This is a genomic window from Sphingomonas sp. DMC8 (assembly GCF_056314185.1).
In genome coordinates this window covers 21590-74412 of sequence record NZ_JBQUYV010000008.1, presented here as the reverse complement: position 1 = coordinate 74412, position 52823 = coordinate 21590, and the positions used below count along the sequence as shown (strand labels likewise).

At 66.2% G+C, this 52823-nt stretch carries 60 protein-coding genes and 1 riboswitch (1 of these 61 cut by a window edge); of the genes, 20 read left to right on the top strand and 40 right to left on the bottom strand.

Features of this window, described 5'->3' with window-relative positions:
- The 3 genes in view from ACT53K_RS16330 to ACT53K_RS16320 are tightly spaced (at most 1 nt apart) and all read right to left on the bottom strand, a layout consistent with a single transcriptional unit that may run on beyond the window.
- Positions 1 to 89: the beginning of a GNAT family N-acetyltransferase gene (locus tag ACT53K_RS16330; RefSeq protein WP_476229777.1), read on the bottom strand. The gene continues 508 nt to the left of window position 1, outside the view; only the first 89 of its 597 coding nucleotides appear in the window; its start codon is at positions 87 to 89; its stop codon lies beyond the left edge, outside the window.
- A 1-nt stretch (position 90) separates the two neighbouring features.
- Entirely contained in the window at positions 91 to 933 is an 843-nt protein-coding gene (gene hemF, locus ACT53K_RS16325; RefSeq protein WP_476229776.1) for an oxygen-dependent coproporphyrinogen oxidase, read from the bottom strand.
- Complete coding sequence (locus ACT53K_RS16320; RefSeq protein WP_476229775.1) at positions 930 to 1379, bottom strand: tRNA (cytidine(34)-2'-O)-methyltransferase; 450 nt, start codon at positions 1377 to 1379, stop codon at positions 930 to 932. The genes hemF and ACT53K_RS16320 overlap by 4 nt, the downstream gene beginning before the upstream one ends.
- Before the next feature lie 220 nt (positions 1380 to 1599).
- Between ACT53K_RS16320 and petA the strand changes: the two genes are divergently transcribed.
- From petA to ACT53K_RS16295, 5 genes are all read left to right on the top strand, one after another.
- Positions 1600 to 2184, top strand: a complete 585-nt coding sequence (petA, locus tag ACT53K_RS16315; RefSeq protein WP_476229774.1) for a ubiquinol-cytochrome c reductase iron-sulfur subunit — start codon at positions 1600 to 1602, stop codon at positions 2182 to 2184.
- Between the two features lie 12 nt (positions 2185 to 2196).
- Positions 2197 to 3486, top strand: a complete 1290-nt coding sequence (locus ACT53K_RS16310; RefSeq protein ID WP_476229773.1) for a cytochrome b — start codon at positions 2197 to 2199, stop codon at positions 3484 to 3486.
- Positions 3487 to 3501: 15 nt separating this feature from the next.
- Positions 3502 to 4338 carry a cytochrome c1 gene (locus tag ACT53K_RS16305; RefSeq protein ID WP_476229772.1) on the top strand — a complete coding sequence of 279 codons (837 nt, stop codon included), beginning with the start codon at positions 3502 to 3504 and terminating at the stop codon, positions 4336 to 4338.
- A complete protein-coding gene (locus tag ACT53K_RS16300; protein ID WP_476229771.1) occupies positions 4338 to 4880 on the top strand; it encodes an adenine phosphoribosyltransferase in 543 nt (180 codons plus the stop codon). The genes ACT53K_RS16305 and ACT53K_RS16300 overlap by 1 nt, the downstream gene beginning before the upstream one ends.
- Before the next feature lie 109 nt (positions 4881 to 4989).
- A complete protein-coding gene (locus ACT53K_RS16295; protein ID WP_476229770.1) occupies positions 4990 to 5307 on the top strand; it encodes a hypothetical protein in 318 nt (105 codons plus the stop codon).
- On the opposite strand, the gene ACT53K_RS16290 is transcribed toward ACT53K_RS16295, so the two are convergent.
- Positions 5308 to 6411, bottom strand: a complete 1104-nt coding sequence (locus ACT53K_RS16290; RefSeq protein WP_476229769.1) for an FUSC family protein — start codon at positions 6409 to 6411, stop codon at positions 5308 to 5310. It abuts the gene before it with no gap.
- Positions 6412 to 6459: 48 nt separating this feature from the next.
- Positions 6460 to 6846 (bottom strand): DUF1801 domain-containing protein, encoded by a 387-nt coding sequence (locus ACT53K_RS16285; RefSeq protein WP_476229768.1) that lies wholly within the window; start codon positions 6844 to 6846, stop codon positions 6460 to 6462.
- Positions 6847 to 7169: 323 nt separating this feature from the next.
- On the opposite strand from ACT53K_RS16285, the gene ACT53K_RS16280 reads away from it, so the two are divergent.
- Together ACT53K_RS16280 and ACT53K_RS16275 are read left to right on the top strand one after the other, a co-directional pair.
- A complete protein-coding gene (locus tag ACT53K_RS16280; protein ID WP_476229767.1) occupies positions 7170 to 7586 on the top strand; it encodes a DUF2178 domain-containing protein in 417 nt (138 codons plus the stop codon).
- Complete coding sequence (locus tag ACT53K_RS16275; RefSeq protein ID WP_476229766.1) at positions 7579 to 7791, top strand: helix-turn-helix transcriptional regulator; 213 nt, start codon at positions 7579 to 7581, stop codon at positions 7789 to 7791. Before ACT53K_RS16280 ends, ACT53K_RS16275 begins: the two co-directional genes overlap by 8 nt.
- 187 nt (positions 7792 to 7978) lie before the next feature.
- Here ACT53K_RS16275 and ACT53K_RS16270 read toward each other — a convergent pair whose 3' ends face one another.
- From ACT53K_RS16270 to ACT53K_RS16240, 7 genes are all read right to left on the bottom strand, one after another.
- Positions 7979 to 8509 (bottom strand): hypothetical protein, encoded by a 531-nt coding sequence (locus tag ACT53K_RS16270; RefSeq protein WP_476229765.1) that lies wholly within the window; start codon positions 8507 to 8509, stop codon positions 7979 to 7981.
- A gap of 87 nt (positions 8510 to 8596) precedes the next feature.
- A complete protein-coding gene (locus tag ACT53K_RS16265; RefSeq protein WP_476229764.1) occupies positions 8597 to 8983 on the bottom strand; it encodes a type II toxin-antitoxin system VapC family toxin in 387 nt (128 codons plus the stop codon).
- On the bottom strand, positions 8980 to 9213 hold the full coding sequence (locus ACT53K_RS16260) for a type II toxin-antitoxin system Phd/YefM family antitoxin (protein WP_476229763.1): 234 nt from the start codon (positions 9211 to 9213) through the stop codon (positions 8980 to 8982). Before ACT53K_RS16260 ends, ACT53K_RS16265 begins: the two co-directional genes overlap by 4 nt.
- 91 nt (positions 9214 to 9304) lie before the next feature.
- A complete protein-coding gene (locus tag ACT53K_RS16255; RefSeq protein WP_476229762.1) occupies positions 9305 to 9757 on the bottom strand; it encodes a MaoC family dehydratase in 453 nt (150 codons plus the stop codon).
- Positions 9758 to 9798: 41 nt separating this feature from the next.
- Positions 9799 to 11073 carry an alkaline phosphatase family protein gene (locus ACT53K_RS16250; protein ID WP_476229761.1) on the bottom strand — a complete coding sequence of 425 codons (1275 nt, stop codon included), beginning with the start codon at positions 11071 to 11073 and terminating at the stop codon, positions 9799 to 9801.
- A gap of 178 nt (positions 11074 to 11251) precedes the next feature.
- The gene (locus ACT53K_RS16245; RefSeq protein ID WP_476229760.1) at positions 11252 to 12532 is read right to left on the bottom strand and encodes a hypothetical protein; all 1281 of its coding nucleotides are present in this window, start codon (positions 12530 to 12532) and stop codon (positions 11252 to 11254) included.
- Positions 12533 to 12536: 4 nt separating this feature from the next.
- Positions 12537 to 13292 (bottom strand): glutaredoxin family protein, encoded by a 756-nt coding sequence (locus tag ACT53K_RS16240; RefSeq protein ID WP_476229759.1) that lies wholly within the window; start codon positions 13290 to 13292, stop codon positions 12537 to 12539.
- A gap of 59 nt (positions 13293 to 13351) precedes the next feature.
- On the opposite strand from ACT53K_RS16240, the gene ACT53K_RS16235 reads away from it, so the two are divergent.
- Complete coding sequence (locus tag ACT53K_RS16235; RefSeq protein ID WP_476229758.1) at positions 13352 to 13750, top strand: MerR family transcriptional regulator; 399 nt, start codon at positions 13352 to 13354, stop codon at positions 13748 to 13750.
- A gap of 53 nt (positions 13751 to 13803) precedes the next feature.
- Here the strand turns inward: ACT53K_RS16235 and ychF are convergent, their stop codons facing one another.
- A complete protein-coding gene (gene ychF, locus ACT53K_RS16230; protein WP_476229757.1) occupies positions 13804 to 14901 on the bottom strand; it encodes a redox-regulated ATPase YchF in 1098 nt (365 codons plus the stop codon).
- 257 nt (positions 14902 to 15158) lie between these two features.
- Here ychF and ACT53K_RS16225 point away from each other — a divergent pair, with 257 nt between their 5' ends.
- A complete protein-coding gene (locus ACT53K_RS16225; RefSeq protein ID WP_476229756.1) occupies positions 15159 to 16154 on the top strand; it encodes a transferrin-binding protein-like solute binding protein in 996 nt (331 codons plus the stop codon).
- 98 nt (positions 16155 to 16252) lie between these two features.
- On the opposite strand, the gene pth is transcribed toward ACT53K_RS16225, so the two are convergent.
- The 4 genes from pth to map form a co-directional block, all read right to left on the bottom strand.
- A complete protein-coding gene (gene pth / locus ACT53K_RS16220; RefSeq protein ID WP_476229755.1) occupies positions 16253 to 16822 on the bottom strand; it encodes an aminoacyl-tRNA hydrolase in 570 nt (189 codons plus the stop codon).
- A gap of 244 nt (positions 16823 to 17066) precedes the next feature.
- On the bottom strand, positions 17067 to 17663 hold the full coding sequence (locus ACT53K_RS16215; RefSeq protein WP_476229754.1) for a 50S ribosomal protein L25/general stress protein Ctc: 597 nt from the start codon (positions 17661 to 17663) through the stop codon (positions 17067 to 17069).
- A 119-nt stretch (positions 17664 to 17782) separates the two neighbouring features.
- Entirely contained in the window at positions 17783 to 18832 is a 1050-nt protein-coding gene (locus tag ACT53K_RS16210) for a threonine aldolase family protein (protein WP_476229753.1), read from the bottom strand.
- Positions 18833 to 18891: 59 nt separating this feature from the next.
- A riboswitch (SAM-I-IV-variant riboswitch) is annotated at positions 18892 to 19003 on the bottom strand.
- Positions 19004 to 19106: 103 nt separating this feature from the next.
- Complete coding sequence (gene map / locus ACT53K_RS16205) at positions 19107 to 19931, bottom strand: type I methionyl aminopeptidase (protein WP_476229752.1); 825 nt, start codon at positions 19929 to 19931, stop codon at positions 19107 to 19109.
- Between the two features lie 57 nt (positions 19932 to 19988).
- Here map and ACT53K_RS16200 point away from each other — a divergent pair, with 57 nt between their 5' ends.
- The 3 genes from ACT53K_RS16200 (at position 19989) to ACT53K_RS16190 (ending at position 22620) form a co-directional block, all read left to right on the top strand.
- Positions 19989 to 20501 (top strand): GFA family protein, encoded by a 513-nt coding sequence (locus tag ACT53K_RS16200; protein ID WP_476229751.1) that lies wholly within the window; start codon positions 19989 to 19991, stop codon positions 20499 to 20501.
- Positions 20501 to 21256, top strand: coding sequence for a competence/damage-inducible protein A (locus ACT53K_RS16195; protein ID WP_476229750.1), 756 nt, complete (start codon positions 20501 to 20503; stop codon positions 21254 to 21256). Before ACT53K_RS16200 ends, ACT53K_RS16195 begins: the two co-directional genes overlap by 1 nt.
- Positions 21257 to 21345: 89 nt before the next feature.
- Positions 21346 to 22620, top strand: coding sequence for an APC family permease (locus ACT53K_RS16190; protein ID WP_476229749.1), 1275 nt, complete (start codon positions 21346 to 21348; stop codon positions 22618 to 22620).
- Here the strand turns inward: ACT53K_RS16190 and ACT53K_RS16185 are convergent.
- Both ACT53K_RS16185 and ACT53K_RS16180 read right to left on the bottom strand, forming a co-directional pair.
- Positions 22597 to 24216 carry a phytoene desaturase family protein gene (locus tag ACT53K_RS16185; protein WP_476229748.1) on the bottom strand — a complete coding sequence of 540 codons (1620 nt, stop codon included), beginning with the start codon at positions 24214 to 24216 and terminating at the stop codon, positions 22597 to 22599. The two genes, ACT53K_RS16190 and ACT53K_RS16185, sit on opposite strands and share 24 nt — an antisense overlap.
- Positions 24217 to 24244: 28 nt before the next feature.
- Positions 24245 to 25423: an aromatic ring-hydroxylating oxygenase subunit alpha gene (locus ACT53K_RS16180; RefSeq protein ID WP_476229747.1), complete on the bottom strand. Its 1179-nt coding sequence runs from the start codon at positions 25421 to 25423 to the stop codon at positions 24245 to 24247.
- Between the two features lie 53 nt (positions 25424 to 25476).
- Between ACT53K_RS16180 and ACT53K_RS16175 the strand changes: the two genes are divergently transcribed.
- The gene (locus tag ACT53K_RS16175; RefSeq protein ID WP_476229746.1) at positions 25477 to 26070 is read left to right on the top strand and encodes a TetR family transcriptional regulator C-terminal domain-containing protein; all 594 of its coding nucleotides are present in this window, start codon (positions 25477 to 25479) and stop codon (positions 26068 to 26070) included.
- Between the two features lie 48 nt (positions 26071 to 26118).
- On the opposite strand, the gene ACT53K_RS16170 is transcribed toward ACT53K_RS16175, so the two are convergent.
- From ACT53K_RS16170 to ACT53K_RS16155, 4 genes are all read right to left on the bottom strand, one after another.
- A complete protein-coding gene (locus tag ACT53K_RS16170; protein WP_476229745.1) occupies positions 26119 to 27513 on the bottom strand; it encodes a M20/M25/M40 family metallo-hydrolase in 1395 nt (464 codons plus the stop codon).
- A 237-nt stretch (positions 27514 to 27750) separates the two neighbouring features.
- Entirely contained in the window at positions 27751 to 28305 is a 555-nt protein-coding gene (gene dcd, locus ACT53K_RS16165) for a dCTP deaminase (protein WP_476229744.1), read from the bottom strand.
- A gap of 195 nt (positions 28306 to 28500) precedes the next feature.
- Entirely contained in the window at positions 28501 to 28950 is a 450-nt protein-coding gene (locus tag ACT53K_RS16160) for a cytidine deaminase (RefSeq protein WP_476229743.1), read from the bottom strand.
- Positions 28951 to 28955: 5 nt separating this feature from the next.
- Positions 28956 to 29438, bottom strand: coding sequence for a UPF0262 family protein (locus ACT53K_RS16155; protein ID WP_476229742.1), 483 nt, complete (start codon positions 29436 to 29438; stop codon positions 28956 to 28958).
- Between the two features lie 81 nt (positions 29439 to 29519).
- Here ACT53K_RS16155 and ACT53K_RS16150 point away from each other — a divergent pair, with 81 nt between their 5' ends.
- Both ACT53K_RS16150 and ACT53K_RS16145 read left to right on the top strand, forming a co-directional pair.
- Positions 29520 to 31016, top strand: coding sequence for a replicative DNA helicase (locus ACT53K_RS16150; protein ID WP_476229741.1), 1497 nt, complete (start codon positions 29520 to 29522; stop codon positions 31014 to 31016).
- A gap of 120 nt (positions 31017 to 31136) precedes the next feature.
- Complete coding sequence (locus ACT53K_RS16145) at positions 31137 to 31805, top strand: hypothetical protein (protein ID WP_476229740.1); 669 nt, start codon at positions 31137 to 31139, stop codon at positions 31803 to 31805.
- Positions 31806 to 32079: 274 nt separating this feature from the next.
- Here the strand turns inward: ACT53K_RS16145 and ACT53K_RS16140 are convergent, their stop codons facing one another.
- Entirely contained in the window at positions 32080 to 32772 is a 693-nt protein-coding gene (locus ACT53K_RS16140; protein ID WP_476229739.1) for a VIT1/CCC1 transporter family protein, read from the bottom strand.
- 198 nt (positions 32773 to 32970) lie between these two features.
- Here ACT53K_RS16140 and ACT53K_RS16135 point away from each other — a divergent pair, with 198 nt between their 5' ends.
- Positions 32971 to 34224, top strand: coding sequence for a GTP-binding protein (locus ACT53K_RS16135; RefSeq protein ID WP_476229738.1), 1254 nt, complete (start codon positions 32971 to 32973; stop codon positions 34222 to 34224).
- Positions 34221 to 34808, top strand: a complete 588-nt coding sequence (locus ACT53K_RS16130; RefSeq protein ID WP_476229737.1) for a DUF1826 domain-containing protein — start codon at positions 34221 to 34223, stop codon at positions 34806 to 34808. Before ACT53K_RS16135 ends, ACT53K_RS16130 begins: the two co-directional genes overlap by 4 nt.
- Positions 34809 to 34815: 7 nt before the next feature.
- Here ACT53K_RS16130 and ACT53K_RS16125 read toward each other — a convergent pair whose 3' ends face one another.
- The 7 genes from ACT53K_RS16125 to ACT53K_RS16095 all read right to left on the bottom strand — a co-directional run bounded on the left by ACT53K_RS16125 (position 34816) and on the right by ACT53K_RS16095 (position 41778).
- Complete coding sequence (locus ACT53K_RS16125; protein WP_476229736.1) at positions 34816 to 35577, bottom strand: phosphoadenylyl-sulfate reductase; 762 nt, start codon at positions 35575 to 35577, stop codon at positions 34816 to 34818.
- A complete protein-coding gene (locus tag ACT53K_RS16120) occupies positions 35570 to 35995 on the bottom strand; it encodes a DUF934 domain-containing protein (RefSeq protein WP_476229735.1) in 426 nt (141 codons plus the stop codon). The genes ACT53K_RS16125 and ACT53K_RS16120 overlap by 8 nt, the downstream gene beginning before the upstream one ends.
- Before the next feature lie 132 nt (positions 35996 to 36127).
- The gene (locus ACT53K_RS16115; RefSeq protein WP_476229734.1) at positions 36128 to 37762 is read right to left on the bottom strand and encodes a nitrite/sulfite reductase; all 1635 of its coding nucleotides are present in this window, start codon (positions 37760 to 37762) and stop codon (positions 36128 to 36130) included.
- Between the two features lie 3 nt (positions 37763 to 37765).
- Positions 37766 to 38062: a DUF2849 domain-containing protein gene (locus ACT53K_RS16110; protein ID WP_476229733.1), complete on the bottom strand. Its 297-nt coding sequence runs from the start codon at positions 38060 to 38062 to the stop codon at positions 37766 to 37768.
- The gene (gene cobA / locus ACT53K_RS16105) at positions 38059 to 38856 is read right to left on the bottom strand and encodes a uroporphyrinogen-III C-methyltransferase (protein WP_476229732.1); all 798 of its coding nucleotides are present in this window, start codon (positions 38854 to 38856) and stop codon (positions 38059 to 38061) included. Before cobA ends, ACT53K_RS16110 begins: the two co-directional genes overlap by 4 nt.
- A gap of 86 nt (positions 38857 to 38942) precedes the next feature.
- Positions 38943 to 40358: a succinylglutamate-semialdehyde dehydrogenase gene (gene astD, locus ACT53K_RS16100; RefSeq protein WP_476229731.1), complete on the bottom strand. Its 1416-nt coding sequence runs from the start codon at positions 40356 to 40358 to the stop codon at positions 38943 to 38945.
- Between the two features lie 70 nt (positions 40359 to 40428).
- On the bottom strand, positions 40429 to 41778 hold the full coding sequence (locus ACT53K_RS16095; RefSeq protein ID WP_476229730.1) for a protein adenylyltransferase SelO family protein: 1350 nt from the start codon (positions 41776 to 41778) through the stop codon (positions 40429 to 40431).
- An 18-nt stretch (positions 41779 to 41796) separates the two neighbouring features.
- On the opposite strand from ACT53K_RS16095, the gene ACT53K_RS16090 reads away from it, so the two are divergent.
- Positions 41797 to 42663 (top strand): alpha/beta fold hydrolase, encoded by an 867-nt coding sequence (locus tag ACT53K_RS16090; RefSeq protein WP_476229866.1) that lies wholly within the window; start codon positions 41797 to 41799, stop codon positions 42661 to 42663.
- Between the two features lie 23 nt (positions 42664 to 42686).
- Here the strand turns inward: ACT53K_RS16090 and ACT53K_RS16085 are convergent, their stop codons facing one another.
- The 7 genes from ACT53K_RS16085 to ACT53K_RS16055 form a co-directional block, all read right to left on the bottom strand.
- The gene (locus tag ACT53K_RS16085) at positions 42687 to 43121 is read right to left on the bottom strand and encodes a hypothetical protein (RefSeq protein ID WP_476229729.1); all 435 of its coding nucleotides are present in this window, start codon (positions 43119 to 43121) and stop codon (positions 42687 to 42689) included.
- On the bottom strand, positions 43114 to 43584 hold the full coding sequence (locus ACT53K_RS16080) for a hypothetical protein (protein ID WP_476229728.1): 471 nt from the start codon (positions 43582 to 43584) through the stop codon (positions 43114 to 43116). Before ACT53K_RS16080 ends, ACT53K_RS16085 begins: the two co-directional genes overlap by 8 nt.
- A 49-nt stretch (positions 43585 to 43633) precedes the next feature.
- Positions 43634 to 43990 (bottom strand): hypothetical protein, encoded by a 357-nt coding sequence (locus ACT53K_RS16075; RefSeq protein ID WP_476229727.1) that lies wholly within the window; start codon positions 43988 to 43990, stop codon positions 43634 to 43636.
- A 60-nt stretch (positions 43991 to 44050) separates the two neighbouring features.
- A complete protein-coding gene (locus ACT53K_RS16070; protein ID WP_476229726.1) occupies positions 44051 to 44488 on the bottom strand; it encodes a helix-turn-helix domain-containing protein in 438 nt (145 codons plus the stop codon).
- A gap of 60 nt (positions 44489 to 44548) precedes the next feature.
- Positions 44549 to 44758, bottom strand: coding sequence for a hypothetical protein (locus ACT53K_RS16065; RefSeq protein WP_476229725.1), 210 nt, complete (start codon positions 44756 to 44758; stop codon positions 44549 to 44551).
- Between the two features lie 171 nt (positions 44759 to 44929).
- Positions 44930 to 45970: a hypothetical protein gene (locus ACT53K_RS16060; protein WP_476229724.1), complete on the bottom strand. Its 1041-nt coding sequence runs from the start codon at positions 45968 to 45970 to the stop codon at positions 44930 to 44932.
- 79 nt (positions 45971 to 46049) lie between these two features.
- A complete protein-coding gene (locus ACT53K_RS16055) occupies positions 46050 to 47333 on the bottom strand; it encodes a S8 family serine peptidase (RefSeq protein WP_476229723.1) in 1284 nt (427 codons plus the stop codon).
- An 86-nt stretch (positions 47334 to 47419) separates the two neighbouring features.
- On the opposite strand from ACT53K_RS16055, the gene ACT53K_RS16050 reads away from it, so the two are divergent.
- Both ACT53K_RS16050 and ACT53K_RS16045 read left to right on the top strand, forming a co-directional pair.
- Positions 47420 to 47905, top strand: coding sequence for an RNA polymerase sigma factor (locus ACT53K_RS16050; RefSeq protein ID WP_476229722.1), 486 nt, complete (start codon positions 47420 to 47422; stop codon positions 47903 to 47905).
- A complete protein-coding gene (locus ACT53K_RS16045; RefSeq protein ID WP_476229721.1) occupies positions 47902 to 48585 on the top strand; it encodes an anti-sigma factor family protein in 684 nt (227 codons plus the stop codon). Before ACT53K_RS16050 ends, ACT53K_RS16045 begins: the two co-directional genes overlap by 4 nt.
- A 9-nt stretch (positions 48586 to 48594) precedes the next feature.
- On the opposite strand, the gene ACT53K_RS16040 is transcribed toward ACT53K_RS16045, so the two are convergent.
- Complete coding sequence (locus tag ACT53K_RS16040; RefSeq protein WP_476229720.1) at positions 48595 to 49863, bottom strand: family 1 glycosylhydrolase; 1269 nt, start codon at positions 49861 to 49863, stop codon at positions 48595 to 48597.
- Positions 49864 to 49993: 130 nt separating this feature from the next.
- A partial coding sequence (locus ACT53K_RS16035; RefSeq protein WP_476229719.1) for an autotransporter outer membrane beta-barrel domain-containing protein occupies positions 49994 to 52823 on the bottom strand: 2830 nt, incomplete at its 5' end.

Genomic DNA, 52823 nt, shown 5'->3' with positions numbered 1-52823 from the left:
GGCACCGGGCGCGGTTTCGGCCGCTCGAGCATTTCGAGCGAGGTGACGATCGTGGCGATCTGATCGTTGGCGACCGGCAGCAGGCCCATCTCAGCTCCAGGCAGTCAGCGGCGGCAGGCTCATCAGAATCGCGTCGACATTGCCGCCTGTCTTGAGGCCGAACAGCGTGCCGCGATCATAGATCAGGTTGAATTCGGCGTAGCGGCCGCGCCATTCGAGCTGACGCTGGCGATCGGCATCGTCGAACGGCTGATGCATCCGCCGCCGCACCAGCTTCGGGAAAATGTCCAGAAACGCGCGGCCGACATCCTGGGTGAAGGCGAAATCTGCTTCCCACTCGCCTTCCAGATGATCGTAGAAAATGCCGCCGACACCGCGATGCATGTTGCGGTGCGGGATGAAAAAATAGTCGTCCGCCCAGGCCTTGAAGCGGGGGTAATAGGCCGGGTCGTGCGCGTCGCACGCCGCCTGCAACCGGGCGTGGAAATCGGCGGTGTCTTCGGCATAGGCGATCGGCGGATTGAGATCGGCGCCGCCGCCGAACCAGCGCTTCGTGGTGGTCAGGAAGCGCGTGTTCATATGCACGGCCGGCACATGCGGATTTGCCATGTGCGCGACCAGACTGATGCCGGTGGCGAAGAAGCGCGGGTCTTCGCCCGCGCCGTGGATGGTCTTGGCGAACTCGCCTTCGAATGCGCCGCCGACGGTGGAGACGTTTACGCCGACCTTTTCGAACACGCGGCCCTTCATCACGCCCCGCACGCCGCCGCCGCCGGGTGCGCCGGTCGAGTCGTTGCGGTCCCAGGGCAGATACTCGAAACGGGCATCCGAGCCGGCCTCGCGCTCGATTGCCTCGAACTCTGCGCAAATCGAATCGCGCAGGCTCTCGAACCAGTTGCGCGCGCGTTGCTGTTGCTCGTCCAATGCGATCACTGTGGAAATCCCTCCGTCTGGCGCAGCGCCTCCGCCAGACCGATGCCCGCTGCGACGGCAAGGTTCAAGGACCGGAGCCCCGGCCGGATGGGGATGCGCACTGCCAGATCAGCACGGTCGTGCACGAAATCGGGCGCGCCGGCGCCTTCGGAACCGAACAGCAGCGTATCGTCCCCCGCAAAGCGCGCCTGGGGCAGGGGGATGCCGCCGCGGGTAGTGAACAGCACGATGCGACCGGGCACGCGCGCGGTGAACGCTTCCCAGTCGGCATGGCGGACAATCTCCGCCTGTTCGCCATAGTCCATGGCGGCGCGGCGATGGGCGCGATCACCAAAGGGGAAGCCGAGCGGCTCGATCAGATCGACGGCGACGCCCATGCATGCAGAAAGCCGCAAGATCGTGCCGACATTGCCCGCAATTTCGGGCTGGAAAAGCGCTAGTCGCATGGTGCGTTGCAATAGAACCGGAACGCGCCGCTAGGGAAGCTTGGCATGTTCAATACAGCTCCGACATACGCAAAATCCCTGTTGGCAAAGCTGTCTCGCGCCGTCTATCAACTCGGGCCAAGCCACCGGGGGCACCGGGCGGCATGGGGCGATTGTATCGCTCGCGTCCGATTACCCGCGCATCCGACGCGGTATAGTTCTGAAGTGCAAGGGCTAACGCATGGCAACGCTTGAAGATGGTGTTCCTCCCGAACAGACGGTCGGCCCGGGTGGTGAACTTCTCGCCAATCCCCGCCGCCGCGACTATCTGACCTATGCTGCAACGGCAGTGGCGGCGGTTGGCGCCGGTGTCGTGGTGCTGCCGCTGGTCAACTCGATGAATCCTTCAGCCGACGTGCTGGCACTGTCGAGCACCGAGGTTGATCTTTCCAAGATCGAAGCCGGGCAGGCGGTGAAGACGAGCTTCCGCAAGCAGCCGCTTTTCGTTCGCCACCTTACACCGAGTGAAATCGCCCAAGCGGATGCCGTGCCGGTCTCCAGCCTGCGCGATCCGCAGACGCTGGAACAGCGCACCAAGGCGGGCAAGAAGCAGTGGCTGATCACGCTGGGCGTATGCACCCATCTGGGCTGTGTGCCGCTGGGCGCGGGCGAGGGCGAGAATCGCGGGCCGTTCGGCGGCTATTTCTGCCCCTGTCATGGCTCGGCCTATGATACCGCCGGGCGCATCCGCCAGGGGCCGGCACCGAAGAATCTCGAGGTGCCCAAATATGAATTCACGTCAGACACTGTCGTCGTGGTCGGGTGAGGATAGACGAGCATGAGCTTTCCCTGGGCGCGCCATTATGAGCCGAAGAACCCGGTGATGAAGTGGGTGGACGAACGTCTGCCCCTCCCGCGGTTCGTCTATAACGCCATCGGTGCCGGCTATCCGGTGCCGCGCAACCTCAACTATTTCTGGAATTTCGGTGTGCTGGCCGGCGTTGCGCTGGTCGTGCAGATCGTCACCGGCATCGTGCTGGCGATGCATTTCCACAGCTCGGCCGCGGGCGCGTTCGAATCGGTCAACGGTACGATCATGCGCGACGTGAACGCCGGCTGGTTCCTCCGTTTCGCGCACGCCAACGGCGCCAGCATGTTCTTCATCGTGGTCTACATCCACATCTTCCGCGGCCTCCATTACGGATCGTACAAGGCGCCGCGCGAGATGATCTGGCTGCTCGGCGTCGTGATCTTCCTGCTGATGATGGCCACCGCCTTCATGGGCTATGTGCTCCCCTGGGGGCAGATGAGCTTCTGGGGCGCGCAGGTGATCACCGGCTTCTTCTCGGCGATACCGGTGGTGGGCGACTGGATCCGCATCTGGCTGCTCGGCGGCTATGCGCCCGATGACGCCGCGCTCAACCGCTTTTTCTCGCTCCACTATCTGCTGCCGTTCGTGATTGCGGGTGTCATCATCCTGCACATCTGGGCGCTGCACATTCCGGGTTCGAGCAACCCGACCGGCGTGGAAGTGAAGGGCGAGCAGGACACGGTGCCGTTCCACCCCTATTACACCGCGAAGGACGGGTTCGGCGTCGGCGTGTTCCTGATCATCTTCTCGGTCCTGCTGTTCTTCTATCCGGACTATCTGGGCCACCCGGACAACTACATCCCGGCCAACCCGCTTTCGACGCCGGCGCACATCGTCCCCGAATGGTATTTCTGGCCGTTCTACGCGATCCTGCGCGCCTTCACCGCAGACTTCATTCTGCCGGCGAAGCTGTGGGGCGTGCTGGCGATGTTCGGCTCGATCCTGCTGCTGTTCTTCCTGCCCTGGCTCGATCGCTCGCCGGTGCGTTCGGCCAATTACCGGCCGATGTACCGCGTCGCCTTCTGGGTGCTGGTGCTGGACGTGCTGGTGCTGGGCTGGTGCGGCGGTTCGCCCGCGGAGCCGATGTACGTGATCATCAGCCAGATCGCGGCGGCCTATTATTTCGCACATTTCCTGATCATCGTGCCGATCATCTCGCGGATCGAAACGCCGAAGCCGCTGCCGAACTCGATTACCGAGGCGGTGCTGGGCGGCAAGGGCGGCTCGCGCATCAGCGAAACCGCAGCGACCGCGTAAAGGGGGCAGGGAACAATGACGTCGATCTTTCTACGCTCGATCAAGTTCCTGATCGGCCTTGCCTTTGTCGGCGTGCTGCTGATCGCCCTGATCGGCAGCATCTCGGGCCTGATCAAGGATCCGCCCAAGGACACCGCCGAAAAGGTGCTGCACAAGGCACCCAAGGAGCTGGACCTCCCTTCGAACGGGCCGTTCGGCAAGTTCGACCTCGCCCAGCTCCAGCGCGGCTTCAAGGTCTACAAGGAGGTCTGCTCGACCTGCCACTCGCTCAGCCTGGTCGCCTTCCGCAACCTGAAGGACATCGGCTATAGCGACGCGCAGGTGAAGAAGATCGCCAAGGACTGGGGCGCCAAGCAGCCGGTGTTCGATCCCAAGGCGGGCACCTGGGGCGAGCGCGACAATGTGCCGTCGGATCATTTCCCGAAGGTCTATTATGCCGGCACCGGCAATCCGCCGGACCTGAGCCTGATCACCAAGGCGCGGCATGAAGGCCCGGCCTATGTCTATTCGCTGCTGACCGGCTATGACGAAAAGCCCGATGCAGAGAAGGCCGCCAAGTTCCCGGACGTGATGAAGACGCCCGAGGGCATGCACTTCAACCCCTATTTCGCGAACCTCAACATCGCGATGCCGCCGCCTTTGACCAGTGACGGGCAGGTGCAGTTCGACGACGGCACCGCCTCGACCAAGGACCAGATGGCGAAGGACGTTGCCGCCTTCCTCGTCTGGACCGCCGAGCCGACGATGCAGGTGCGGCACCAGGCCGGGTTTGCGACCGTGATCTTCTTGCTGTTTGCCACCGGGCTCGCCTATGGCGCGTACCTCACTGTGTGGCGCGGCGTGAAGCATTGATGGACATCGACCAGAACCAGGACATTCGCAGTCTGATTCGCACGATCCCCGACTTTCCGAAGCCGGGGATCATGTTTCGCGACATCACCACGCTGCTGCTCGATGCGGACGGGCTGAAGCGGACCATCCAGCGGATGGCGGCGCAGGTGGCGGGTGAAGTCGACCTGGTCGCGGGCATCGAGGCACGCGGCTTCCTCTTCGGCGCGGCACTGGCGATGGAGCTTGGCACCGGCGTGCTGCTGGTGCGCAAGGACGGCAAGCTGCCCGGCGCGACCATCGCCGAGGACTATGCGCTGGAATATGGCACCGATCGCATCGCGATTCACGCCGATGCGCTGGCACCCGGCGCCCGTGTGCTGCTGGTCGACGACCTGATCGCCACCGGCGGCACCGCAAGGGCGGCGGTCCGGCTGCTGCGCAAGGCCGGGGCCGAAGTCACCCAGGCCGCGTTCGTGGTCGACCTGCCCGAACTGGGCGGCGCCGATGCGCTGCGCGGCGAGGGGATCGCCGTTTTCGCGCTGGTCGCCTTTGACGGGCATTGATCGTTCCGTCTCTGGAACTTTTTCGCTGATCCTGCGATATGCCCTTTCAGGGGCGCGGCCATGGGGCATCGCATCGCCCTGCCGCGCGCCTCGGTTAAGGAGCGTAGCAATGCAGAAGAGCTGGAAGGTGTTGATCGGCGCGGCCCTGCTGGGCGGGGCAGCCGCGCTGGGTGGCTGTGCCGATAACGGCTATTATACCACCACCCGTGTCGCAGTGGGGTATAATGCCGCCTGGGGCGACCCCTATTGGGGCTGGTATGGCGACTATTATTACCCCGGCACCGGCATCTATGTGTACGACCGCTACCGCCACCGCTACGCATGGAACGAGGTGCAGCGCGGCTATTGGGAGCATCGCCGCGGCGGCTGGCGCGGCGACCCGCACTGGCGCAACAACTGGCACGATTTCCGGGGACGCCGCTGGTAATCATCGCGTCACCTTCGGACCGGCGCCGGTCCTTCCGACCGGCGCGGTTTCGCGGGGAAGCAGCCCGTCGAACAGCCGGTTGAGCAGCAGCACGATCGCGCCGCCCGCCAGCGTCGCCACCAGCCGGTCGACCAGCAGCGCGGGATCGGCGGGGTGGTGGATGTCCAGCACCAGCAGGATCAGTGGCGTGGAAATCACCGAATAGAGAAGATAGCTGCGGGCGCGCGCCACCGGCACCAGCGTGGCCAGCCCGCAAGCCAGCACCCCCGAAGCGATCGGCGAGGCGGCTGCAGCTACCAGCACCAGCGCCGTCACCGCGACCCCGCCGACCGTACCGATCAACCGCTGGAGCAGCTTGACCGGCAGATGTTCGACCGGCCGCTCGGTCAGCAGCGCGACGGTGAGCAGTATCCAGTAGAAATGATGCGCCGGCCAAAGGTGGCGCAACATGCTGGCGATCCCCAGCCCGATCGCCAGCCGCAGCGGGAATTGCCAGCCGGCCAGCGTGCGCAGTCCTTTCCGGAAATGGGCGCGGAGCTGGGCCGGTGTCGGCTGTCGGCGCCCGACGTGGGCAGGCTCCGGCTCCGGCTGCGGGACGCGGGGGCCGGCGATCAGCGCGCGCAGTACGATGTTCCACAGCGCGCCGGCGCCGAACACCAGCGCCGCATTGCCGTGATGCCCCGCCTGGCCATCGAGGAAGCTTGCGCCCAGCACTGCATAGACGAGGAAGCGGATCGCCGCGCCGCCGACCGGGCGGCTATAGCCCGACACCAGCCCGGCGACCGCCACGAGCAGGATCAACCCGAGATCGGGGAAGGGCAGGGCCGCAATCGCCGTCGCGGCGAGCACCGCAGCCAGCGCCGGGCCGGCTTGGACGATCGGGTTGGCGGCGCGCTTGCCCGGCTCGGCCGGCGCACCGGCGAGCAGGATCGCGCCGAGGCCGATCAGCAACCCCGTCGAGACTTGCCCCAGCGCCAGACCCACCGCCACCGGCACGGCCATGCCCAGCGCCGCGATGGCGAGCAGCCGGGGCGATACCGGGGCGCTTCGGTCCACCGACCAGACACCCTCGAGCAGTGCGGCGGGAAGCTTGGGAAGGATCATGTGCGCACGCCTGTGGCCAGGAGGGTGGAGGCGGGGCGGCCCCGCGGTTCAGTCCGCATTGGCGGCCGCAGCAGCCCGGATCAATGCCTTGAACGCCGCTTCTTCGACGTGATCGCCCTCGCGCAAATCGATCGCGCGGCGCGTGCCGGCGTCGAGGCTGGCGTTGGACAGCCCGGCCGGCTCGGCGAACGCAGCGCCGCGTGCGAAGGTGAGCTTCACCTTGTCGCGATACGTCTCACCGGTGCACAGCACGCCGCCGTGCGACCAGACCGGCACCCCGGACGGATTGCTCGGCTTCCGCCACTTCACGTCCTCGATCACGTCGGGCAGTGCCTCGTGGATCCAGCGGCGGAGCCGGGCAAGCAACGCCCCGCGCCAGCCGGACAGTGCGGCGATATTGGCATCGACCTCGGCAGAAAGGGACGTGTCGGCCATGATGCGCTCCGTTTCTCGTGGCAGCACTATAGGGCGTTCGGCGCTGCGCGTCTGCGGCCGATATGAGGCGATCACGTCCTGCGCCGACCGGGAAGGGCAACGTATACTGTGAACATATAGAGAACATCATGCCATTTGGCAAGTGGCCGGAACCGAACCCACTGGGCGGCGAGACTGTTCTCCGGTCCCGCTTCAGGCGATATCTGCATGATCGTCGAAGTTTAGGAAGTTCACGAATTTGACGGTTATATGTTAAAAATATTGTACATGAAGTATTTTGAATGTAACTCGATGTCATCGTAAATCGACTCGAGGGGAAAGGAATGGCGTGGCGTGAGAAACAGGCGTGGCTGTCGCTTGCACTGATGCTGGTGGCCTATGGCATCTATTTTCCGCTGGCGGCGGGCCCCGGGCGGTCGCCGCTCGGCATGCTGGTGCTGTTCGGGAGCATCGCCGGGGCGCAGGCGGTCGCGATGATCGTCGGCAGCATCGTCCTCGCCGTCCACGCGGGCAGCGAGGCCCGCGCGGCCGCCGATGAACGGGACCGCGCCATCAGCCGGCGGGGTGCCCAGATCGCCTATTTCGTGCTGCTGACCGGCATGATTCTGGTCGGCGTGGTGATGCCGTTCAGCAAACAGGGGGGGCGCATCGTCAATGCGGCGCTGCTGGCGCTGGTTCTGGCAGAGGTCGTTCGCCATGCGGTGATCGTGACGTGCTACCGGCGGGGCTGGCATGGCTGAGGGCAGGATCGCCAACCAGCTCCGCACCCTGCGCTTCCTCGCCGGTGAGATGACGCAGGCCGAACTGGGCGCCCGCATCGGCGTTACCCGCCAGACGATCGCCGCCATCGAACAGGGCAAATATTCGCCCTCGCTGGAGGCGGCGTTCCGGATCGCGAAGGTGTTCGGGAAGCCGCTGGAGGAAGTGTTTCAGTGGGTTGAGTGATGGCGTGCTTCCCCGCTGAGGCGAGGCGCTTGGCTCTTTCGCTCCCCTCCCTGCTCGCAGGGAGGGGCCGGGGGTGGGTCCGCCGCCGCAGGTGGCGGGCTCGCTTTCGACAGGGGAGGAGTCTCTTGAGCGCGCCGACGCGCGCACCCACCCCTTTATCCCCTCCCTTTCAGGGAGGGGAGATTCGTCATATGATTTCCCGGGCGATCCCCATAAGCGCCTGCTCGCCCGCAGCAAGCCCGGCCGCGAAGTCCGGTCCCGTGTCGACGAAGGGAATTCCTACCGATGCGCATTCCTCGCGAAGCGTGCGGCTAATCTGGCGGCTGATTTCCAGATACTGGCGGACATGGTCGCGCCCGGTGCGATGGAGCCAGTCGGTGGGTGGGCCGACATGCCGTGCTACTTCCGCCGCCTTACGTTCGATGGCGATGTCGGGATAGCCGAGAAAACAGGCGCGGACCGGCTCGTCGGCTTCCCGGATAAATTCGGCCACCTTTCGCGGGCGCAGATTGACGCCTTCCACAAGATAATCCCGCTGATCCCACAGCGCATGATCGAGAATGGGTGCGATCACAGGCCACATCTGGTCTGCAGTAAGCAGGTCATCGGCGTCGGGCCGAACGCCGAGGGAAGGGGCGCCAAGCGAAAGGCCCATTTTCAGGGCATCCAGCGAGAACCACGGGATGCCGTGGCGTTCGCGCATCCGTCCCGCGAGCATTGATTTCCCGCTGCGGCTGCAGCCCCCGACGATATAGAGCATCGCTATCCTTGTGACTGCGGTCGCATGGCCTGGTAACGATCCTCCCTACCAGAGGCGTTTCACCGCGAACCCGTCAAACACGACTTTGTTCGAAACCAGCATCATATCCTCCGCCTGCGCTTGCGCGATCAGCAGGCGATCGAAAGGATCCTTGTGCGGGATGTGCATCTCACCAGCCATCCGGGCGTGGCGGACACTGATCGCCAGTTCGATGAAGCCCTGGCCCGCGACGATCGCCTCAAAATCCTGTGCCAGCAACGCCGCCCCCGGCAGCTTGCCGATCCGGAACTTGGTGGCGACCTCCATCGCAGAGGCCGCGCTGACGAAAACGGCGTTCTGCTCGTCGCTGATCGCCTCCAGTGCAGGACGGCTGAGCGCCGCATCGCCCGCCAGCCACCAGATCAATGCGTGCGTGTCGAGCAGCAACCTCAAGCGAGGTTCCACCCTTCCAGTTCTTCGGCGGGCAGCGGCTCATCGAAGCGGGCATCCATCGAGACCTTGCCCCGCAGCGCACCGAATTGCCGCCGGCCGCAAGGCGTGACCGGAACCAGCCGGACCGCAGGCACATTGCCGCGCGCGATGACGACATCCCCGCCCGCCAGCGCCTCGGCGATCAGGCGCGAAAGGTTGGTCTTTGCGTCATGTACCGAAAACTGGGCCATAGGGCGCCTCCTTAGCTAACTATATAGCTAAACGCCCGCTTCAGGACAAGAAGGCTGCAGGATCCGACGCCTCACCTCGGGAGCTCCAACGCTACCCCGCCGCCGGCCGCCGCCCCACCAGCGCGTTGGCGATGAAGGTGAGGACCGGCTCGTCCTTCTGGTTGAAGGTGGTCAGCCGGCTGCGGACGATGCCCATTTCGGGGCGACTCTGCGAAGCGCGGGCTTCCAGCACTTCGGTTTCGCAGCGGAGCACGTCGCCGGGATAGACCGGGCGCACCCAGCGCAGTTCGTCGATGCCGGCGGCGCCCATGCTGGCGATCGGGTTCGCCTCGTAATAGGCGACCAGCATCGCCATGGTCATCGCATTGCTGTGCCAGCCGCTTGCCGCCAGCCGGCCGAAATGCGTTTTCGCCGCCGCCTCGTCGGAGAGGTGGAAGGGCTGGGGATCATATTTGCGGGCGAAGTCGAGCACTTCCTCGCGCGTGACTTCGTAGCGGCCGAAGCTGGCCCGGTCGCCCACCTGGATGTCGTCGAAATAGCGCATGGCGACGAGTTTCGATTAGAAACCCGTCGCTGGCAAGCAGATTAGTGCGTGGCGAGCAGCGCCCGGAACGGTGCGTCGTTGCCGTCCAGCCCCCGCTTTTGCTGTATGCCGAGCAGGTCGCGCAGCAGCGGGTAGATGTCGACATTGTCGAACGCCGGCACGCTGCCGTGGCGGAAGGCGGGGCCGGCGGCGACGAACAGCGCGGTCATGTCTGCCGCCTGATTGTCATAGCCATGGTCGCCGCGGGTAAAGGGCTTTTCGGGCAGCTTCTCCTGCACCAGCCAGCCATCGTCGGCGAGGCAGAATATCGCTGGGATACGCGGGTTGGTGCCATATCGGAACCGCGCGGGGATTTCGCCCTTGCGCCAGCATTCCATGTGCGGATGGCGGCCGAGCAGCGCCTTTTCGACCTCGGCCTCGTGGCCGGGCAGTGGAGTGAGGCTGGCATAGGGGCCGGCCTCCAGCAGGTGATAGCTGTCTGTCGGCAGGCCCAGCGTGACGACGCGCGTGTCGCTGGTTTCTGCCATGCCATGGTCGGCGACGATGACGAGATTGGCGGGCTGGCCCAGCGCGGCGAGACCGGCGACCAGTTCGCCGATCCTTTTGTCGACATCGGCGACGACGGCGGTGGTGCGCGCGTCGTTGGGGCCATAGGTGTGGCCGGCAGTGTCGACCGTGTCGAAATAGAGCGTCATGAAGCGCGGGCGGATCGCGGCGGGGCGGCGCATCCAGTCGAGCACCACGTTGACGCGTTGCTCGCCGGTAATCGCCTGGTTGAACTGCAGCCAGTCCGAAGGGCGGGTGCCGCCGGGATAGTCGCCATGGTCGGGTTTGATCACCGGGCTGCCCCAGGCCACGTTCGAGCCGGGCCAGAACACGGTGCCGCTGCGAATGCCCTCCATTTCAGCGTCCACCCAGATCGGCGGCGCGGCGTTCCACCAGAAGGGCGCATCGGTCGCCATGGTGAAGACTTCGTTCGGGCGTGCCGTGTCCTCCATCTTGTTGGCGGTGATGCCGTGATGGTCGGGCACCAGGCCTGTCACCAGCGTCCAGTGGTTGGGGAAGGTTTTGCTGGGGAAGCTGGGGTGCATCGGCCCGCTGATTCCCTGTTCCGCCAGCCGGGCGAGATTGGGGGTGACGCCGCGCTGGAGATAATCCCAGCGGAAGCCGTCGATCGAGACGAGGATCGCCACCGGCGCGCGGGCCTCTGCAACAGCAGGGGCCGGCGCAGGAGCGGGGCTGAGGGCCGGGGCCGTGGCACAGGCCTGGAGCAGGGCAGCAAGCGCCCCGGCGGCGACTTTGGAATACCAGCGCATGGGCGGCTCCATGCGCCGGAATTGTTGCGATGGGAAGACGGGGTGTTGTTCCCCTCCCGCTTGCGGGAGGGGCTAGGGGAGGGGCTGAAACGCTTCGGCACTTCTTCCACATCAGTCCCTCCCCCGACCCCTCCCGCAAGCGGGAGGGGAGCGCGTGGGGTGAGGGGGATCCGTCCGGTTACTGCCCCAGCGCCAGCCTCGCAAACACCGTCGTGCTTACCGGCGCCGTGCCATAGGCGGCGTTCAGCGCCTGCGGCTTGGCATAGGCCGCCACCGATCCGCCCAGTGCCAGTTCGGCCTTGTCGGCGATCGGGATACGATAGGCATAGCCGCCCTCAAACCGCGTCACCCGGAATTTCCGGTCGTGGAGGGGATCGGCATGGTCGGGGAACAGCTCGTCATTGGCGACATTCTCGATGCGGCCGAACAGGCTGTGGTGGCGGGAGAGATCCCAGGTGGCCTCGGCAGTAAAGGCGCTCAGCACCGGGCCGGGGATGCGATCCTTGGCGGCATAGGCGACCATCGCGGACAGGGGGCCGTTCGCATAATGGAGGCTGGCGGTGGTGCGCTGCTCGTCCTCGCCGGGATGGGTGACTTCGGGCTGGTGGAGGCGACCGGTCGAGACCTGCGCCAGCCAATGGTCGGAGGGCGCCCAGCTTGCCCGCACGCTCCAGCTGTTGAGGCGGATGGGGTCGATGTCCCAGCGATGCTCGTCGGGCTCGCGGCCGTTGAACCACGAGCCTTCGATCTGGACGCGGCCCGCCTGCACACCGCCGGTAACGACGCCATAGGTGATGTGGCTGCTGTCGAACCAGTGGTGCGAAATCGGCGAGAGTGCGAAATAGCGGCCCGAGCGGCGATGCATGAAGGCGCTCGGCCCCAGCGCGGGTTCGGCGACCGGGCCGCCATAGACGAAGCCGCGCACGCCGGGGGCAAGCGGCGTGTCGATGCGGGCGCTGAGTTCCATGAACAGGTCGTGCGGGTGCTGGCGGTCGACCAGCGGCACGCCGTTCGCGGTTTCCCCGCCGGCGAACAGATTGGGATAGCCGCGCTCGCCCATGGCTGGCTCCAGGCTCATCATCGTGCGGAGCTGGAGCGTGGTGCCGCCGGCGAAAGCGCGGGTGGCGCTGAGCATCGCCATCGATTCGACAAAGGCTTCGTCGTCACCGCGCTTGCCGCCCTGATCGGTATAGACGCCCCAGGCATAGCCATGCGCCATTACCATCCAGTCGCCGGTGGCGAGGTGGACGCCGCGCATCGGCCCATCGGCTTGCGGCAACAGCGCGGTGCCCGATCCGGCGCTGGCGTGATCGGAGCCACCCATACGCATCGACGGCATCGGCTGGTCGCTGTCCATGGTCATGCCGGGCATGCCGGCCATGTCGTGCATGCTGTGATCCTCCTGCGCCAGCGCGGGGACCGGGGCCAGCAAGGCGAGCGTGACAAGGGCAGTGCGCAACGGTTCAAACTCCCATCGGGCGCGCGAGCATCCAGATGCCCATCGCGATCATCATCAGGTTTTCGGTGAGCGAGACGAAGCCGAGCGGCACATTGCTGTCGCCGCCGACACAGGCGCATTTCAGGTCGCGTCGCTCGATATATACCGCCTTGAAGACCGACACCGCGCCGACGCCGCCGATGACGAGTGCGAGCGGGGCGGAGAACCAGGTCAGCAGGTTCGCGGTCATCAACAGCCCTGCCGCCGCCTCGGCAAAGGGATAGAGCGTCGCATGAGGCACCCAGCGCCGGGCGAGCAGGTCATAGCCGAGGAACATCGTCGCAAAGCCCGACACGTCGCGCAGCTTGAGCATCGCGAGCAGGACCATCGAAAAGCTGATGAACCATTCCCCTGCGCGGAGCGTGAAGGGCGTGGCATAGACCGCCTGGCTGACCGCGAGTGCCAGCAGCGCCGCCATCGCGAACAGCGCGATGACCGGGCGATAGGTCTTGGCCTTGGGATCGCGGACCTTGAGGCCCAGGAAGCGGCGGAGGTCGTCGTAGCCGCCGATGCGGCGGTCGCCGATGAAGATCTGCGGCGTGGTGGCGACGGCGTGCCGCGCCTTGAATGCGTCGGTCTCCTCGCGCGTCGTCAGGTGGCGGTCGTCGACCGTATAACCGTGGCTGCGGAGCAGATGGAGCGCACGCAAGCCCCACGGGCAGACATGCTTTTCCATCACCATGCGATACAGAATTGCGCTTTTATCTGAGGCGGATGCCATGATGCTTTCCTTGGGTCCGCACCCCATATAGGGTCCGTACCATGGTACGGAGTCAAGGCATGGCATCGCTGACGATCGGAAAATTCGCTGAAGCGTGCGGGGTGGGGGTGGAGACGATCCGCTATTATCAGCGGCGCGGCCTGATCCCGACGCCGCCGCGGGCCAGCGGCCCCGATGCGGGGGTGCGCCGCTATGGCGAGACGGACCTTCGCCGGCTGCGCTTCATCCGCGCCGCGCAAGCCGCTGGGTTTACGCTGGAGCAGATCGGCGAGTTGATGGAACTGGACGCGACGGACGATCGCGCGCGTGCCCGGGCGCTGGCGCGTGAGCAGATCGCGGCGCTGGATGCGAAAATCGCGGAGCTGAAGTCTGCCCGCGACGCGCTGGCGCGGCTGGCGCGGGAATGCGGATCGGGCCGCGCGGGGCCATGCCCGATCCTGACGGCGTTTGAGGGGTGAGGGCAACGATTCCCCTCCCTGCCAGCAGGGAGGGGTGAAGAAGGTAAATGCGATCAGCTGTGCAGGAAGTGCATCACATCGCCATCCTGGACGATATAGGCCTTGCCTTCGGCGCGCAGCTTGCCGGCTTCGCGGGCCTTGGCTTCGCCGCCCAGCGTTACGAAATCGTCGAACGCGATCGTTTCGGCGCGGATGAAGCCTTTCTCGAAATCGCTGTGGATCGTGCCGGCGGCTTCCGGCGCGGTGGCGCCGCGATGCACCGTCCAGGCGCGCGCTTCCTTGGGGCCGACGGTGAAGAAGGTCAGCAGGTCGAGCAGCGTATAGCCGGCGCGGATGACTCGGGCGAGGCCGGTTTCCTCCAGCCCCAGTTCGCCCAGAAACTCGCCGCGTTCCTCGGCCGGCATGGTCGCGATCTCTGCCTCGATCGCCGCCGAGACGACGACTGCCTGCGCGCCTTCGGCCGCAGCCTTGGCGAACACCTTGGCGGAAAGTTCGTTGCCGTTCGCGGCGTCTTCCTCGTTGACGTTGCAGACATAGAGGACGGGCTTGGTGGTGAGCAGCTGCGCCTGGCGGAGGATGCGTGCCTCGTCGACATCCTTCGGCTCGGTCAGCCGGGCCGGCTTGCCGTCGCGCAGCAGCTCGAGCGCCTGGCCCAGCACCGAGGCAGCGGCCTTGGCTTCCTTGTCGCCCTGTGCCGCCTTCTTGGCGAGGTTCGGCACGCGCTTTTCCAGGCTTTCGAGGTCGGAGAGCATCAGTTCGGTCTCGACTGTCTCGGCATCCGCAATCGGATCGACGCGGTTGTCGACATGCTGGATGTCGTCATTCTCGAAGCAGCGCAGCACATGCACGACCGCGTCGACTTCGCGGATATTGCCGAGAAACTGGTTGCCCAGCCCTTCGCCCTTGCTGGCGCCGCGCACCAGCCCGGCGATGTCGACGAAACCCAGCTGCGTCTCGATGATCTTCTGCGAGCCGGCGATTTCGGCCAGCTTGTTCAGGCGCGGGTCGGGCACCGCGACGTTGCCGACATTCGGCTCGATCGTGCAGAAGGGGTAATTGGCTGCCTGCGCTGCGGCAGTCTCGGTCAACGCATTGAAAAGCGTGGACTTGCCCACATTGGGCAGGCCGACGATGCCGCAACGGAAACCCATCGGTAGTTCAATCCTGTCGTGAAAGGCCGGCAAAGCGCCGGCGCGGTTGGCGGCTCGATAGGCGGAACCGTGCAACTTTTCCAGCCCGGGCAGGCCGGGCCTTCAAATCGCCGCAATGCCGGGCGACCCCGCTGCCGGAGCCGTGGGTGAACTGCCGGGCTGCGCGAGCGTTTGCCTGCTTGACGCGGGGCCGTTCATCTGGGGTACAGGGGCGGCACGCTTTTCGCGTGTTGCAGTGGGTTTACGAGGAGTTCCGCATGATTCGCCGGTATGTTGTCCTGAGCGCGGCCGCTGCGGCGGTTACGCTATCGAGCTGCGGCGGTGGTGGCAGCTCGTCGCCCACGCCGACCCCGACTTCGTCGCCCACCCCGACGCCGACGCCGTCGCCGACCTATACCGCTTTCCCGCTGACCGCGGCAGCGCAGTTCAGCGCGCTCGACGCGACGACCAGCTATACCGGTGATCCCACTGCCGGCGCGGTGACGCTGGGCGTGACGGGCACCGAGATTCAGGTGGGCCGCGTCAAGCTGGCGGCCGTCGCTTCGCTGACGAATGATACGGCGGTGATCGACGAATCGGCCGAGGAGTCGCGCTTCACCAACACCAATCTGCTGACCACGGCGTCGTCGTCGGTGACCGAATATGTGTACAAGAGCACGTCGAGCACCGGATCGGCCGGCAATTTCGCCCAGCTTGAATTCTTGAACAACACCATCGCATCGCAAGTGACCAGCGACAGCGTGTTCAGCACGCTGGGCACGGTGACCTATGCCAACTGGTGGCGCGGCGATTCGACGACGGGCCAGAAGCGGCTGACCTACAGCGTGTGGGGCTATCCCACCGCGACCAATGACGTACCGACCACCGGCACCGCCAGCTACACCACCCGCGTCGTCGGCCGTGCGATCAGCGTGGCGAACAACGCTACCACTATCACGCGCCTGGCCGGCAGCAGCACCACCACGGTCAACTTCGCGACCGGCCTGGTCACGGTGACGCTGAACCTGACCACCACGCCCAGCGCAGGCGGGGCGGAAACCCCCTATCTGACGCTGACGGCGCAGGGCGCGATCCAGATCGGCGCCAACCAGTTCAGCGGCAGCTTCACCAGCGGCAACCCGGTGTCGGGTACGATCTCCGGCGGCTTCTTTGGTTCGCAGGGCACAAATATCGGCATCGCCTTCGGTGCTTCCGGCACCATCAACGGCGCGGACACGCGGATCGTCGGCGAAATCGTCGGTAAGAAGCAGTAAGCTTCGCGGCTTCGACTAACGGAAAAGGGGCCCGGGCGACCGGGCCCCTTTTCCGTTGGGGGGAGCGCCTTGTGCGGGCAGTGCCGAACGAGCCGCGCTCAGTCCTGCAGCCGCCGCGCCACTTCGTTCATGAAGCGCACATCGTCGCCGGCCGCCAGCCACGGTGCCTCCGCCGCGATGGCGCCGAGCATGTCGGCGAGCGGCTCGATTTCCGTCTTGGCATAGTTGCCGAGGACATAGCCCGATACCCGGTCCTTGTGCCCCGGATGGCCGATGCCCAGGCGGACGCGGCGGAAATCCGGGCCGATATGCGCGTCGGTCGAGCGGAGGCCGTTATGGCCGGCATTGCCGCCGCCGCGCTTCACCTTCACCTTCATCGGCAACAGGTCGAGCTCGTCGTGGAAGACGGTGACGTCCTCCGGCGTCAGCTTGTAGAAATCCATCGCCGCGCGCACCGCCCGGCCGCTTTCGTTCATGAACGTGCCGGGTTTCAGCAGGACGATCTTGTCGCTGCCGATCCGGCCTTCCTGCGTCCAGCCCTGAAACTGCTTCTTCGGCGCGGAAAAGCCATGCACCTCGGCGATGGCGTCGAGCGCCATGAAGCCAACATTGTGGCGGTGCATCGCATATTGCGGCCCCGGATTGCCGAGGCCCACCCAGAGCTGCATTCGATACTCCCTGATAACGGGGTGGAGACGTCACCCTCACCCTCCCATCGCGGGCGCGATGGGCCCCTCCCTCTCCCAAAGGGAGAGGTGTTGAAGCTCCCTCTCCCTTTGGGAGAGGGAAGGTGCCCGCCGCCGGAGGCGGTGGGAAGGGTGAGGGTGGTCCAGATATCCACACCCGAAAAGAAAATCGCCCCCGCACCTGGGGCGCGGAGGCGATTTTTTGAACCCGTGAAGGGGAGGGCGATCAGCCCTCCGCTGCCTCGGCCTCGCCTTCGCTCGACTTGAGCGCCGACGGCGCCACGATCGTTGCGATGGTGAAGTCGCGGTCGGTGATCGCCGGGGTCGCGCCCTGCGGCAGCGTCACGGCCGAAATGTGGAGCGAATCGCCCACTTCGAGACCGGCCAGCGAAATCTCGATCTGGTCCGGGATGTTGGCCGCATCGACCACCAGTTCCAGTTCGTGACGGACCACGTTGAGCACGCCGCCGCGCTTGATGCCGGGGGCCTTTTCTTCGTCGGTGAAGACGATCGGCACTTCGACATGCACGGTCGCATGCTCGGAGATGCGCAGGAAGTCGACGTGCAGCGGACGATCGGTGACGACGTCGAAGGCGACGTCCTTGGCCAGCGTACGCTCGCCGTTCACCATGATGACCGAGTTGAAGAAATGCCCGGTGTTGAGCAGCTTCTGGAGCTCACGCTCCTCGACATGGATGCCCTTGGGATCCTGCTTGTTGCCGTAGATAACGGCGGGGACGCGGCCTTCACGACGCAGCGCACGGGAGGCTCCCTTGCCAACCCGATCGCGCGCCTCGGCCGACAACGTAAGCGTGTCGCTCATCTGTCGATTTCCAATGCGCTAAGAGTAAAGATCGATTCCGAAGCCGGGCCTCCAGGGATGACCCCGGCAACGAAGCGGCGCGCATAGCGGAAGTGCGGGCAAAGGGCAAGGGCTGCCGGTCAGGCGGCCAGTGCGCTCTCGCTGCACACCGCGCGGATGTCTGCCGCGAGCTGATCGACCCGCGCCGGATCGGCATCCCAGGCGAACATGAAGCGGGCGCCGCCGCCGATGAAGGTGTAAAAGCGCCAGCCGCGTGCGCGCAGCCCGGCGAGCACCGGATCGGGCGCGCGCAGGAAGACGCCATTTGCTTCCACCGGGAACATCAGCTCGATCTGCAGCAGGCCTTCGATCGCCGCGGCCAGCCGTTGCGCGCACGCATTGGCATGGGCGGCGTTGCGCAGCCAGGCGCCCTTTTCCAGCATCCCCACCCAGGGCGCCGCCAGGAACCGCATTTTCGAGGCGAGTTGGCCCGCCTGCTTGCAGCGATAGTCGAAATCCTGTGCGAGCGCGTGGTCGAAGAAGATCACGGCCTCGCCCACGGCCATGCCGTTCTTGGTGCCGCCGAAGCAGAGCACGTCGACGCCCGCGCGCCAGGTGATGTCCGCCGGCGTGCAGCCGAGTGTCGCGACGGCATGGGCGAAGCGCGCGCCGTCCATGTGGAGCTTCAGCCCCAGTTCGCGGCACACCGCCGCCAGCGCCTGCACCTCCGCGACGGTATAGACCTGGCCCGTTTCGGTCGGCTGGGTGATCGTCACCACGCGCGGCTTGGGGAAATGGATGTCCGACCGGCTGGTGGCGACGGCACGCACGGCCTCCGGCGTCAGCTTGCCGTCGGCGCTCTGGGCGACGAGCAGCTTCGATCCGTTGGAGAAAAATTCGGGCGCGCCGCATTCGTCGGTCTCGACATGGGCGGCGGCCGAGCAGATCACGCTGTGATAGGACTGGCAAAGCGCCGCCAGCGCCAGCGAATTGGCCGCCGTGCCGTTGAAGGCGAAGAACACTTCGCAATCGCTTTCGAACAGGGTGCGGAAGGCATCGGCGGCGGCTTGCGTCCAGTCGTCTTCGCCGTACGCAGGGGCGTGGCCGCGATTGGCCGCTTCCATCGCTGCCCAGGCTTCCGGGCAGATCCCGGCATAATTGTCGCTGGCGAATTGCTGAACGTCGGTCATTACGCGCTACGGCCTTCTTCCTGGTTGCGTCACCAAGCGAGGCAGACCGACGAATGCGTGGCATGATCCCGTGTTGCCGGTTCCGGCCACATCCCTCCATGTTTCCATAGAGGCACCACCTTGCACGGAGCAGGTTGGTGCCGGGCGTCGGCCCGACTCTTGATGCTGGCGCGGCGAATAGCGGAAGTTGCGCGGACGCGCAAGATTGTTACGGGGGGGGCTGTTCCCCTCCCGCAAACGGGAGGGGCGCGCAGCGGGCTAGGGCGCCCTTCGCTCAATAAGGCGGCTGGTGCAGGCCCTTGGGGCTGAGCGTGAAAATCTCGCAGCCGGTTTCGGTAATGCCGATCGAATGCTCGAACTGTGCGGAGAGCGAGCGGTCGCGGGTTACGGCCGTCCAGCCGTCGTCGAGCAGCTTCACGTCGGGGCGGCCGATGTTGATCATCGGCTCGATGGTGAAGAACATGCCCGGCCGCAGTTCCGGCCCGGTGCCGGGACGCCCGACATGCACGACCTCGGGTGCGTCATGGAACACCTGGCCCAGGCCGTGCCCGCAGAAATCGCGGACGACGCCGTAGCGGTGCTTTTCGGCATGGCGCTGGATCGCGTGGCTGATGTCGCCCAGATGGTTGCCGGGCCTGGCCTGTTCGATGCCGAGCATCAGGCACTCATAGGTGACGTCGACCAGGCGCCGCGCCTTGATCGGCACGTCTCCGACCAGATACATACGGCTCGTGTCGCCGTGCCAGCCGTCCAGCAGCGGCGTCACGTCGATATTGACGATGTCGCCGTCCTTCAGCTGCCGGTCGCCGGGAATGCCGTGGCAGACGACATGGTTGATCGAGATGCAGCAGCTATGCGCATAGCCGCGATAGCCAAGCGTCGCCGGCACGCCGCCGCCTTCGATCGACATGGTGCGGACAATGTCGTCCAGTTCCTGCGTTGTCACGCCCGGCACGACATGCGGTACCAATGCGTCGAGAATCTCGGCGGCAAGGCGACCGGCCTTGCGCATGCCCGCAAAGCCCTCCGGGCCATGCAGCTTGATTGCCTGGCTGCGCGCCTGCGGCATATCCGCCGTCACGTTCACATATTCGGTCATGCTTGCGATATAGGAAGCGCGGGCGCAAAGGGCGAGGGGGTATCGAAAGGAGCGCATATGCCGGAAGCGGACGTAGCGTGGCTTGAAGGGGGATGCGCCTGCGGCGCCGTGCGCTATCGCGTTGCCAATGATCCCATTTCGGTAAACAACTGCTATTGCACACTTTGTCAGCGACAGACTGGCTCGACCAGCGTGATCAACCTGTTCATCGAGACGGAGAAGCTGGAGCAGTTGCAGGGCGAGACCAGCAGCCATTTCGTGACGACAGGCTCCGGCGGGCAGCAGGAAATCGTGCGCTGCACCGCGTGCGGTACTGCGCTGTGGAGCTTCTATCCGCGCCTGGGGCGGCTAGGGGCCGGCGTGCGCGCGACGACGCTGGACGCGCCGGGTGGAATCCGGCCGGATGCAGCGATTTTTACGGCGGACCGACTGCCCTGGGTGACGCTGCCGGAGGGGATCCCGCAGTTCGAAACGGTGTACAATGCCGCCGAGCTGCTGCCGCCCGAGCGGTTCGCCCGGATGCGGGCACTGGCACAGCGCAGCGCCGAAGCCCGCGAGGCAGAGGCCTGATGGCGACGCGAATCTGGAACGCTGCGCTGGTGGTGATCGGCGACGAAATCCTGTCCGGCCGCACGCAGGACAAGAATGTCGCCCAGATCGCGACCTGGCTGAACGTGCAGGGCATTCGCCTGGCCGAAGTGCGCGTGGTGGCCGACAAACAGGATGCGATTATCGAGGCGGTGAACACGCTGCGCGCGCGTAACGACTATCTGTTCACCACCGGCGGGATCGGCCCGACGCATGACGACATTACCGTCGATGCGATCGCCGCCGCGCTGGAAGTACCGGTAGTGGTGCATCCGGAGGCGCGCGCGGTGCTGGAGGCCTATTATGCCAGCCGGGGCGGGCTTACCGAGGCGCGGCTGCGCATGGCGCGCGTGCCCGAAGGGGCCGAGCTGATCGCCAACCGCATGTCGGGTGCGCCGGGCATCCGCTGGGGCAACATCTTCATCCTGGCAGGCGTGCCGCACATCACCGCAGGCATGCTCGACGCGCTGACGGGCACGCTGGAGGGCGGCCTGCCGGTGCTCTCGCACACAGTGGGGAGCTGGGTGGCGGAAAGCGAGATCGCCGATCTGCTGGGCGATACCGAACGCGCGCACGAAGGGGTGGCGATCGGCAGCTATCCGTTCTTCCGCGAGGGGCGGGTCGGCGCCAATTTCGTCGTGCGCGCCACCGATGCTGCCGTGTTGGAAGCGTGCGTCGCCGCGCTGGTGACGGGGCTTGCGGCGCGCGGGATAGCGGTGGTCGACGGGGGCATCTGACGCGCGCTTGCGCGGGCGGCGGAGCGCGTTCACCTTGCCTGTGGTGGGCAATTTCGATGTGACTGCCTGTCTCTCGGGAAAGATTCGACATGCACAACACGGAACGCCCCTTCGGTTTCTGGACGGCTGCCGCGCTGGTGGTCGGGGGAATGGTGGGGTCTGGCATCTTCGCCTTGCCGGGGCAGCTCGCGCCCTTTGGCTGGACCGGGCTGCCGGCATGGGGGGCGGCCGTCATGGCGGCGGTGACGGTCGCGCTGGTGCTGGCGCGGCTGGCACAGGCGATGCCGGCAGCGACCGGGGCGCTGGCGATCTGCGCGGGCGTGCTGGGGCCATTGCCGGGTGTGCTGATCGGCTGGGCCTATTGGGTCGGCTGCTGGGCTTCCAATGCGGTGATTGCGCTGACGGCGGTGCGCTATCTGGGCAGTTTCTGGCCGCCGCTGGTTGCCAGCACCTGGGCGACGGCGCTGGGGGCAACGGTACTTATCTGGCTGCTGACGCTGCTCAACCTGCAGGGGGCCGGCGCGGCCGGGCGGTTCCAGCTTGTCCTGACCGCGCTGAAGGTGCTGCCGCTGTTCGCAATCGCAGGTATCGTGCTTTGGCTGGCTGCGCAGGGCGGGGCGCAGTTCCGCGCGAACCCGCACACGCCGCTGCGCTGGGACCAGCTTACGCCGGCGCTGGGCCTGACCTTCTTTCCACTGGTGGGCTTTGAGGGCGCGAGCGTCGCTGCCGAGCGGGTGCGCGATCCCGCCCGCAATGTGCTGCGCGCCACGTTGCTAGGCGTGGTGCTGACCGCGTTGTTCTACATCATCATTTCGATGGGCATCGTGCTGGCGTTGCCTGAGGACGAGCTGGCCCAGTCCTCTGCGCCGCTGGCGCTGTTCGTCGGCCATTTCTGGGGGGAGGGTGCCGGGCTGATCCTCGCCGCCTTTGCGGTGATCGCCACCGTCGGGTGCCTCAACGGCTGGGTGCTGCTGAGCGGTGAAGTGCCGCTGGGCATGGCGCGGGCAGGGGTGCTGCCGCGCTGGATGGGCCTCACCAACCGCCGTGACGTGCCGGTGGGCGTGCTGCTGCTGTCGAGCGCACTTGCCTCACTGCTGGTGCTGAGCGGCGCGAACCGGACGACGGCGGGGCTGCTCGATTTCATGCTGCGGCTCGTTACCGCCTCGACGCTGTGGCTCTATGTCGGCGCGTGTCTGGTCGCAGTGAAGCGGGGCATTGCCCGGCTGGCGGGCGTGCTGGGCTTTGCGCTGTCGCTGTGGGTGATGTGGGGCGCCGGGCTGGAGGCGGTGCTGCTCGGCATCGCGCTGATGCTCACCGCCATCCCGCTCTACTACTTCACGCTACGACGCGCGGCGCGGCCATAGTCGGCCGAACAGGCTGCGGTCCTGCAGGATCGCATGCGCGGCGTTATGCCCCGGCGCGCCGGTGACGCCGCCGCCGGGATGCGTGCCCGATCCGCACATATAGAGCCCGCTGATCGGCCCGCGATAGTCGCCATGGCCCAGCACGGGCCGCGCCGCCCATAGCTGGTCCAGCGACATGCGGCCGTGAAAGATGTCCCCGCCGATCAGCCCGAACTTGCGCTCCAGATCGAGCGGCGAGTGGATCTGCCGCGCGATCACCGATGCCTTGAAGTTGGGGGCATGGGCGGTGACGGTGTCGATGATGTGATCGGCGACCTGCTCGCGCACCGCGTCCCAGCTCTGGCCGTCCGGCAGTTCGGGGGCGAATTGCTGGCAGAACAGGCTGGCGACATGCGCGCCGGCGGGTGCCAGGCTGTCGTCCACCGTGGACGGGATCTTCATCTCGACGATCGGCGCGCGCGACCAGCCCTGCGTCCGTGCATCCTCATAGGCCTGATCCATATAATCGAGGCCGGGCGCGATGATGATGCCGGCGGTGTGGTGCTCGGCGCGGTCCTTGCCGGGCAGGACGGTGAAGTCGGGCAGTTCGGAGAGCGCCACGTTCATCCGGAACGTGCCCGATCCCGCCTTGAACCCCGCCATCGCGCGGCGGAAGCCGGGGTTGAGGTCGGCGCTGTCGACCAGCTGGTTGTAGAGCAGCAGCGGCCCGACATTGGCCGCCACGATCGGCGCGGCCAGCTCCTCGCCGCCGTCCAGCCGCACGCCGGCGACCTTGTTGCCGTCCACCAGCAGCCGCTCGACGGGCGATTCCAGGCTGATCTCCACCCCCGCATCGGTACAGGCGCGCGCCATGGCCTGGGTGATCGCGCCCATGCCGCCGACGCTATGGCCCCAGGCGCCCTTCTTGCCGTTCACTTCGCCGAACACATGGTGGAGCAGCACATAGGCCGATCCCGGCGTCGATACGCCGGCATAATTGCCGACCACCGCATCGAAGGCGAAGGCCGACTTCACCACGTCATGTTCGTACCAGCCGTCGAGAAACTCGCGCGCCGACTTGACGAACATGGCGAGCACGTCGCGCTGGCTTTCGATGTCCATCCCCGCCAGCCGCCGCCCCTGGGCCGCTGCCGCCAGCAGCGCGCGTACGCCGCCGCCGGCATTGGGCGGCGTCTTGAGCGACAGGTCGCGCAGCACCTCCGCCACCCGCTCCAGCGCGGCTTCATAGGCGGGAAAGGCATCGGCATCGGCCTGGGAGAAGCGGGCGAATTCCGCCTGGGTGCGTGCGGTGCCGCCACCGAGCTTCAGATAGGTGTCGGGGAAGGGAAAGAAGTTCGAGATCGTCCGCTCGATCACGCGGTAGCCATAATCGGCCAGCCGCATGTCGGCGATCACCTTGGGGCGGAGCAGGCTGACCGTGTAGCTGGCGGTCGAATTGCGGAAGCCGGGGTGAAATTCCTCGGTCACGGCCGCACCGCCGACGATGTGGCGCCGTTCCAGCACCCGCACCTTCATGCCGGCGCGGGCAAGATAGAAGGCGCAGACCAGGCCGTTATGCCCGCCGCCGATGATGAGCGCGTCATAGGATTTCGTCACGCGGGGCAACCTTCTTGCTGGGGGGAGTTCAGTCGAGCGGGCGCGGGCGGCGGCTCCAGCCCGGCGCGGGCGGCTGGGGCAGGCGCGCTTCCGGGATCAGCCGGCGGATCTTGCGGGCAAAGCTGCGCAGGCACACTTCGCTTTCGCCCAGCGGGCCGGCGGCATAGCTGCGCGAGCCCATGCCCTGCTGGACGCGCGTGATCAGCCAGGTGTCCTCGGCATTGACCATGCGGTTGATGCGCCAGTTGGCATAGCGGACCAGCTTCATTTCCCGGCGCTCGTCAGGCAGCGCGAATACCATTTCGCGCAGCACGCATTCGGTGGGGCTGACCGGCAGCCACTGCATGAAATCGATCTGGTCGGCATAGATGTCGAACGCCTGGTTCGGCCACAGCTTGTAATAGAGCCAGAGCCGCTGGTGGCTTTCGGGCAAATGCGGCACGCGCGGCAAATGGGTGCGGTAAAAGGCTTCCCAGAAATTGCCTTGCCGCTCGCTCAGCTCGCCGGACATGCGATCGACCCAGGGCTGCGCCTCGATGCGGTAGCTTCGGTCGAACAGCCGGGTCAGGCCGGGATGCGCGACCGGGATGTGCAGTCCGTCCGAATAATTGTCGCCGACATTCTTCCAGTTCACCGCGCGGTGACGCGTGCGCACAGGCGAAATGGTGCGCATCTCGGCAAAGCGATAGGGGGCGATTTCCTCGGCATAGGGCGCCATCATCTCGGCGACGCTCGGGCCGCCGTCATCAGTAAGTCGGACGAAGACGAAGCCGTTCCAGATGTCGCATTCGACCGGCGCCAGCCCATGCTGTTCCGGGTCCAGCCGCGGATAATCGCTGCGATTGGGGACGCCGCTCAGGCGCCCGTCGGTTTCATAGGTCCAGGCATGATAGGGGCAGACCAGCTTGCGCGCGCAGCCGGCATCGCCTTCGACCAGACGCATCGCACGGTGGCGGCAGACATTGGTGAACGCGCGGACCTGCCCGTCCTGGCCGCGAATGGCGATGACGCTTTCGCCGATATAGTCGAGCGTGCGCCAGTCCCCCGGGGCGGCCAGATCGCTTTCGTGGCAGACGATCTGCCACGACGGGCGGATCACCCGCTCTATCTCCAGCGCATGATATTCGGGGTCGTGGTAGAGCCAGGCGGGCAGGCTGAAATCATCGTCCGGATCGCGCTGTTCGATATCGGCGTAGCGATGCGCCATGGTCCCGCCTCCCTTGCTGTACGAGTGTATAACAGACGTGCTAGGGATAGGGAATGGCCCGCAACTTCACCCGCGCGCATCCGGACGCGCGCCGCCAGAGCCTGATCGACGCGGCGGCGCGGGTGCTGGCGCAGGCCGGGCCGGCAGGCGCATCGGTGCGGGCGATCTGCGGCGCGGCGGGCGTGTCGCCCGGGCTGCTCCGCCACTATTTCGACGGCATCGATGCGCTGATCGCCGAAGCCTATCGCGCCACGGGCGACCGCGTTGCGGCGGCGCTTGCCGATGCCGTGGCGGGGGCGGGCGACGATCCGCGCGCGCGGCTGCTTGCCTATGTCACCGCCAGCTTCCGCCCGCCGATTGCGGATGGCGACCTGCTCGCCACCTGGATCGCATTCTGGGCGCTGGCCCGCACCCGACCCGACATGGCTGCGCTCCATGCCGAGCAATATGCCGGCTATCGGCAGGGGCTGGAGGCGTTGCTGGCGGAGGCGGGCGTTGTGGCGGCGTTGCGCGGAACGACGGCCATTGCGTTGACGGCGCTGGTCGATGGCCTTTGGCTGGAACTCTGCCTCGCGCCAGAGGCTTTCGGGGCGGAGACCGCCGTTGCGATTGCCGGCGACTGGGTGGCGCGGGTGGTGGGGGCGTAGGACTTCTATCGGTCCTCCCCCTTAACGGGGGAGGATTGCGATTATTCCTTACCGCGCCAGCTTGGTCAGCAGCGTCTTGTAGAAGGTGATCGAGGGACCGATTTCGCCCACCGGGGTGCGCTCGTTCAGGCCGTGGGCAAAGCTGTCGGAGGCCTTCATGAACACCGCGCCGACGCCGTAGCTCGGCACGCCCTTGGCGCGGAACCACATCGAATCGCTCGCGCCCGCCGACATTGCCGGCACCACCGGCAGGCCGGGGAAGCGGGCATGGACCGCCTCGGTCACGGCTGCGGTCACATCCGGGCGGAGCGGCGAGGCGGGGCTGGCGATCGAACCGCTGTCGAGCGTGACGATGTGCAGGTCCGGATCGCCGACCACCTTGGTCAGCGTCGCCTGTACCGCCTCTACCGGCGTGCCGGGGAAGATGCGGCAATTGATATTGGCCGTGGCGCGCTGGGGCAGGGCGTTGGTGGCGTGCCCGCCGCTCAACATCGTCGCGACGCAGGTGGTGCCGGTCTGGCCGATCAGCTCGGGCTTGGCGCGCAGCGCCGCCATGGCTTCTGCGTCGTTGGGATTGGCGGCGAAGCGGCGCATCATCGCGGCCAGCTCGGGCGGGGCAGTGCGGGCGGCGGCGGCCCAGCTGGCGCGGGTGATGTCGTTGACTTCGCCGGGGAATTGATACGCCTCGATCTTCGCCAGCGCATGGGCGAGCGAATAGATGGCGTTGCTCTTCGTTGGTGCGCTCGAATGGCCGCCGGGGTTGGTGAAAGTCAGCTCATAATCGGCATAGGTCTTTTCGGCGCCCTGCAGCCCGAAATACTCGGGCGCGCCGCTCTCGCTGATCGAGCCGCCGCCGCCATCGATGTTGAGCAGCAGTTCGGCATCGTGGAACCGGTCGGCCATGATGGCCGTGGTCTTCATCATCGTCTCCTCGTCGCCGGAGAGGAGCAGCAGGATGTCGCGGCCGGGCTTGAACCCCTGGCGCTTCAGGTCGATCAGCGTCGCGACCATCGTCGACACGTCATATTTCATGTCGGTCGCGCCGCGGCCGTAGATGAAGCCGTTTTCGACGACCGGCGTGAAGGGGTCGCGCTCCCAGTCCTCGCGCTTGGCTTCCACTACGTCCATATGGCCGGAGATGAGCAGCGGCTTTGCGCCGTCCTTCGCCTTGCCGGTGCCGCGATAGCGCGCCGCCAGCCAGGCAGTATCGCCGACCCGCTCGATCTCGACGTCACTATCGGCAAAGCCGCCTGCGACCAGCGCCTTTTTCAGATAGACCGCATAGTCATAGGTCTGGTTGCCCGGCCCGGCGACGGTGCGGAAGGCGATGCCGCGCTTGAGCAGCTCGAGCGCCTGCGCCTCAGCCGGAGTGGCGGTCTGTGCCATGGCCTGAGGTGCGAGGAACGCCAGCGCTGCGGCGGTGGCAAGGAACGGCAGGCGCATCGACGAACCCCTTTTTACGTTGCAGGCGCGTAGCTTAACCCAGCGCGGTAGAGCGTCAACGGGGGAGGGCGTTTAGAGACCGTTTGAGAATTCGGCGGCGGAGGGCTGGCGAGGGATTTTTCGTCGCCCGCGAGGAGGCGACCGCAGCCGATGCCGGAAGCATCGGTGAGGATCGGTGACGCTGCGGCGGCGGAAAAGACCCGGCAGACCGACCCGATCGAATTCTCAAACGGTCTCTTACAGCCGCGGCAGCGTGACCCCGCGCTGGCCCATATATTTGCCCGCCCGGTCAGCATAGCTGGTCTCGCAGGGCTGGTCGCCCTTCAGGAACAGGAACTGGCAGGCGCCTTCATTGGCGTAGATCTTCGCCGGCAGCGGCGTGGTGTTGGAGAACTCCAGCGTCACATGGCCTTCCCATTCGGGTTCCAGCGGCGTGACGTTCACGATGATGCCGCAGCGGGCATAGGTCGATTTGCCCAGGCAAATCACAAGCACGTCGCGCGGCACCCGGAAATACTCCACTGTCCGCGCCAGCGCGAAGCTGTTCGGCGGGATGATGCAGACATCGGTCTTGCGATCGACAAAGCTGTTCGCGGCGAAGTCCTTCGGATCGACCACGGCGCTGTCGACATTGGTGAAGATCTTGAATTCGTCGGCCACCCGCGCGTCATAGCCATAGGAGGACAGGCCGTAGCTGATGCACCCTTCGCGCCGCTGGCTCTCGACGAACGGCTCGATCATGTTGTGCTGAAGCGCCTGTTCGCGAATCCAGCGGTCGGAAAGAATGGACATGGGGCTGGTAGTGCGAGGGAGGGGGCGCGGCGTCAAGCTTGGGCGCCACATCCTCCGTCGTCATCCCAGCTTAAGCTGGGATCTCCTGCAGCAGCGCCGTGCCGTGGTCACCTCGACCCGGGGAGACCCCAGCGTTCGCTGGGGTGACGGCTTGTGAAGGGCGCGGGTGAGCGCCGGGATGACGGCGCAAGGGATTCAGCTGATCCCCAGATCGCCCGGCCCGAATGCCTGGGGCAGCAGTTCGGAGAGGCGGTAGCTCGTCACCGCATCCCCCTCGGCCGCGCCGCAATGGACGGGCAGGTCGCGCTTGCCGAGTTGTGCCGCCTCGTTGATCACCTGACGGCAGCGGCCGCAGGGGCTGACCGGCGCCGTCCCCGTCGGCACGCCGTCCGCGCCGATCGGGCCGCCGATCACGGCGATTTCCGCCACGTCGCGCAGCCGGCCCTGTGCGGACACCGTCGCCAGCGCCACCGTCTCCGCGCAGAGCGACAGGCCATAGCTGGCATTCTCGAAATTCGCGCCCGTCACCACCGTGCCGTCGGTCAGCAGCACCGCCGCGCCGACGCCGAAGTTCGAATAGGGCGCATGCGCATTCCGCGCGGCAGCCCGCGCAGCTGCGATCAGCGCGGTCCGGTCGGTCGTCATAAAACTCATCCCTTGATGTGCAGCACGCAGATCAGCGTGAACAGCCGCCGCGCGGTATCGAAATCGACGTCGATCTTGCCTTCCAGCGCGGTGCGCAGCAGCTCGGCGGCGTCGTTGTGGATGCCGCGCCGGGCCATGTCGACCGTCTCGATCTGCGCCGGCGTGGCGTTGCGGATCGCCTGATAATAGCTGTCGCAGATCGCGAAATAGTCGCGGATCGGCCGGCGGAACCGCGCCAGACCCAGAATGATCGTTTCCAGCGGCGTATCGTCCGCCCGCCGGATGGCCAGTGCCAGCCGCCCTTCCTCGACGCTCAGTTGCAGCTTGTACGGCCCGGCATAGCCATCGGCATGGGCCCGCTGGGGCGCGAAGTGATTGTCTTCGAGCAGATCGTAGATCGCAATCCGCCGTTCCTGCTCGATATCTGCCGAGCGCCACAAAATGGTGCGCTCGTCGAGAGTCACGTCGATGATCCGTGGATCGGCCATACAGCGCTGCTTTGGAAGCATTCCCCGTTTTCCACAAGCCATGCGGTTGCCGGATGCCCCGCATTGGCCGATGAGGGAGGGATGGCACAGCCGATCCCTTTCCCCACCCCCGAGGCCCCCGAGGGCCTTGGCCTCCCGCAGAACGTAGAGGCGGAAGCCGCCCTGCTCGGCGCGATGATGATCGACAACCGAGTCGCCGAAGACGTACTGCAGAAACTGCGGCCCGAGCATTTCTTCGAGCCGCTGCACGGCCGCATCTATGAGCAGATCGCCTTTCTGGTCGGCGACAACCGCCTCGCCAACCCGGTGACGCTGCGGCCGCTGTTCGCCAACGACGCCGCGATGAAGGAGCTGGGCGGCCCGGCCTATCTCGCCCAGTTGACCGGCAACCCGGCCAGCCTGATCGGCGCGCGTTCGTTCGCCGACCAGATATATGACCTCGCCCAGCTCCGCGCGCTGGTGGATGTGGGCCGCGGCATGGTGGAAGGCGCGCTCGACACCAGCCAGGACATCAACCCCGGCAAGCAGATCGAACAGGCCGAAATGCGGCTCTACCAGGTCGCCGAACAGGGCGATTCGGAAGCCGGGGTGAAATCCTTCACCCGCGCCGCCACGCTGGCGGTGAAACAGGCCGAAAAGGCGATGAACTCGGGCGGCGGCATTTCGGGCATCACCACCGGGCTTACCGACCTCAACGCCTCGACCGGCGGTTTCAACCGGTCCGACCTGCTGATCCTCGCCGGCCGCCCGGGCATGGGCAAGACCTCGCTCGCCACCAACATCGCGTTCAACGCTGCCAAGCGCTGGATGGACGATCTCGACGCGGGCATCCCCGAGGAGAAGTCGATCGGCGCGCCGGTGGCCTTCTTCAGCCTCGAAATGTCGGCCGACCAGCTGGCGATGCGTATCCTGTCCGAACAGGCCGAGGTCGTCTCGGAAAAACTGCGCACCGGCCAGCTGAGCAATGCCGAGTTCCAGAAGTTCGCGCGCGCGGCGGGCGATCTGGAGCGGCTGCCCCTGTTCATCGACGACACGCCCGGCCTGACCATCGCCGCGCTGCGCACCCGCGCGCGCCGGATGAAGCGCCAGCACAAGATCGGCATGGTGATCGTCGACTATCTCCAGCTGCTCCAGGGCTCTGCCAAGGCCTCGGGCGACGGGCGCGTGCAGGAAATCTCGGAAATTTCGCGCGGCCTGAAGACGCTGGCCAAGGAACTGCACGTGCCGGTGCTGGCGCTCTCCCAGCTGAGCCGCGCGGTGGAAAGCCGCGAGGACAAGCGCCCGCAGCTATCGGACCTGCGCGAATCCGGCTCGATCGAGCAGGACGCCGATATCGTGTTGTTCGTGTATCGCGACGAATATTATCACGATTTCAAGGCACCGACGAAGATCCCCGACGGCACCGAGACCGCCGAGGAGCGCATGGCCTATGAGGAATGGCAGGCGCGCCAGCTGGAAGTGGCGAACAAGGCGACGGTGATCATCGCCAAGCAGCGCCATGGCGCCACGGGCTCGGTACATATGCGGTTCGATCGGCAGTTCACCAAGTTCAGCGATCTGGCGCCGGAGGGGTATTGATAAGTGCTGGCGTCTGCTTCTGTTAAGTCTTTTCTCTGAAGGGCCGAGGCTTAAGAGAAATGAACATGGTCTTGAAATTCGGCTGGGTGACGTGGCTAGCTTGGTGTTAAGCTCTCCGCCATGGAAGGCATGTTGGACACGAAATGGCTGCTCGCGGCTTGGCAGTTACAAGTTGCGCTTGCGAGCGGGTACACGGCATATCTGGTGGCCTACACGGGGGTTCGGAGCCATCATCAGGGAATTGACACAACCTTCCGTGCGATAGCCTTTGGATTGGTTGCGACAGCACTATTATTAGGGCTTGCTGGAAAACCACCTATTGCTGTTATCCCCGTCGCCTTTTTTGCAACTATCGGTGTAGGTGTCGCTTGGCGTCGCTGGGGCATGCCTCTTTGGCCGAAGCTTCTTCGTAAAATTGATCTCACTTGGTCCGATGATACGCCAAGCGCTTGGTTGCGAATGAGCAGCGACCAAGATCATTACGTTACTCAGATCATCGTTACGACTAAAGATGGCCGCCGATTGCGTTGTATGGATACACGCCCTTTCGGTGCATTGCCCATGGGTCCCTGCGTTCTAGGTACAAACGGGGATATTGTATTATATCTAACGCATATCTCTGACGAGAAAGGCGAGCGAGCTCTAAACCATACGATTGATCAGGATCACGGCTTTATGGCGACGTATTTACCTGCCGGTGAAGTCCGGCAGGTTCAGATACGCCGCTTGCCGCGCCGGAAAAGTCAACCTTCGTCCGGTGGAAGCGGTGCCGAAGGCTGGCCGCCTTGACCGGTCTCGGGGGGGAGCCGAGGGTTGAACGCTACCGCCTATCTTATCACCCCAAGCGGGCGCTTTCGGCACAAAGGAGTTTTTAAGCCACTCCCCGCCACGTTTGCGATCGTCAGCCACGGTTTTCCTCCGAACTAATCGAGAACATAGCCTGTGTGGACGGCTCTGTCAGTCAAAATCTGCGTATGGGCGTAGTAAGCGGGTTAGTTTGGGATGCCTCGTTGAAGGTTATAGCGCCGATTTCTTTCATGGGCTTCGGCTTCAAAAGTCCACCTCAAACACTAGTCCCCACAAGCCGCCCGATGCCCGCCGTCAGCGCCATTGCCAGCGCGCCCCAGAACACCACCCGCACCACCGGCTTCCACGGTCTGGCCCCACCGGTGATCGCGCCCAGCGCGCCGAGCAGGGCGAGGAACAGGATCGATCCCACCGCTTCGCCCACCGACATCCAGCGCATCGGCAGCAGCGCAGCGAGCAGCAGCGGCAGCGCCGCGCCTGCCGTGAAGGTTGCAGCAGACGTGAGCGCGGCGACCACCGGCCGGGCGGTCGTCATCTCGGTGATGTGCAGCTCGTCGCGGGCATGCGCCTCCAGCGCGTCGTGCGCCATCATCTGTTCGGCGACCTTCCGCGCGGTTTCGGCATCCACCCCGCGCGCGACATAGATCGCCGCCAGCTCGCGCAGCTCGGCTTCGGGGGCGGTGGCGAGTTCCAGCCGTTCGCGGGCGAGGTCGGACTTTTCGGTGTCGGACTGCGAGCTGACCGAGACATATTCGCCCGCCGCCATCGACATGGCGCCGGCCACCAGCCCCGCCACACCCGCGACCAGCAGCGCCGGCCGCTCCGCACCCGAGGCGGCGACGCCCAGGATCAGGCTGGCGGTGGAGACGATGCCGTCATTCGCCCCCAGCACGGCGGCACGCAGCCACCCGATGCGGGATACGAGATGCTGTTCGCGGTGCGGTCTCATGCGGCATTCTCCTGCGGCGGGTGCGGGGGCGTGACGGGACGCTTCATAGCCGATCCGCACCGGGCTGTGCGAGCCCGGTGGTGTCGGCGCGGCATTGGCGTAGCCGGCGCGCAAAGCGGCGGGAACGGGATGGCTGGACGGGCGCCGCTTCTTTTAATAGGATGATATAACATACCTGATTCAATTCCGGGGATCGCAATGGCTTCCTATTCCACTCGCTCGGCGCGCGCGCCTGTTGACCGCCGCCTGCCGGTTACGGTGCTCTCCGGCTTTCTGGGCGCCGGCAAGACGACGCTGCTCAACCATATCCTCGCCAATCGCGAGGGGCGGCGCGTGGCGGTGATCGTCAACGACATGTCCGAAGTGAATATCGATGCCGATCTGGTGCGCGGCGGTGAGGCGGCGCTGTCGCGCAGCGAAGAGGCGCTGGTCGAAATGACCAATGGCTGCATCTGCTGCACGCTGCGCGATGACCTGTTGCAGGAAGTGCGTGCGCTCGCCGAAGCCGGGCGTTTCGACTATCTGGTGATCGAAGGCACCGGCATTGCCGAGCCGCTGCCGGTCGCCGCCACGTTCAGCTTCCGTGACGAGGCCGGGCAAAGCCTGGGCGATGTCGCGCGGCTGGATACGATGGTGACGGTGGTCGATGCGGTGAACTTGCTCGCCGACTATGCCAGCGAGGATTTTCTGGCCGATCGCGGGGAGTCGGCGGGCGAGGGGGACGATCGCAGCCTGGTCGGGCTGCTGGTCGAACAGATCGAGTTCGCCGATGTGGTGATCGTCAACAAGGCGAGCGACGTTGCGGCCGAGCATCTGGCGCGGGTGAAGCAGCTGGTCGCCTCGCTGAATGCCGATGCCACGATCCTCGTTGCCGACCGGGCGCAGGTGCCGCTCGACACCGTGCTGGCGACGGGGCGGTTCGACGAAGCGGCGGCGGCGCGGCATCCGCTCTGGGCCAAGGAGTTGTACGGCTATGCCAGTCACCGACCGGAGACTGAGGAATATGGCATCGAGAGCTTTGTCTATCGCGCCCGGCGGCCGTTCCATCCGGTGCGCTTCCACCGCTTCCTGACCGAAGGCGGATTGCGCGACGTGATCCGCGCCAAGGGCCATTTCTGGCTGGCGACGCGGCCCGACTGGGTCGGTGAACTGGCGGTGGCCGGGCGCCAGACGATGACGGCGCGGCTGGGCCGCTGGTGGGCCTCTGTCCCCAAGCATCACTGGCCCGCCGACGGCCGGTTCGAGGAATTCGTGCTGAAGCATTGGGACGGGGACTTGGGCGACCGGCGCCAGGAACTGGTCTTCATCGGCATCGACATGGACGCGGCGGCGATCCGCGCGGCGCTGGATGCCTGCCTGCTGCCCGACGAAGTGTTCGATCCTGTGGCGTGGCTGGGGCTGAGCGATCCGTTTCCGGCCTGGGGGCCGGCCGAGGAGCCGGTGGCAGCATGATCGCGACGCAGCTTGCGCCGGAAGCCCTGTCGACCGGTGCGGAGGAGCCCGATCCCGCGATCTGGGGGCTGGATGCGGCAACGCTTGCGGCGATCCGCCGGCCGGAAGTGGGGCTTGCGCTCTGGTGCCGTCCGCCGGTGGTCGATCTTGCCGGGGTGGCGATGGCAGAGGTCGCCGATGTGGAGTGCGGCGAATCGGATTCGCCGGTCGAGGCACTGGTCGAGGCGGGTTATCCGGCCGAAGCGGCGGCGGTGATCGGCGCCGATATGGCGGCGCTGGCGCATCGCTTCGCCGAGGTGACCGGCGACACGCGATTGTCGATGCGGCTGCAGGTGGTGGAAACCGATGCCTGCCGCAAGTTCCATGCGGACTATGTGACCTGGCGCCTGCTCACCACCTATTGCGGGCCGGGTACGCAGTGGTGCCGGGTGGCGAGCCCCGACGCGGTCGCGACCATGGCCCCGGGCGAAGTCGGCATCCTCAAGGGGCGCCTGCTCCATCCGACGCCGCTGATCCTCCACCGGTCACCGCCCATTGCCGCCGCCGGCGGGCAGCGGCTGCTGCTGGTGATCGATCCGGCCTGATGCCGGTTCAGAACACCGGCAGGTCCGATTCGCCGTCGGTGGGGCTGTGGATGCCGCATTCGGTCTTGTCCCAGCCGCGCCAGCGCCCGGCGCGGGGGTCTTCGCCCGGTTTGACCACGCTGGTGCACGGCGCGCAGCCGATCGACGGATAGCCCTTCGCCACCAGCGGGTGCGCCGGCAGGGCGTGCGCGGCGAAATAGGCGTCGAGATCGTCCTTGGTCCAGTCGGCCAGCGGGTTGATCTTCAGCCGGTCGCCTTCGATCTCGAAGCGAGGCAGCGCGGCGCGGGTGCTGGCCTGAAACGCCTTCCGCCCGGTGATCGTCGCGTCGAACCCCGCGAGCCCGGCGGCGAGCGGCTGGACCTTGCGGATGTCGCAGCAACCATCGGGGTCGTAGGACCAGCGCAGCTCGGTCGCGTCGCGCCGGGCGAGCAGTTCGGGGTCTGGGCGCAGGGTGCGCAGGTCGGTCAGCCCCAGCCGCTCGGCCAGCGCGTCGCGATAGGCGAGCGTCTCCGGGAAATGCTTGCCGGTATCGAGGAACAGCACCGGAACCGCGGGATCGACGCTGGCGACGAGGTGGAGCAGCGCGGCGGACTCGGCGCCGAAGGAGGAGACGATGGCCACGTCGCCGGCCATCTGCTCGGTCAGCAGCGCGTGCAGCATGTCCTGCGTCGTCGTGCCGCGGAACCGGTTGTTCAGCCGGATGGCATCGGCTTCGGTGAAACGCGGCGCAACGTCGATCCGGTCGATCTTGCGGACGGCATCAGCCATGGCGCAGCTTCCAAACCGGCACGGCGGCATCGGCAGCGGCCTGATAGCGATAGTCGTAGCGGTCGAGTGCGGCGGCGAGCGTTGCCGTATCGACCGGCGCATTGGGGGCGAAGCTATCGAAGCCGCAGCGGCGCATCAGCGGAATCTGGTCGACCAGCACATCGCCCTGCGCGCGCAGCTCGCCCTTGTACCCGGCCTCGCGCAGGATACGGGCGGTGGAATAGCCGCGCCCGTCGCGGAACGTCGGGAAGCTCACTTCGATCAGCGCGATGCGGTCGAGATGCGGGAGGAGGGCGCGGGCATCCTCGCCGGACTCGATCCGCACGGCCGTGGCGTTCGACTGGCCGAAAAAGCTGTCGAGTGTGACGGCGGGCTCGTCATGCGCCTCGTCGTCGCGGTAGCGCAGGAATTCAACCATCAGTTCCCCTCCCGCTTGCGGGAGGGGCCAGGGGAGGGAGCGACGTGGAAGAAGCGCTGCGATGGTTCAGCCCCTCCCCCGACCCCTCCCGCAGGCGGGAGGGGAGCGAATGCTGCGAAGGCAGAGATAGACTCAACCATAAATCGCCTCCTTGAACGGGGCCATGCCGATGCGGCGATAGGTATCGACGAAGCGCTCGCCGGGCGTCCGTTCGCGGACATAGACATCCGTGGCGCGCTCGATCGCGTCGACTACGCCGTCCTCGCTGAAGCCGGGGCCGGTGATGTCGGCCAGGCTGACATCCTCCGCGCCCGAACCGCCGAGCAGCAACTGGTAGTTCTCGGTGCCTTTCCGGTCGACGCCGAGGATGCCGATATGGCCGGCATGATGGTGGCCACAGGCGTTGATGCAGCCGGAGATTTTGAGCTTCAGCTCGCCCAGATCGCGCTGACGGGCGGGGTTGGCGAAGCGCTGGCTGATCTTCTGCGCGAGCGGGATCGAGCGCGCATTGGCGAGGCTGCAATAATCGAGGCCCGGGCAGGCGATGATGTCGCTGATCAGGTCGAGATTGGCCTCTGCGAGCCCGGCCTCACGCAGGGCCTGCCAGACGGTGTACAGGTCGGCCTTGCGGACATGCGGCAGGACGATGTTCTGGGCATGCGTGACGCGCAGCTCGTCGAAGCTGTAGCGCTCTGCGAGGTCGGCCATCCGGTCAATCTGGTCGGCCGAGGCGTCACCCGGGATGCCGCCGATCGGCTTGAGGCTGATTGTGACGATCGCATAGCCCGGCGCCTGGTGCGCATGGACATTCTGGTCGAGCCAGACGGCGAAATCGGGATCGCTGCGGTCCACGGTGTCGGCAAGGCCGGTCTCGAACGGCGGTGGTGCGAAATGCGCGGCGATGCGGTCGAACTCGGCCTGCGGCGGGTCGATGCCCAGCGCCTTCACCGCGTGGAATTCTTCTTCCACCTGACGCGCATATTCTTCCGCGCCGATCGCATGGATCAGGATCTTGATCCGCGCCTTGTAGATATTGTCGCGGCGCCCATGGCGATTGTAGACGCGCAGGCACGCCTCCAGATAGCTGACGAAATCGGCGAAGGGCACGAAATCCTTGATCAGCGGCGCGATCATCGGGGTACGGCCCATGCCGCCCCCGGCATAGATGCGCGCGCCGAGTTCGCCCGCGTCATTCCGCACGATCTGGATGCCGATGTCGTGCAGCCGCATCGCCGCGCGATCAGTGTCGCTGGCGATCACCGCGATCTTGAACTTGCGCGGCAAATAGCTGAATTCTGGGTGGAAGGTGCTCCACTGGCGCAGCAGTTCTGCCCAGGGGCGCGGATCGGTGATCTCGTCGGCAGCGGCGCCGGCGAACTGGTCCGAGCTGATGTTGCGGATGCAGTTGCCGCTGGTCTGGATGGCGTGCATCTCCACTGTCGCCAGCTCGGCGAGGATGTCCGGCGCGTCCTCCAGCTTGATCCAGTTGTACTGGAGGTTCTGGCGGGTGGTGAAATGGCCATAGCCGCGGTCGTACTTGCGGGCGATGTGCGCCAGCATGTGCATCTGCCGGCTGTCGAGCGTGCCATAGGGCACTGCCACGCGCAGCATATAGGCGTGCAGCTGCAGGTAGAGCCCGTTCATCAGCCGCAGCGGCTTGAACTGGTCCTCGGTCAGGTGCCCGGCGAGGCGGCGCTGGACCTGGTCACGAAATTCCTCGACGCGCGCGGCGACGATCGAGGCGTCATATTCGTCATACTTGTACATGGTTCAGATCACCCAGCTTCCGGCCTGCGGGTCGGCGGGCTTGAGGGTCAGGTCCGGGCGCACCGTGGGGCCGAGTGCGCGGATGCGGTCCTTGATATGGGCGGGGCGGGGGCCTTCGGGCGTGGCGGCAGCGTCGATGACATAGGGGCCGTTCACGCGCCGCGCCGCTTCTTCGACTGCGGCAAGCACGTCGCCCTTGTCGCCGACATCGGCCGCCTCAGCGATGTGGCGGGACCAGCCTTCGCCGGTCCACCAGATCACATCGCCGGTCGCAAGGTCGTTTCCGGTCAACACCTTCATGCCTGAAATTCCTGCAATGTCTCAGCAGCGCGTGCCCAGTGCGCCAGCTTGTCCTCGGCATCGGCGAGCTGGACCACTTCGCCCACCACAATGATTGCCGGGCTCTTCACGGCCTCGCGCTCGACCATCGGGCCGAGGTCGGCGAGCAGCGTGCGGATTGCGCGGTGCCCCGCCAGCGTCGCACGCTCCAGCACGGCCACCGGCATGTCCGGGGCGACACCGTCGGCCATCAGCTTGTCGGCGATGGCGGGTGCGGTTGCCACGCCCATGTAAATGACCAGCGTGCGCCCCTTGCCGGCCAGCCCTGCCCAGTTCTGCTCGGTCAGCCCCTTGCATTGGCCGGCGACGAAGCTGACCGCGCTCGACCAGTCGCGATGGGTAAGCGGCAGCATCGCCTCGGCTGCGGCGCCCAGCGCTGCCGAAACGCCGGGGATCACTTCCACCGGCAGTCCGGCGGCACGTACCGCCTCCACTTCCTCGCCGCCGCGACCGAAGATGAACGGGTCGCCGCCCTTCAGCCGCACCACCACCGCGCCAGTCTTCACATGCGCGACGATCAGGGCGTTGATCGATTCCTGCGGCAGCGTGTGCTTCGACCGCTGCTTGGCGACGGAGATGCGGTGGGCCTGCGGCGCCAGATCGAGCACGCGCGGATCGACCAGCCCGTCATGCACCAGCACGTCGCACGCCTTCAGCGCCTCTACGGCTCGGACAGTCAGCAGACCGGGATCGCCAGGGCCTGCGCCGACAAGGATCACGCGACCGCGCGAAAGGGGATCAAGAAGCGACACCATGGACCGCACATGGGCCGTACCGGCGTGCGAGGCAAAAGAGTAAGCTTTGCCCCCGGACTAGCGAAACTTTCGCGCTTCGCCTGCCGCTATGCGTCGCGCAGGCCGACCCCCATTGCTGCACGGGCCTGTTCCGACTCCGAAGACACGACCGGATAGGCGCAATAATCCGCAGCATAATAGGCGCTCGGGCGATGATTGCCCGACCAGCCGATGCCGCCGAACGGGGCCGACGAACTGGCGCCGTTGGTCGGCTTGTTCCAGTTGACGATGCCCGCGCGGATATTCGCCCAGAACTTGTCGTAGAGGTGCGGATCCTGGCTGATCAGGCTGGCCGACAGCCCATAGCGCGTGTCGTTCGCCTCGGCGATGGCATCCTCGAAGCTTGACTTGCGGAACACCTGCAGCACGGGACCGAACAGTTCGACGTCCACCTTTTCGCGCGCCTCGGTCATGTCGATCACGCCCGGCGTCAGGAACGGGCGCGTCTCGATCAGCCGCGCCATGTGCCGGATCGGCCGGCCGCCCATGGTGAGCAACGCGACAAAGCTTTCGGTCAGCATGTCGGCCGTGTCGTTGTCGATCACCGGACCCATGAAGGGCTGCGGATCGGCATGCGGCTCGGCGATGATCAGGCGGCCGATCAGCCGGTTGAGTTCGCTCATCAGCGGATCGTAGAGCTTTTCGTCGACGATCAGCCGGCGGGCAGCCGTGCAGCGCTGACCGGCGGTGGTGAAGGCCGATTGCACCACCAGCACCGCCGCCGAATAGAGATCGGGCGTATCCCACACCACGATCGGATTGTTGCCGCCCATTTCCAGCGCCAGGATCTTCTCCGGCCGCGTGGCGAACTGGCGGTTGAGCGCGATGCCGGTATTCGCCGATCCGGTGAACAGCAGCCCGTCAATATCGGCATGGCCCGCCAGCGCCCGCCCCTCGTTGGGGCCGCCGACCAGCAGTCGCACGCAGCCTTCGGGAATGCCGGCAGCGTGATAGCAATCGACCAGGAAGGCGCCCGAGGCGGGGGTCTTTTCTGAAGGCTTGAACACTACGGCGTTACCCGCCAGCAGTGCGGGGACGATGTGGCCGTTCGGCAGATGCGCCGGGAAATTATAGGGCCCAAGCACCGCCAGCACGCCATGCGGCTTGTGCCGCAGCGCCAGCCGCGTGTTCATCGGCGCTTCGATGCGGCGCTGGCCGGTGCGTTCGGAATAGGCGGTCACCGAAACGTCGACCTTGGCGATCACCGTTTCGACTTCAGTCCGCGCTTCCCACAGCGGCTTGCCGGTTTCCCGAGCGAGCAGATCGGTGAATTTGTCCGCCCGTTGCCGCACGACATTGGCAAAGCGGCGCAGCGCCTCGATACGATAGGCGAGCGGGCGTGCTGCCCAGTCGGCCCAGCTCTTGCGGGCGATCGCCACTTCGGTATCCGCATCGCCGGCGGCCTGGCGCCACAGCACTGCGCCGGTGGCCGGCTCGGTAGAGATAATTTCCTGTCCCGACATCAGGATCTGTTTTCTTTACCACTTGGGGGGAGGAAGGGTGACGGATGCGCTCTTGCACCAAAATACCGGACTAGGCCAGAGCTTCGCCCATCTCACGGACCATGCGGATCTTTTCGTATAGCGGTTGCCAATCGTCGTGTTCGGCGATGGCCGACCAGATCGACTCGACTTCGTCGATGAGCATCGCGCAGGGTTCTCCTTGCCAATAAAGGTGTTCGCGCGTTTTGCGCGAACGATAGGGGGCCATCTGCGCCCGCACTTCGGCAAAGGGCATGCCGTACGAATCGGGCAGTTCGCCGCCGAACGCATCGAAATAAAACTGGTCTATCGGCGTGCCGGTTTCGTGGAGCACCCGTTGCAGGTGCACCGCCAGCGCCCGGTCTTCGGCTTCGCCGCGGGGGACCAGCCCCAGCCGCCACAGGATCGCGCTGGTTTCCTCGCGCTGATAGATGTCCGGGAAGCTGTTCAGCGCCTCGACCAGGGGCGCCTCTTCCTCGATCAGTCGCAGCGAGATGGCGAGCTGCATCACGTCCCAATAGATTGCCTCGGCCTGGCGGCCATAGGCATAGAGGCCGCCCTGATCGAAATAGGCGGCGACAAAATGCGGCGCCCAGATCGGCGTGAAGCGCCACGGGCCATAGTCGAAGCTCTCGCCCGTGACGTTGATATTGTCGCTGTTGAGCACGCCGTGGACAAAACCCGCCGCCATGAACCGGGCCGCCATGCGCGCCGTGCGGCGGACGACATGGGTGACGAGCCGCGCGGAGGCGTCCTGCCCGGCTTCCTCGCCATAATAGTGGCGCAGCACATAGGCGGTCAGTTGCCGCAGCCCGTCCTCATCCTTCGCATAGGCCAGCCGCTGGAAGGTGCCGATACGGATATGGCCATGGCTCAGCCGTACCAGCACCGACGAGCGGGTAGGGGAGGGCTCGTCGCCGCGATGGAGCGATTCGCCGGTTTCAATCAGCGAGAAGGTACGCGAGGTTTCGACACCCAGCGCCTCCAGCATTTCGGTCGCCAGTATCTCGCGCACGCCACCTTTCAGCGTCAGCCGGCCGTCGCCGAAGCGGCTATAGGGTGTCTGGCCGGACCCCTTGGTGCCCAGATCCATCAGCCGGCCGTGGTCGTCGGTCATCTGCGCGAACAGGAACCCGCGGCCATCGCCGATTTCGGGATTGTACACGCGGAACTGGTGGCCGTGATAGCGCAGCGCAAGCGGCTGGGGCAGGCTGCCCGAAAGCGGCTCGAAGCGGCCGAAACGGGCAATCCACGCCGCATCGTCGAGCTGGCTCAGCCCCACGCTCGCGGCGGCGCGGTCGTTACGGAAACGCAGGATCGTCTGCGGGAAGTGCGCAGGAGTCACCGGATCGTAGAAGCCATCCCCCAGTTCGAGGATCGCCTGTTGCGGAGCGAAGGCCATAAGGCGATATGGGGCGCGATGGGTGAGCAGCGCAACTATTCCGACGGCTATTGGTGGTCGAAAGACGGCCTGCGGCTGCATTATCGCGATTATCCCGGCCGGAACGACCGGCCGCCGCTGATCTGTTTTCCCGGTCTGACGCGCAATGCGCGCGACTATACCGCGCTCGCGGAGCGGCTGGTGGGCGAATGGCGCGTGCTATGCATCGAGTTCCGCGGGCGGGGCGACAGCGCCTATGCCAAGGACACGATGACCTATGTGCCGCTGGTCTATCTTCAGGATGTCGAGGCGCTGCTGGCCGAACTGAAGATCGACAAGTTCGTAGCGGTGGGAACCTCGCTGGGCGGTATCGTGACGCTGCTGCTGGCGGCGACGGACGGCGACAAGCTGGTCGGCACGGTCCTGAACGATGTCGGCCCGGTGATCGAGCCGGTGGGGCTGGCACGCATCCGCACCTATGTCGGCAAGCCTGTCTGGTATCCCACCTGGATGCACGCGGCGCGCGGTGTCGCGGAGGCGAATGGCGATGTCTATCCCGACTATGGCATCGAAGACTGGCTGGCGATGGCGAAGCGGCTGCACCGGGTGAACAGCCAGGGCCGCATCGTCCTCGATTACGACATGAAGATCGCCGATCCGCTGCGCGTGCCGGGCAATGAGGCGGGGCCGGACATGTGGCCGACCATGGACGCGCTCGCCGGGCGGCCACTGCTGATCGTGCGCGGGGAGCGATCGGACATATTGAGCGCCGAGACCGCAGAAAAGATGCGCGCCCGGGTGCCGGGCGCGGAGCTGGTCACGGTGCCGGGTGTAGGCCATGCGCCGACGCTGGAGGAGCCGGTTGCCGTGGCTGCTCTGGCAACGATGCTGGGGAAGGTCGCCTAGCAACCGTTCCGCTGGCGGGAACGTCAGTCGGCTTCGCGTTCCTCTATCAGTGCGCTCAGCCAATGCGCGACCGCGCTGCTGGCGGGCGGGGTGATCGTCAGATGCGCGCGCCGGCGGTCCACCGGATCGGTCGTCCGGATGACCAGCCCTTCCTCTTCCAGATGCGAAACCCAGCGAAGCGCCGTTGAGGTCGGCACTGCTGCGGCAATGCAGGCGCTCGATACCGACACCGGCTTGCCTTCGACATGGGCGGCGAACAGGTCGAGCAACATGTCCCAGGCGGGATCGGCGAACATCGGCGTGCTGAACAACGTGTCGCGTAGTCGCCGCAGACGCAGATAGCCGCGCGCGGCGCGGGCAAGCTCAGCATCTTCGTGGCGCCGGCGCGAGCGGCTGAGAGGGCTTACGCCCTGGAAGTTGCCGGGAAGCCCCGACGACAGGGGGTGCATTTCACGCATTTGTGTCACTGTGCGGTGTCCACTCGGTTTTGGAGGGGGCGGGGCGATGCATCGGTCGGTTCCGCTCGCGGCGATCCAGTGTTGCACCCAGCGCCATCGTGACCACGATCAGCACGCCCCAGAAACTTTCGAGCCCGCGATAGATGGCGGGCGTGTGATGCGGCACGACCAGTGCAGTGATGTGCGCAAGCACGCCGTTCATCTGGAAGCCGGAGATCCAGATCGGCCACCAGCGGCGGCTGCGAAACATGATCGCGCCAAAACCCAGCAGCAAGGCGCCGTCCAGATAGAGTTTGAACCCCGGCGAGGTGGCGAGCAGCATGTCGATCGAGCCGGCAACCCGGCCGATCGCAATCGCCAGAACCGTCAGCAGCGCTGCCCATCGGCCTTCCCAGCCTCCGTTGATTGCAGCAATGGCGCAGCAAAGCGCCGCCAGCGCGATGAAAAACACTACGATGAGCATGGCCAGGCCGCTTCCTGTTGCAGACGATTTGGCCTGGCCATGTTCCGGATCAGAGCGCCGCGACGGGCTGCGCGGCGGCCGGCAGCTCGGCGCCAGTGAAGGTCGGCTTCAGCGGATTGTCGCAGCCGATGTCGACCGTTTCGAGATTGCTGTCGCGCTTGAGCACGTTCACGCGCTTGACCAGATCGACCATATCGTTGCGCCCCTTGACGACATTGGTGAGGCCGGCGGCCGCGCTGTCATAGAGGCGCTGGCTCTCGATGGCGTTGAGCTGCGAGGCGCGGGCGGTTTCAATCAGCGCGCCCAGCAGGCGTGCGCCGTTTACGAGCGCGTCGTCCACTGCGCCAATCGTCGAGCGAATATCCTCGGCAATGACCATCGCCGAACCCTTGTCGAACGTGTGCATGTGAGTCTCCCCCTGCTCGCCGAAAGTGACGAGCGATTGTTGCCGATCCGCGGTCCGGGTTCAGAGCACCGTGAGAAGACCTATGAACGTAGTAAGTATCGCCAGCAGGATAATAACGCCGGTTGCGCCGATACGGAATGCGTAAATAGATTTCTCTATAACACTAAGGTCATTCAGTGTTCCGCCGACGGGAATTGGGAGTAGAAAATCCCGAACCCTCTTCCACCCGGCCCCCGACTTGGTTGTGGCTGGTTTGGGCTCGGCGGCAAGGGGCTGCGATTGCGATTGTAAATTTTGCGATGCCTCCAATTGCAGGAAAATACGTGCAGCCTCGCGCCGGTTGGAAGCGCCCAGCAGCGCCATGGCATCGGTCAGATAGGTATCCACCGACCGGGGGGAGAGGCCGATCTCCTGGGCGATCTCCTTCGACGACATGCCGCGCGCCACCAGGACGAGGCACGCCTTTTGCCGTTCAGAGAGAGAGGCAGTCGTCGACAAAGAAATTCTCCAGGCGAAGTGTCCGATTCGGGGCTGCCCGAGGGGGGCTGCGTAAGGCGGTCATTCGCCGGGCGGCGTTCTTCGCTGAAAGCCCCTTGGTCCGGGGCCGGAGGGATCGGAAGGCGAGGATAGCTCCACCAGCAGGTCCAGTCCGTGCTGCAGGTGGCAGGCCGGCGCGAGCAGGCGAAGCGCATCGCAGATGGCAAGCGCATCCCGCACCCGCGAAATAGCGGATTCCACGGTAACCGGCACGGCATCTTGGTCAGTCATAGGGTTGGTCGCAATAACGGGCGGGGGGGCCCCGATAGGATCGCTATTAGCCGCAGCCCATGCCCTTTGGCTATTCCCCAGCCGCCATTTCGAGCGGAGATTTGCCTGCTCCGGTCACAAAAAAATGCCCCGGCCGCGAACGGCCGGGGCGCGTGTTTCCGCGTGGGACGGTTATTCAGCGGCGTTGTTCACTTCGCCCTTGCCCATCGCCGAGACCAGGGCGCTGCCCGAGCCGGTGAAGTTGGTGGCCGGCAGGGTGGCGGTACCCTTCTTGGTGCGGACCAGCACCTGCTGGACGGCACCCGAGGCGTTCGAGCGAACCGACTGGACCGTACCGATCACCTTGCCGCGTGCATCGGTAACGGGCATCCCTGCCGAGACCGGGAAGGCCATGTTGCCCTGCGCGGCGGCCGAACCGGCGCTGGCCAGGCTCAGGGCACGGCCGGCGGTGGCGTTGGCTGCGCCGTTCGCTGCGCCGTTTGCCGTGGCGGAAAGGGCGGCAGGGCTGGGCACTGCGCTCCGGGCCTGGCTCACCGCGCTGCTGGCAGTGCCCTGAACGCGGCCGACCGCATTGCCTGCAACTGCCTGAGTGCGCTCGACCGCCGTGCCTGCTGCGTCACGGCTACGGCTGACTGCTGTGCCGGCCACGTCACGGGTGCGGCTGACAGTCGAGCCTGCCACGTCGCGGGTCCGGCTGACGGCCGCGCCGGCCGCATCGCGGGTCCGGCCCGCAGCGGTGGCTGCGGCATCGCGGGTGGTGCCAACCGCGCTGCGGGTGGCGCCGCGAACGGCGTCGGTGCCGATCAACTGGGCGTCCATGTTCGTGCTGCGGCTGGCCGAGCCGGAGAGGGTGCCGCTGGTGGCGCGGTCGCCGATGCGCGCGGTGTTGGTCACCGTGCCGTCGATCGAGCTGTCGTTGGAGGCGTGCACGCGGCCCTTGCGGACATCGACACTGCGCTCGCTGCGGGTGGAGCCTTCCAGCGCGCCGCCGAATTCGTCGCCGCCGCGGGGCAGATGGCGCATCGAACCGTCGAGCATGCCGCCCATCGAGCCCATGCCCGAACCACCCATGGAGCCGGTGCCGCTGCCGAGCGTGCCGCCCAGCATGCCGCCCAGGCCGCCACCGGCATGGCCGCCAAGCAGCTGAGCCGAAGCCGGGGTCGCCGCGAGAGCGAGAGCGAGGAAAGCGCTGGTGCCGAGGAACTTGATCATCTTCATTCTCCCAATGAAACTGCTGACACTGGGAGAACGGAACCCGGATCGCGTTTAATCCCGGGCTTCGAAAATTTTTTCAGGGGGCGGGAGTCCGGCAGGTTTCGCACAGCACGCCGCGCCCGAAACGCGGGCCTGCCTTGCGCGCAGCGGCGTCGGTTTGCTTCAGCGCCCGTGCCCGCAGGGCTGCGTCGGGCACGCTATAGAAACGTGCGATGACGGCAGCCGCCAGCGGTGCCGCGAAAGAGGTACCGCGCACCCGCATCGGCGTGCCGCTGGCTGCCATGGCCAGCATGTCCGCTCCCGGTGCTGCATAGTCCAGATGCGTCGCACGGCCCGCCTCGATTAGCGGGCGCCCGCGGCCGTCGATGCCGGTAACGGCGATGACACCGGGATATGAGGCGGGATAGGCGGGTGGCGCGGCCGGGCCGTCATTGCCGACCGCTGCGACGATCACCAGCCCGCGTGCCTGGGCGGCGGCGACGACCCTGCCCAGCAAAGGGTTGCCCGGGCCGACCAGGCTGATCGTCACGACGCCCACGCGATTCTGCACCATCCAGCCGATCGCCTTGGCGATGGCGGTTGCGCTGCCGCCGGCAGGATCGCTGCCATAGACATCGGCGGAGGCGATGCGCGCGCCCGGCAGCCCGCCGCGCACCGCGGCGGCCCCGGTAATAAGCGAGGCGACTGCGGTGCCGTGGTCGTTGTTGCGGGGTGCACCGCTCGCAAATCCTGCGCGCAGCGCGGCGCCGGCGACGCCGCCATCGATCACGCCGACCAGCGGACCATTGCCGGCGGCCGGCGGTGCGGGATGCGCAGGCACCTTGCCGCTGGGGGAATGGAGCTGGTCTGCGCTCACTTCTCTTGCGCCAAGGTTGCGCAATTCGCGAATCGCGGTCGAGAGCGAGCGGCCGTCGGGCGTCGCCAGACGCGCGAAGCCGACGCCCAGAAGATCGCCGCGCTCCAGGATGCGATAGCCTTTTGCAGTGGCAGCGTTGATCAGCGCGTCGCTGGGATCGTCTACCACCACTTCGCCCGCGCGCGCAGGGAAGCCCTGCGGGTCGAGCGCGATCTCGCGCGGATGGTCGCGCACCAGTTGTCGCACCGTGGCCTGACGTGCCTCCTCAAGGCGCTGCGCCGCCTCGCTGGTTATGGTCTCCACGTCCTGCCGCACGCGCCCCAGCAGCGCGCCGGGCGTGGGCAATCCGGGCAGCTCCTGAATCTTGGGAAGTTCCTGTGGGCCCGGAATGCCGGTTGGTCCGGGGAGCCCGGACGCGCCGGGAAAGCCGGGACCGAACTGGGCATGGGCGGGGACAGCCCAGGCGAGCGTGACGAGCAGCGGCAGGCAGGAACGGAATCGCATCGGAACACTCTTGCATGAAAATCGGATCATGGGGATGAAACGTGCGGTGCCATCCGTTTCATCCGGACGAGAAGGAGAATGCCGGCTTGGCTGGGTTTGAGGCTGATCTGCTCGCATTGCTGCCGCGCCTGCGGCGATTTGCCAGGGCGCTTGCCCGCGATGCGGCGGATGCCGACGATTTGTGCCAGATGGCGCTCGAAAAGGCGTTGCTTGCGCGTGCCTCATGGCAGCCGGGCACGCGCCTCGATAGCTGGATGTACCGTATCATGCGCAATGCCTGGATAGATGTAGCCCGCAGCCGCACCCGCGCGGCGCAGACCTTCGTTGCCGAAGAGGCGGGGGCCGAGGTCGGCGACGATGGCGGCACCGAAGCGCGGGCCGTGCGCCGCGACATCGATGCGGCGATGGACGCTCTGCCCGACGAGCAGCGCGAGGCCGTCGCGTTGGTGCTGGTCGAAGGGCTGGCCTATCGCGAGGCGGCAGAAATTCTGGATATTCCAATGGGTACGCTCACCTCACGGCTGGTGCGCGGGCGACAGGCGCTGATGGCGCGACTGGGAGAAGCGGCATGAGCATCGATCCGGAAACCCTGATGGCCTATGCCGATGGCGAACTCGGCGCGATCGACGCGAAGCGGGTCGAGCGCGCGATCGCGGAGGATCCGGCGCTCGCCGCGCAACTGGAGGAGCATCGCGCGCTGCGATCGATGCTGGGGGCGCATTTCGGGCCGATCGCGGCCGAACCCGTGCCCGATCGGCTGGCGTCGATGCTGACCAGCAACGTGGTTGCGCTGCCCGTCCGGCCTCGGCCCGCCGCGCCGAAATGGCTGGGATGGAGCGGCGCCATTGCAGCGTCGCTGGTGGTCGGGCTGATGATCGGCCAGGGCTGGGACCGCGGCGGCATGGTCCGCAGCGTCCATGGCCAGCTCTATGCCGCCGGCCCGCTCGCCCATGCGCTTAACGACACGCTGGCTTCGGCGCAGGGCGAGACGCGCGTGCCGGTAAGCTTCCGCGATCGCAGCGGTGCCTATTGCCGTGTCTTCACCTCGCCGAGCACCGACGGCATCGCCTGCCGCGACGGCCAGGGATGGTCGCTCCGCCAGACGCGGGCGGGCCAGGCCGGGGCCGCCACAGCCTATGCCCAGGCGGGCTCGCACGACGCTGCGCTGATGGCGGCCGCGCAGGAGATGATGGCGGGCGACCCGCTCGATGCCGCAGCAGAGAAGCGCGCGCGCGACGGGGGCTGGCGATAGGGCGATGGGCTAGCGATCGCAGTCGATGATTGCCTGGGCCCGGGCACGTTGCAGATGCTCGTGCGCGCCGCCGGCTTCTTCCGGCAACACCACCGGTACGGTAAGGCACAGGCTTTGGGTCGGCAGCACGTCGCGCCATTGACTGATCAGCCGCTTATAGGCTTCGCCGACAGGCCGGATCTTGCGGTCGAGATCGTATAGGCCCAGCGGGTTGACGGTGCCGTTCTGCTCGCGCAGCGCGCTGTCCCAATCGACCTGATCGGTCAGCGAATACCAGGTGAAGCCCACCACCGGCACCCCGTCGTTGCGGACGCGCAGCACGTTCGCCCATTGCTTCCACAGCCAGTCGACCGCCTCATGCCCGGTTGCGCCCTGACTGAGATTGGTCTCGGTGTGCATCACCGGCAACCGGTAGCGATCATGATATTGGCGGGTGATCTCGCTATAGCCGAATATCTCGCCCGAGGCGCGCGTCGATCCGTCGGCGGCGACGCGGTGCTCATTGGTGATGTAATAGTCGTTCCCCATGATGCAGTGCTGCTTCAGGTGATTGTCGAGGAAGAAGTGATATTCCTCGCGCGTCATGCCGTTGTCGCTGAGATATTCGTACATCTCGGAATCGACGCGGCGGCCATAGTTGAGATCGAGCGAGAGGAAACGCTGGGCGTTCATCAACTCTGCCGGGCCGATGGCCGCCGGAGATTCTGCGTGGAAATATTCGGAGGATTCGCTCTGGATGAAGATCGCGTCCGGCCGCGCCTGCAGAATGGCGCGCATCGCCAGCACATTGGCCTTCACGATGTGCTTGAGCGCCGTGACGAAGGCGGTGTCGCTTCTAAGCTGCTCGTTCCACCAGCCATAGCGCGCCGAGAAGGTGGCGCAGATATACATCTCGTTGATCGGCGTATAGAGCTGCACCCACGGGAAGCGCCGGGCGAAACTGCCTGCATAATCGGCAAACAGGTCCGGGAAATCGGGGTTCTGGAAATTGCCGATCCAGTCCGGCACGCCAAAATGACACAGGTCGACGATCGGCATCAGGTTGCGGCGCTTGAGCTCCGCGAAGGTCTGGTCGGCAAAGTCCCAGTCATGCTTGCCTGGCCACAGCCATGTCGTGTGGATCGGCGGGCCATAGCGAAGATAGCCGATGCCCATTTCCGCCACGAGCGCGAAGTCTTCCTGCCAGCGTTGGTAGTGGCCGCAGCGTTCCATTTCGTCGACGCGGGTACGGCCGTTGTCGATGGTGGGGACGCTGTTCTCGACGCCGGTGGCGAACATGAAGGTAGCGATGCGACATCTCCTGAGTCCGGTCCCGGCCTCAACGCAGGAGCGGGGAACGGGGAGCCGCGCGGCAATAAAAAGGGCGCCGGCACGCGGTGCCGACGCCCCCTTTCCGCAAAGACGCGACTTACCAGCGGATGCTGATCGTGGCGTTGCCCGAATGCGCGTCGGCATTGCCGAGGCCGGTGTAGCGATAGCGCAGGTCGAGCGATACATTGCGCGACAGGTCCGCCGTCAGGCCCGCTTCGCTGCGAAGCTGCGTGCGGCCGGTCGAAACCGAACGGGTGCCGAAACGGGCATCCGCCAGATTTGCCTGCAGCACGGTACGTGCTGCGCCGAGCTGCTGCAGGGCCATCGCCGAGACATAAGGATGCAAGACTGCCTTGTTGCCGGCAGCGACAGTGCTGTCGACGCGAAGACCGGCGCGTCCGGTCCAGGCGCGGCGATGCGTACCGTCGAAGCGCAGCGCGCTCAGCGTGCCGCCGGTCTCCTGGAAGCCGTCACGCTCCACCCGGTCGAAGGCGATGCCTGCAACCGGCGTCACCCCAAGCTTGCCCAGGTCGAACCGGTGCCCCGCCTCGACATCGCCGCCATAGGAAAAGCCCATGCCGCCGCCCTTCAGCGCCTCGGCCGTGTCGCCGAGCTGGACGCTGCGGCGGACCTTGTAGGCATCGACATTGAAGTCGATCACGCCGGTCAGATAGCTGCCGGCCTGGTTCCACGCCGCGTAGAGCGCGCCCCCGTAGGCATTCGTCTTGGCAGTGCCGAGTGCCGTGACACTGGTGTCGACATGCTTGTAGCTTGCCGCCACGCCGAGCACGAGGTTGCGGGTCGCGCGCCGATCGACGCCCAGCGTGTAGCCATAGCTGGTCGAGCGATAGCCGTTGCCGGTCGCATCGGCGCTGACATCGATCCGCTGGGCGTTGAACGCGCCCCACAGGCCGTTATGCGGCTGCCCGGTTGCAGCGTCGCTGCCGCGGGTCCGCACCCGGCCGACCATCGTGTCGCGGACGGTCTGGTTTGCCTGGAGCTGCGCTTCCATCGCGTCGGCGTGGATGCCGCCGGCGAGCTGCTGGAAGGTCGTGCCGATGCGATCCGCCGAAAGCGGCGCCAGGCTGGCGAACAGCGCGCCGGTGCGGCTGGCGCTGCGAGCGCCGGAGTCGGGGCGCACCGCATCCAGTGCCGTAGCCGCCCGGACGGCGTTCGCGCCGCTCTTTCCGCTCAGATAGGCCGCATAGCTGTCCGGCGTCACGGTCAGCAGCATCGCGTTCGGGCGATACAGCACGGCGAAGCGGGTATTGGGCGACAGTCCCTGGCCCGGCTGCGTCAGTGCATCGAAGCTGCCCGCCACGCCGCCTTCCGCCGTGACGATCTGGAACATCTGGCCGATGGCGGGGGTGAAGCTGTTCGTGGCATTGCCGGTAATGCCGCGCAACTGCGGCTTGAGCGTCCCGGCGGCGGTGTAGACGCTGTTCGCACCGGTCAGCACCAGCGTGTCGTAATGACCCGCGCCGATGCCCGGCGTGGTGCCGTCTACGTCACTTGCCAGCGTGCTGCCGGGGGCCTGAGTGACACTGCCGGCGACGACCAGCTGACCGGGCGAGTTGCCCGGCGCAAGCGTGCCGGCGACTTGCATATTGCCCTGCACAGCGCCGTTGCCCCGCGCCGTACCGCCGGCATCGACAAACACGTTGCCGGCAAACACGGCGTCAAAGCTCATCGCGCCCTGCTGCACGCAGGCGCCGATCGCGTTCGACGCAGCCGCAGCCAGCACCAGCGTGCCGCTGCCCTGTTTGATGAGGCAGGTGCTGCCGCTGCTGCCGCCGGTCATCCGCACGGTGTTCGCGCCGGTATCCAGCACGCCACCGCCTGCGCCGAACAGCACTGACTGGCTGATCGTCAGGTCGCTGCCAGCGTTGAACTGCGTCGCGTTGCGCAGCAGGATCGCGCCGCCGCTGGTGCCGATCGAAGTCTGGTTGGTGGCGACCACGCGACCGCCCGATACGTCGAGCGTCAGTCCCTGCACGGTGCCGGACAGCGTGAGTACGCCCGCGCCAGACTTTGCGAGGATACCGGTGCCGCTCAGATTGCCGGTAAAGGTTCCGTCGGTCGGCTGTGCGAATTCCAGCACGGCGTTGTTGACGATATTGCCGGTGAGGCTGCTCGTGTTGCCGACCAGCCTTCCCTCCAGCACGGTGGTGCCGCCGGTATAGCTGTTCGGACCGGTGAGGGTGAGGGTGCCCGCACCACTCTTCACCAATCCACCGGAGCCGGACATGGCGCCGGCATAGGTGCCATTGCTCGCCTGGGCGAAGGCGACAGTGCCGTTGTTGGCGATGGCGCCCTGAAGCGAAGTCGTGTCGCCCGCGAGCGTGCCGGCCAGGACCGCAGTGCCGCCGGTATAGCTGTTCGGACCTGTGAGGGTGAGGGTGCCCGCACCACTCTTCACCAATCCACCGGAGCCGGACATGGTGCCGGCATAGGTGCCATTGCTCGCCTGTGCGAAGGCGACGGTGCCACTGTTGGCAATGGCGCCCTGCAGCGACGTCGTGTCGCCCGCGAGCGTGCCGGCAAGGACCGCAGTGCCGCCGGTATAGCTGTTCGGGCCCGAGAGGGTGAGAGTGCCCGTGCCGCTCTTCACGAGTGCGCCGCTGCCGGACATGGTACCGGCATAGGTGCCGTCGCTCGCCTGGGCGAAGGCGACGGTGCCGCCGTTGGCGATGGAGCCTTGCAGCGAAGTGGTGTCACCGGCCAGCGTGCCGGCGAGGACCGATGTGCCGCCGGTGTAGCTGTTCGGGCCCGCGAGGGTGAGGGTGCCCGTGCCGCTCTTCACGAGTGCGCCGCTGCCGGACATGGTACCGGCATAGGTGCCGTCGCTCCCCTGGGCGAAGGCGACGGTGCCGCCGTTGGCGATGGAGCCTTGCAGCGAAGTGGTGTCACCGGCCAGCGTGCCGGCG

Excerpts from the sequence above, each read along its gene's own strand:
- ACT53K_RS16320 (WP_476229775.1), bottom strand. The coding sequence starts at position 1,379 with ATGCGACTAGCGCTTTTCCAGCCCGAAATTGCGGGCAATGTCGGCACG.
- petA (WP_476229774.1), top strand. The coding sequence starts at position 1,600 with ATGGCAACGCTTGAAGATGGTGTTCCTCCCGAACAGACGGTCGGCCCG.
- ACT53K_RS16310 (WP_476229773.1), top strand. The coding sequence starts at position 2,197 with ATGAGCTTTCCCTGGGCGCGCCATTATGAGCCGAAGAACCCGGTGATG.
- ACT53K_RS16305 (WP_476229772.1), top strand. The coding sequence starts at position 3,502 with ATGACGTCGATCTTTCTACGCTCGATCAAGTTCCTGATCGGCCTTGCC.
- ACT53K_RS16300 (WP_476229771.1), top strand. The coding sequence starts at position 4,338 with ATGGACATCGACCAGAACCAGGACATTCGCAGTCTGATTCGCACGATC.
- ACT53K_RS16295 (WP_476229770.1), top strand. The coding sequence starts at position 4,990 with ATGCAGAAGAGCTGGAAGGTGTTGATCGGCGCGGCCCTGCTGGGCGGG.
- ACT53K_RS16290 (WP_476229769.1), bottom strand. The coding sequence starts at position 6,411 with ATGATCCTTCCCAAGCTTCCCGCCGCACTGCTCGAGGGTGTCTGGTCG.
- ACT53K_RS16285 (WP_476229768.1), bottom strand. The coding sequence starts at position 6,846 with ATGGCCGACACGTCCCTTTCTGCCGAGGTCGATGCCAATATCGCCGCA.
- ACT53K_RS16280 (WP_476229767.1), top strand. The coding sequence starts at position 7,170 with ATGGCGTGGCGTGAGAAACAGGCGTGGCTGTCGCTTGCACTGATGCTG.
- ACT53K_RS16275 (WP_476229766.1), top strand. The coding sequence starts at position 7,579 with ATGGCTGAGGGCAGGATCGCCAACCAGCTCCGCACCCTGCGCTTCCTC.
- ACT53K_RS16270 (WP_476229765.1), bottom strand. The coding sequence starts at position 8,509 with ATGCTCGCGGGACGGATGCGCGAACGCCACGGCATCCCGTGGTTCTCG.
- ACT53K_RS16260 (WP_476229763.1), bottom strand. The coding sequence starts at position 9,213 with ATGGCCCAGTTTTCGGTACATGACGCAAAGACCAACCTTTCGCGCCTG.
- ACT53K_RS16255 (WP_476229762.1), bottom strand. The coding sequence starts at position 9,757 with ATGCGCTATTTCGACGACATCCAGGTGGGCGACCGGGCCAGCTTCGGC.
- ACT53K_RS16250 (WP_476229761.1), bottom strand. The coding sequence starts at position 11,073 with ATGCGCTGGTATTCCAAAGTCGCCGCCGGGGCGCTTGCTGCCCTGCTC.
- ACT53K_RS16240 (WP_476229759.1), bottom strand. The coding sequence starts at position 13,292 with ATGGCATCCGCCTCAGATAAAAGCGCAATTCTGTATCGCATGGTGATG.
- ACT53K_RS16235 (WP_476229758.1), top strand. The coding sequence starts at position 13,352 with ATGGCATCGCTGACGATCGGAAAATTCGCTGAAGCGTGCGGGGTGGGG.
- ychF (WP_476229757.1), bottom strand. The coding sequence starts at position 14,901 with ATGGGTTTCCGTTGCGGCATCGTCGGCCTGCCCAATGTGGGCAAGTCC.
- ACT53K_RS16225 (WP_476229756.1), top strand. The coding sequence starts at position 15,159 with ATGATTCGCCGGTATGTTGTCCTGAGCGCGGCCGCTGCGGCGGTTACG.
- pth (WP_476229755.1), bottom strand. The coding sequence starts at position 16,822 with ATGCAGCTCTGGGTGGGCCTCGGCAATCCGGGGCCGCAATATGCGATG.
- ACT53K_RS16215 (WP_476229754.1), bottom strand. The coding sequence starts at position 17,663 with ATGAGCGACACGCTTACGTTGTCGGCCGAGGCGCGCGATCGGGTTGGC.
- ACT53K_RS16210 (WP_476229753.1), bottom strand. The coding sequence starts at position 18,832 with ATGACCGACGTTCAGCAATTCGCCAGCGACAATTATGCCGGGATCTGC.
- map (WP_476229752.1), bottom strand. The coding sequence starts at position 19,931 with ATGACCGAATATGTGAACGTGACGGCGGATATGCCGCAGGCGCGCAGC.
- ACT53K_RS16200 (WP_476229751.1), top strand. The coding sequence starts at position 19,989 with ATGCCGGAAGCGGACGTAGCGTGGCTTGAAGGGGGATGCGCCTGCGGC.
- ACT53K_RS16195 (WP_476229750.1), top strand. The coding sequence starts at position 20,501 with ATGGCGACGCGAATCTGGAACGCTGCGCTGGTGGTGATCGGCGACGAA.
- ACT53K_RS16190 (WP_476229749.1), top strand. The coding sequence starts at position 21,346 with ATGCACAACACGGAACGCCCCTTCGGTTTCTGGACGGCTGCCGCGCTG.
- ACT53K_RS16180 (WP_476229747.1), bottom strand. The coding sequence starts at position 25,423 with ATGGCGCATCGCTACGCCGATATCGAACAGCGCGATCCGGACGATGAT.
- ACT53K_RS16175 (WP_476229746.1), top strand. The coding sequence starts at position 25,477 with ATGGCCCGCAACTTCACCCGCGCGCATCCGGACGCGCGCCGCCAGAGC.
- ACT53K_RS16170 (WP_476229745.1), bottom strand. The coding sequence starts at position 27,513 with ATGCGCCTGCCGTTCCTTGCCACCGCCGCAGCGCTGGCGTTCCTCGCA.
- dcd (WP_476229744.1), bottom strand. The coding sequence starts at position 28,305 with ATGTCCATTCTTTCCGACCGCTGGATTCGCGAACAGGCGCTTCAGCAC.
- ACT53K_RS16160 (WP_476229743.1), bottom strand. The coding sequence starts at position 28,950 with ATGACGACCGACCGGACCGCGCTGATCGCAGCTGCGCGGGCTGCCGCG.
- ACT53K_RS16155 (WP_476229742.1), bottom strand. The coding sequence starts at position 29,438 with ATGGCCGATCCACGGATCATCGACGTGACTCTCGACGAGCGCACCATT.
- ACT53K_RS16150 (WP_476229741.1), top strand. The coding sequence starts at position 29,520 with ATGGCACAGCCGATCCCTTTCCCCACCCCCGAGGCCCCCGAGGGCCTT.
- ACT53K_RS16145 (WP_476229740.1), top strand. The coding sequence starts at position 31,137 with ATGGAAGGCATGTTGGACACGAAATGGCTGCTCGCGGCTTGGCAGTTA.
- ACT53K_RS16140 (WP_476229739.1), bottom strand. The coding sequence starts at position 32,772 with ATGAGACCGCACCGCGAACAGCATCTCGTATCCCGCATCGGGTGGCTG.
- ACT53K_RS16135 (WP_476229738.1), top strand. The coding sequence starts at position 32,971 with ATGGCTTCCTATTCCACTCGCTCGGCGCGCGCGCCTGTTGACCGCCGC.
- ACT53K_RS16130 (WP_476229737.1), top strand. The coding sequence starts at position 34,221 with ATGATCGCGACGCAGCTTGCGCCGGAAGCCCTGTCGACCGGTGCGGAG.
- ACT53K_RS16125 (WP_476229736.1), bottom strand. The coding sequence starts at position 35,577 with ATGGCTGATGCCGTCCGCAAGATCGACCGGATCGACGTTGCGCCGCGT.
- ACT53K_RS16120 (WP_476229735.1), bottom strand. The coding sequence starts at position 35,995 with ATGGTTGAATTCCTGCGCTACCGCGACGACGAGGCGCATGACGAGCCC.
- ACT53K_RS16115 (WP_476229734.1), bottom strand. The coding sequence starts at position 37,762 with ATGTACAAGTATGACGAATATGACGCCTCGATCGTCGCCGCGCGCGTC.
- ACT53K_RS16110 (WP_476229733.1), bottom strand. The coding sequence starts at position 38,062 with ATGAAGGTGTTGACCGGAAACGACCTTGCGACCGGCGATGTGATCTGG.
- cobA (WP_476229732.1), bottom strand. The coding sequence starts at position 38,856 with ATGGTGTCGCTTCTTGATCCCCTTTCGCGCGGTCGCGTGATCCTTGTC.
- astD (WP_476229731.1), bottom strand. The coding sequence starts at position 40,358 with ATGTCGGGACAGGAAATTATCTCTACCGAGCCGGCCACCGGCGCAGTG.
- ACT53K_RS16095 (WP_476229730.1), bottom strand. The coding sequence starts at position 41,778 with ATGGCCTTCGCTCCGCAACAGGCGATCCTCGAACTGGGGGATGGCTTC.
- ACT53K_RS16090 (WP_476229866.1), top strand. The coding sequence starts at position 41,797 with ATGGGTGAGCAGCGCAACTATTCCGACGGCTATTGGTGGTCGAAAGAC.
- ACT53K_RS16085 (WP_476229729.1), bottom strand. The coding sequence starts at position 43,121 with ATGCGTGAAATGCACCCCCTGTCGTCGGGGCTTCCCGGCAACTTCCAG.
- ACT53K_RS16080 (WP_476229728.1), bottom strand. The coding sequence starts at position 43,584 with ATGCTCATCGTAGTGTTTTTCATCGCGCTGGCGGCGCTTTGCTGCGCC.
- ACT53K_RS16075 (WP_476229727.1), bottom strand. The coding sequence starts at position 43,990 with ATGCACACGTTCGACAAGGGTTCGGCGATGGTCATTGCCGAGGATATT.
- ACT53K_RS16065 (WP_476229725.1), bottom strand. The coding sequence starts at position 44,758 with ATGACTGACCAAGATGCCGTGCCGGTTACCGTGGAATCCGCTATTTCG.
- ACT53K_RS16060 (WP_476229724.1), bottom strand. The coding sequence starts at position 45,970 with ATGATCAAGTTCCTCGGCACCAGCGCTTTCCTCGCTCTCGCTCTCGCG.
- ACT53K_RS16055 (WP_476229723.1), bottom strand. The coding sequence starts at position 47,333 with ATGCGATTCCGTTCCTGCCTGCCGCTGCTCGTCACGCTCGCCTGGGCT.
- ACT53K_RS16045 (WP_476229721.1), top strand. The coding sequence starts at position 47,902 with ATGAGCATCGATCCGGAAACCCTGATGGCCTATGCCGATGGCGAACTC.
- ACT53K_RS16040 (WP_476229720.1), bottom strand. The coding sequence starts at position 49,863 with ATGTTCGCCACCGGCGTCGAGAACAGCGTCCCCACCATCGACAACGGC.